Origin of the sequence: Methylocapsa sp. S129 (genome assembly GCF_009765995.1) — a bacterium.
In the GTDB taxonomy this organism is placed as follows: Bacteria; Pseudomonadota; Alphaproteobacteria; order Rhizobiales; family Beijerinckiaceae; genus Roseiarcus.
Window position 1 is genome coordinate 224,044 of sequence record NZ_LMUI01000008.1, and the last position, 57,671, is coordinate 281,714.

Genomic DNA, 57,671 nt, shown 5'->3' on the forward strand with positions numbered 1-57,671 from the left:
TACCTACGACAGCGTGGGACGCGGCGCGCGCAAAGCCTATGACGCCATCGCCGCGCCGCGCGCAGCCGAATGAGGCTGCCGCGAATTTACATTTTGCCGCGCCGTCCTTTTCTTTGAAAAGGCGCTAGTCGCCGGCGGGCGCCTCATCCTTGTGGGGCGGCGGCTCGGGCGAATCGGTGGGCTGGCCTTCCGCTGGACTGTCGAAGCCAAAATTGGGGCGAACGCGACGCCTGCGCCCGCGCGCGGGAAAGCGCGGCTCCGCCTCGCCATTCACAAACGGCGCCGCGTCTATTGACGGCGTCTCCGTTACGGCCTGCGGGGCCTGGTCGGAATGATTGGCGTTGGAGAATTGCGTCTCCTCGATGTCCGGCGTCGCATTGACGCGCGGCGGCGCGGTGATGAACGAGGGCAGCACGGGCGCGAGCGCCGCCTCGGGCGGATTGGCGATCTCCCGCGGAGGATTCGGGTCGCGATAGGGGCGGAATTCACGTGGCCGATTGTCGCGCGGGAAACGATTATCCCGGGAATCGCGATTGTCGCGCTGCCCGTCCTGGCGATCCTGATACGGCCTGTTGTCGCGCGGTCCGCGATCCTGCGGACGATTGTTGGAGCGTTCCGGCCGTCCCTGATAGGGCCGGTCGCCCTGCGGCTGCCGGTCGTTCTCGTAGGGCGCCCGGTCCTGATAAGGCTGGCTCTGGGGTTGCGGCTGCGCCTGCTGGACAGGGGGATTAAAGCCGGGCTGGGGCTGGAAGGGCGCCGGCGCCCGCTCGGCCGGCGAGGCGAAGCGATCGGACAGGCCGCCCACATCGTCATCATCGTCCATCTCATCGGCGTCGCCTTCTCCAGGCGGCCGCGCGGTTCCATTCTGCTGCTGCAATTGAGCCGCCTGCGCCGAGGCGATCAGGCGAAAATAATGTTCAGCGTGCTGGAGATAGTTTTCCGCCGCGACGGGGTCGCTGCTGGTATGAGCGTCGCGCGCCAGTTGCAGATATTTTTCCGCGACATGGTGGGCGTTGCCCCGAATTTTCACATCCGGCCCGTTCGATTCATAGGATCGCGTCAGCGGATTGGGGCCCCGGCGATTGTTGTTGGGGCGGCCGCGCATGCGCTTGTTCTGACCAGGTCTCATTTATTGTCCTTAACTTTCGAAGGTTCGGAGCTTCCTGAAGGTTTTGAGCTTTCCGAGGGGTTGGCCGCTAAAAATATCCGCCCGTTCCGAACATTCGCGGCGGCGCGCCGGCGAAGCCAGGAATTGCGGTTATCCACGAGCGACAGGGATCACGGACGGCTTCCCTGATGCTCAGGACGTTTGGATGCGTCAGCAAGCCGCCTCTCGTGGCCAAACGAAATATGGCGGCTAAAGTCTCTCCGCTTGCCGTCAATCTGAAACGGTTGATGGTGCGGCCGAACCTTGGAGCCAAGCTCCGTAGGCGGCTGCGCAACTCTCGCCCGGACAACGACGCGAAGACGATTCTGAAGACGAGTCTAGTCTTTTTTTCACTCCGCGCCAAGAGGCATGTTTTGAGGGCCGTTTTTCAATTCGGCGGCCCTCTTTTCGTAATCGGTCCAAAACCGCGAGCGGAAACGCCGCCGCTCACCACGCGGGCCACGCCCGCCAGATCGGCATAGCGCGCCAGTTTCGCCAGCCCATGCTCGGCAAGCGCCGCCATGACGTCGTCGGCCTGTCCCGCGCCGACTTCGAGAAAGAAACGTCCGTCCTCGTAAAGAAGAGGCCCAAGCTGCGGCGCGATCGCCCGATAGGCGTCGAGCCCGTCCGGACCGCCATCGAGGGCGAGAGCGGGGTCGTGATCCCTCACTTCGCGCTCCAATTCGCCGATCTCATAGCTTGGAATATAGGGCGGGTTCGAGACAATGACGTCGAAGGAACCCAGGATGGCCTGCCCCCATGAACCGACGATGACGCTTGAACGGCCGGCAAGGCCGCAAGCGGCAAGATTCGCGCGCGCCTGGGCCGCGGCCGGCGCCGAGAGATCGATGGCGATTCCTGTCGCCGCGCCAAATTCCTTCAGCAGGGCGCATAGAATGGCGCCCGAACCCGCGCCCAGATCAAGAATGCGCAACGGGGCTTCCCATCTCGGCGCCAATTCGCGCACAACGGCCTCGACAAGGGTTTCCGTGTCGGGGCGAGGATCGAGGACATCGGGCGAGATCGTCAGAGGCAGGCCCCAGAACTCCCGCCGCGCCAGAATGCGCGACACCGGCTCTCCCGCCGCCCTGCGTTCGGCCATCGGCGCCAGCCGTTGAAGCGCCCCCAGGCTTAAGGCGCGTTCGGGCGCGCGGATCAAATCGGCGCTGTTGAGGCCGTCGGCCGCGCAAAGCAGGAGGCGCGCATCGACCGCGCCATTGTCAATTCCGGCATCGGCAAACAGCATCCGCAACGCCTTGAGCGCCTCGCTCCGCGTAACGGCTAGCTGCAGCGCTTGCGCCATCCTCAGCCGAGCGTCCCGTGACAATGTTTGTATTTCTTGCCCGATCCGCATGGGCAGGCCTCGTTACGGCCAACCTTGCCCCAGCTCGATGGGTTGTTGGGATCGCGCTCGGCGGCTTCGACCAGCGTCGGCGCAGCGAGGGCGACCGTGGCCGCCGAAAAATCCCCAAGGCCCAGAGGCTCGCCGATGGCCCCGAACGGCTCCTCATTGGCGCCGGTCAACGGGTCCAGATGCTGGAACTGCATCGGCGGTGGCGCGGGATCGGGCGCCTGGAAGCGCACTTCAATGCGCATCATCTGCGCGATAACGGCTTCGTGCCAGCGCTCGATCAGCGTCTTGAACAGATCGAAGGCTTCGGACTTGTATTCGTTGAGCGGATCGCGCTGGGCGAGCCCGCGCCAACCGATCACCTGGCGCAGGTGGTCCAGCGTCACCAGATGATCGCGCCAGAGGTGATCGAGCGCCTGCAGGATGACCTGTTTTTCGACATAGCGCATTGCTTCGGGCGTGTTGCGGTTCACGCGCTCCGCATAGGCTTCGTCGGCCGCCTTATGCAGGCGCTCGTTCATTTCTTCGTCGGCGATGCCTTCTTCCTTGGCCCAATCGGCGACCGGCAGGTCGAGGTTGAGCATGGCCTGGACGCCTTCCTTGAGGCCCGTGATGTCCCAGGCTTCGGGATAGGCGTCGGCGGGAATGTGCTTGGTCACGAGATCGTCGACGACATTGGCGCGCATCTCGGCGATCGTCGGCTCCAGCGTTTCCTGAGCCATCATCTTGCGCCGGTCCTCAAAAATGACTTTGCGCTGATCGTTCATCACGTTGTCGAATTTCAGTACGTTCTTGCGCATGTCGAAATTGCGGGCTTCGACTTTCTGCTGCGCCTTTTCCAGCGCCTTGTTGATCCAGGGATGAACGATCGACTCGTCCTCCTTCAGCCCGAGCCGCTTGAGCATCGCGTCCATGCGCTCGGAACCGAAGATGCGCATCAGGTCGTCTTGCAGGGACAGGAAGAATTTCGAGCGTCCCGGATCGCCTTGGCGTCCCGCGCGGCCGCGGAGCTGGTTGTCGATGCGCCGGCTCTCATGCCGCTCGGTGCCGATGATGTAGAGGCCGCCGGCCTCGATGGCCTTCTTTTTAAAATCGTCCACTTCGGCGCGAATCTCGGCTTCCTTGGCGGCGCGCGCGTCTCCCGGCGCCAGCGGATCGCATTCCTGGCTGACGCGCATCTCGACATTGCCGCCAAGCTGGATGTCTGTTCCGCGTCCCGCCATATTGGTGGCGATGGTGATGGCGCCCGGCACGCCGGCTTCGGCGACGATATAGGCTTCCTGTTCATGAAAGCGGGCGTTCAGCACCGCGAATAGTTTCGAGGGCCGGCCGGCGCGGGCGCTGGCGTAAAGGTCGGCGAGCGCCAGCGGTTTTTCGAAGTCGATCTTCGTATAGCCGTTCTTTTCCAGCAGTTCGCCAAGCTGTTCGGACTTCTCGATCGATGTCGTGCCGACCAGCATCGGCTGCATTTTCGTGTTGGCGGCCTCGATTTCGCGCACGACGGCGCGCAGCTTTTCGACGCCCGTGCGATAGACTTCGTCGTCCTCGTCGCGCCGGCTGACAGGCCGGTGGGTCGGAATTTCGACGACTTCGAGCTTGTAAATTTCGGCGAATTCGTCCGCTTCCGTCGCCGCCGTGCCGGTCATGCCGGCGAGCTTCTTATAGAGGCGGAAATAATTCTGGAACGTGATCGAGGCGAGCGTCACGTTTTCGGGCTGGACCTGGACATGCTCCTTGGCCTCCAGCGCTTGGTGCAACCCTTCGGAATAGCGCCGGCCCGGCATCATGCGGCCGGTGAATTCGTCGACGATGACAAGTTCGCCGTTGCGGACGATGTAGTCCTTGTCGAGCTGGAACAATTTGTGGGCGCGCAAAGCCTGATTGACGTGGTGGACCAACGTCACGCTGGAGGCTTCGTAGAGCGAGCCTTCCTTGAGCAGGTCGGCCTCGCGCAGCAATTCCTCGACATGCTCGTTGCCCGCTTCCGTCAGGTTGACGGTGCGTTGCTTTTCGTCGAGCTCGAAATCTGTTTTCAAAAGACGCGGAATCAGTTCGTTGACCGATTTATAGAGGTCGGACCGATCGTCGGAGGGGCCCGAAATGATCAGCGGCGTGCGCGCTTCGTCCACGAGAATGGAATCGACCTCGTCGACGATCGCGAAATTATGGCCGCGCTGCACCATATCGGCCATGTCGTATTTCATATTGTCGCGCAGATAGTCGAAGCCGAATTCGTTGTTCGTGCCGTAAGTAATGTCGGCGGCATAGGCTTGGCGGCGCTGATTGTCGTCGAGTCCATGCACGATCACGCCGACGCTCATGCCGAGGAAGCCGTAGATCTGCCCCATCCATTCGGAATCGCGCCGCGCGAGATAATCATTCACCGTGACGACATGGACGCCCTTGCCTGCAAGCGCGTTGAGATAGCACGCCAATGTGGCCACCAACGTCTTGCCTTCGCCCGTGCGCATTTCGGCGATCGCGCCCTCATGCAGCACCATGCCGCCGATCAATTGCACGTCGAAATGGCGCTGCTTGAGCGTGCGTTTGGCCGCCTCGCGCACCGCTGCGAAAGCGGGCGCGGCTATGTCTTCGAGGGTCTTGCCGGCGGCCAAAGCCGCGCGAAACTCCTGCGTCTTGGCGCGCAATTGCTCGTCGCTGAGCGCGGAAAATTCGCCTTCGAGAGCGTTGACGGCGACGATATTGGGTCGATATCCCTTCAGCCGTCGTTCGTTCGACGAGCCGAAAACCTTTTTTAGCACATTGCCGAGCATATCAGACCTTTCCGACCGCCGACCGGCGCCAATCCAAATTTCCGGCCGTTTCCCGGGAAGCAAAAGCCCCACCTCAGCGTGACTCGCATGACCGGGGATGTCTACTCATACGGGACGCCGTCGCGCGACAAGGGCGCGGCGCCCGAGCATTCCGTCAATCTTCCGGATATTGCGCCCGCCTGCGTCCGGACTTTTGAAGGCCCAAAACAGGGGCGATCCGTAAACGCGCACCGGCCTCGACAGGCTAAAACCCGCCTTTGCCGCGCAAGGACAGACGCTCGACGCTGAGATAGGAGGCGGCGCCAGCCTTGTCAATGTGGGGATCGCGGCGCCAAACGGCCCAAATCGGGCGCGTCGGGCCCGGTTATCGCGCCGGCGACAAGGCGCTCCGTATCTCCGCCTTCGCCTCGGCGAACTCCTTTTTGAACGCGGGATCGCGGAACATCGCGAAGGCCTCGATGGCGCCGGCGCGCTTCCCCGCCTCGATGTCGCTCGTATAATGGACGCCGCAGATGACGCGATCCTGGGCATATTGCTGGGCGCGGGCGAGGATGCGCAGCCTCTGCTCGGGCAGCATGCGCGCCAGGATCTGGGCGTAGAGCATGCCGATCGTCGCGTGATTGGACGGGTAGGAATTGGTCGGCGGCTGATCGACGCAAGGATGAATCCGAGCCGACGTCACGAAGGGGCGCGGGCGGTCCCAATAGGTTTTGGCCGCCGCGCCGACGAGGCGCTCGTCTCCCGCCACTTCGTCAAAGAAATGCACCGTCAGGGGTAGGCGATCCTTGGCGAAAGAATCGCCCAAAATGACGCCGAAGCGGAACACCGACCGGTCCGAGTCGGCCTGGGCGAGCGCTATCATCGCTGGCGTGCGCCGCGCCTGCCAGGCGAGGCTGATGGCCATGTCCTTATTCTGGGCTTTCGAGCCCAGTTTTGGCGGCGCCGGCAGAATTTTCGTCAGATCGACCTGGCCGGCGCTGAGGAAATGAAGGGAGGCATGACTCTCCTCTTGCGCGGCCGCGGCGGAGGACAGGGCGGCGCCGACCGCCAGCGTGCAAAAGAACAGGCGAAGCATGGATTCTCACAAGAATGGAGAAGAGAAGGGCGGGTTACAAAATAAATTGAACAGGGCGTTTTTTATCATTTTCCGGGGCGTTTTCGTTCCTAAAGCCGCCTCGACTCGATCAAAAGAGAGTGAATCCTGACAACAACCTTGAATCCGCGTCGCGACGACCATAGTTTCGACATAAGACTTGTCCGGCTTTCCCGCTTGCGTATCAAGCCTCGGATCGCCATCAGCGGGGGCTGCGTCATGGGAACGCTTTTTCGAACCTTTCTGTCCACCCTGATCCGGCTTGGACATCTTGAGGTCGAAACCGCCGACGGAATCGTCCAGGTGTTCGGCGACAGAACGGGTCCGAAGCTTGGAGTCAAGCTGAACGATCGCGCGGCCGAGCGGGAATTGATCTTCGATCCGACCCTCGCCATGGGCGAACTCTATATGGACGGCCGCCTCGTGGTGACGAAGGGCGATCTCTATGACGTGCTGGCGCTGGGCGCGCGCAATATCGCCGAATTCGGCGGCCCGCGCTGGCTCAAGCTGCTGGAGGACGCGCGCATCGCAACGCGCCGGTTTCGCCAGCGCAACGACCGGCTGAACGCCAGGAAAAACATCGCCCATCATTACGATCTCAACGTCAAGCTCTACGACCTGTTCCTCGATTCGGACCGGCAATATTCCTGCGCCTATTATGAGCATCCGGGGGCGACGCTGGAGGAGGCGCAACTCGCCAAGAAGCGGCATATCGCCGCCAAGCTCCTTGTCGACGACGACCATAGCGTCCTCGACATCGGCTGCGGTTTTGGCGGCATGGGATTGTATCTGGCCAAAACCGCCGGCGCCCGCGCGACGGGCGTCACCTTGTCGAAAGAGCAGCATGCCGTCGCGGTCAAGCGCGCGGTCGACGGCGGCCTCGCCGATCGCGTGAATTTCCAGCTTGAGGATTACCGGGACGTCAACGACCGTTTCGATCGCATCGTTTCGGTCGGCATGTTCGAACATGTCGGGATCGGCGGCTTCGATGAATATTTTCAGCACGTCCGGCGCCTGTTGAAAGACGACGGCGTGATGGTGCTGCATGCGATCGGGCGCAGCGGCAAACCCAACGCCACCAATCCCTGGATCTCGAAATATATTTTCCCCGGTGGCTATATTCCCGCGCTTTCGGAAGTGTTCGCGTCGATCGAGCGCGCCGGTCTCTACGTGACCGACACTGAAATCCTGCGGCTGCACTATGCCGAAACGCTGAAAGCCTGGCGCGAGCGCTTCATGGCGAACCGCGAGGAGGCGAAGGCGCTTTATGACGAGCGCTTCTGCCGGATGTGGGAGTTCTACCTCGCCGGTTCGGAATCCTCATTCCGCGTCGACGCCAATATGGTGTTTCAAATCCAACTGGCCAAGCGCCAGGATGTCGTGCCGATGACGCGCGACTATGTCGGCGAGCGCGAGGCGCGGTTGCGTGAGCGCGAAGACCAGAAACCGGCCCTGCAACTGGCGGGCGAATAAAGCGCGGCCTCGTTCGGCCGACGGGCGAGGCGGGCGATGCGCGACGATCCGGTTTTTGTCATGGAGGCGGCGCCCAATCAGTCGCCGCCTTTCGCGGGCCGTAATCTATTTCTCGAAGATCGCGCCTTGCAGGATGGAGCGAACGCCGCCGGGGTCGACGCCGGCCGCGAGGCGCTCGCGGAGTTCGGCGCGGCCTGCGGGAGCGCCGAGGCGATGGAGTTCGGGCGTCTCGCCAATGAATTCTCACCGCGCCTGCGGCTGGTCGATTCCAGGGGCAACCGGCTCGACCAGATCGAATTTCATCCCGCCTATCACGCGCTGATGGCGCGCGACATGGCGGTGGGCCTGCATGGCTCGATCTGGGATCACGCCCGCGCGCCGCGGATGGCGGCGTCCGGGCAGGCGGCCAGAGCCGCGCGCCTGTTCATGGCGACGCAAGCCGAGAGCGGCCATATCTGTCCCCTGACGATGACCAGCGCGAGCGTCGCCGCGCTGCGGCGCGCGCCGGAACTGGCGGAGAAATGGCTGCCGAAAATTCTCGGCCGCGTCTACGATCCCGCGTTAAAGCCGTGGTGGGAAAAAAGCGCGGTCACCCTCGGCATGGGCATGACCGAGCCGCAGGGCGGCACCGACGTGCGCGCCAATACGACGCGCGCCGAGCCGGTCGCGGGCGGCTATGAGATCACCGGCGCCAAATGGTTCATGTCGGCGCCGATGTGCGATGCGTTTCTGGTGCTCGCGCAGGCGCCGGGCGGCTTGACGACATTCCTGACGCCGCGCTTTCGTCCCGACGGTGGCAAAAATGAGATTTTCTTCCAGCGCCTTAAGGACAAGCTCGGCAATCGATCCAACGCCTCCTCCGAGGTCGTCTTCAGTTCCGCCTTCGCCGAACGTGTCGGCCCCGAGGGCGAGGGCGTGCGCACGATCATCGAAATGGTGCAGATGACGCGTCTCGACTGCGTCGTCGCCTCGGCGGGATTGATGCGCTTTGCACTGGCGCAGGCGACCTATCATGTGCGCCATCGCCGCGCGTTCCAGAAGTTCTTGATCGACCAGCCGCTGATGCGCGCGGTGCTCGCCGATCTCGCGCTCGAAGTCGAGGGCGCGACGGCGTTGGCGTTCCGGCTTGCGCGCGCGTTCGATCGGGCGGCGGCGGATCCCGACGAGGCCGCCTATGCGCGCCTGATCACGCCCGCCGCCAAATTCCTCGTCTGCAAGGCGGCGCCTCATTTCGTCTATGAGGCGATGGAGTGCCTGGGGGGCAACGGCTATGTCGAGGAATGGCCGATGGCGCGCGCCTATCGCGAGGCGCCGCTGAATGCGATCTGGGAAGGGCCGGGCAATGTGATGGCGCTCGACGTGCTGCGCGCCGCCGCGCGGGCGCCAGACGCGGCGAAGGATGTGGTCGCCCGGCTCAACGCGGCCTGCGATCTGCCGCCGGAGACGCTCAGCCTCGAAGCCGATCTCGTCGCTGGCGCCGAGCGGCTGGCGCGCCGGACCTGCGAGCGCCTCGCCCGCCTCGCCGCCGCCGCCGCGCTCGCCGAGCGGCAGCCGTCGCTGGCGGAAGCCTATGTCGCGACGCGCCTGACCGGCGAAGCCTATGCGCAGTACGGCGGCGCCGATCTCGTTGGCGCAGAACATGCGCTCCTTGACCGCATCTTGCCGCCGGAGGATTGAACGCCCGGCCAAAGCCGGCGCTCTTCCGTCATGGCCCGGCTCGCCCTGGCCGTTCGCGCCGGAGTTTCGCTAATGGAAACAGGCCAGCCGTGAACAGCGCCGCAGCGCAAGAGATCGTGTTCCGCCGGGTGGAAGAGCATGACTTTCCGACGCTCGCCGCCTGGCTCGCTGAGCCGCATGTCCGCAGATTCTATCAGAAAACGCCGGTCACGCTCGCGCAAGTGTTGCAGGAATATGGGCCCTGCGTCCGCGCCGAGGAGCCGTCGATCTGCCACATGGCGACCAGCGGCGGCGCGCCGTTCGCCTACCTGCAATGCTATCGCAACGCCGACTATCCGGAATGGGCCGATCTCATCGGCGTCAGCGACGGGATCAGCGTGGATCTCTATATCGGCGAACCGACATACCTCCACAAAGGCTTCGGCCGCGCCGCGCTGAGCGGCTACCTGCGGCGAGTCGCTTTTCCATCCTATGCCGAACAGACGCGCGCCTATATCGCCCACGAATTGACTAATATTGCCGCGCTGCAATGCTCGATGGCGGTAGGCTTCCTCCCATTACGCAGGTTCTGGGAAGATGGCGTCGAGACCATGCTGCTTGTGATCGACCGACCGTAGGTTGGTCAGGCGGGCATAAGAGCGTCCCACTCGCTCCTATCCCCCTCAAAACAGACTCAGCTGCTTCGGCCCTTTCGCCTCGCCCTCCGGCGGGTGAAACAGGTCGCAACGCAACCGTGTTGGCGTTTCGTTATAGCCGAGCCGCGCAGCGGCGATTTCGAAGCGGCGGCCGATCATCCAGGCATAGGGCCCCGAGCCCGCCATGCGTTTTCCCCATTGCGAATCGTAATCCTTGCCGCCGCGGGTGGACTGCACGAGCGACATGGTGTGGCGCAGTTTGTCGGGATAATGAACCAGCAGCCATTCGCGGAAAATATCGCGCAGCTCCAGCGGCAGACGCAGCATGACATAACCGCCCTCGCGTGCGCCGGCGGCGTGAGCGCGCGTCAGGATCGCCTCGATCTCCGAATCGTTGACGGCGGGGACGATCGGCGCAACCAGCACGCCGACCGGAACGCCTGCTTGCGCGAGACGTTCGATCGCCTCCAGCCGGCGAGCGGGGATAGGCGCGCGCGGCTCCATTTTGCGGGCTATCTCCTTGTCCAGCGTCGTCACGGAAAGATAGACTTTGACCAGCCCCTTGGCCGCCATCGGCGCGAGAATGTCGAGATCGCGCAGCACCAGGTTGGATTTTGTCACGATGCCGACGGGGTGGTCGTAACGCGCCAGCACTTCAAGGACGGAGCGCGTCACGCGATATTGCCGTTCGATCGGCTGATAGGGGTCAGTGTTGGTGCCGAGCGCCATCGTCCGCGGGCGGTAATTGGGGGCCGCCAGTTCGCGCTCGAGCAGCGCCGCGGCGCCGTCCTTGACGAACAGCTTGCTCTCGAAATCGAGGCCGGGCGAAAGCCCCATATAGGCGTGGGTAGGCCGCGCAAAGCAGTAGACGCAGCCGTGCTCGCAGCCCCGATAGGGATTGATCGAACGGTCGAAGGAAATGTCGGGCGATTCATTGCGCGAAATGATGGTGCGCGCACGCTCATGGATCACTTCGGTCTTGAACGGCGCCAACGTCTCGTCCGTATCCCAGCCGTCGTCGAATTCCTCGCGCTTCGTGCGTTCGAATCGCCCCGTCTCGTTCGATGCCGCGCCACGGCCGCGCCGGCGCTCCGGCGCCACCAACCCGTCGCCAAGCGCCACGCCAAGCTGGCGCGCCACAACGACACGCTCCGAATAATCCCTCGCCTTGGACTGTTGCGCCTGCATGTTCGGTCTCCAGGAACAAAAAGAGAACAAACATCTAGGCGACGGCGCCGCGGGCGTCAAGGGCGGCCAAGCGAAGGCATCGCTAGCCTGGCGTTGTGAAATATTCTCAGAAATAAAATTTTGATAAATTCAGTTTTTCAGAATATTGTACGACGCTTTTGCTTCTCCTCTCGTCGGTCGCGCCATGCGGTCGGAGGGTTCGGTGCGGCTTCGCGTCGTCAACAGGGAAGCCGGCGCCGCGAGGCTTGTCGCGCCTGTCTTCCGCCCTGAAATTTCGATGCGGAAGGTCAAAGGGGGTCAAGTCCTTGATATCGCTCATTTCGCGGATGCTCATGCTCTTCCGCGGGGGCTGGAATCAAAGACTTAGCGTGGATTTTGACGCGCCCTGTAGGGTCTTTTAAGCGCCTGGGCTATTCCGGGACTATTCCGCGGCAGCCCATCCGGCCGGCGGATGGGGACGATCGTTTTGCACGCCCCGCCTGTCCGCCGCCTTGTGGCGGCGAAGAGCTCTTGGCCCGCAACGGCCGCGATGTCATGAATGAGGGCGCACGCGGGAGGCGTCAGATGAGCGAAGAGCCGGCGCCATTGTCGGAATCGGCAGCATCGCGATCCGGCTGGCCCGAAGGCCCGACCGGCGATGCGCAGACTGTCGCCGGCGTTTCAGGCGCAATGCGATGAGCGTCTCCGTCGAAACCTGGCGACGCAAGGGCTACAGTCTGGCGGCGATGCGCGATCTCGCGCGGCGCGGCTTGCCTCGCCCGGTGTTCGATTTTGCCGATGGCGGCGCGGAGGACGAAGGCACGTTGCGCCGCAACGCGCGCGCCTTCGAAGACATCGCGCTGGTCCCGCGCCCGCTGAACGGCGCGGCGGAGCGTGATCTTTCGATCGAATTGTTCGGCCGCCGCTTGTCGATGCCCGTGCTGATCGGGCCGACCGGCCTCAGCGGTCTGTTCTGGCCTGGCGGCGAAATCGTCGCCGCGCGCGCCGCGACGGCGGCGGGAACGGCATATTGCCTCAGCCACGCCTCCGTCTGCACGATCGAGGAACTGGCGGCCGCGGGCGCCGCGCCGCGGTGGATGCAGATTTTCATCTATCGCGACCGCGGCTTGACGCGCGAATTCGTGGAGCGCGCCCAGGCGGCGGGCTATGACGGCCTCGTTCTGACGATCGACAACCAATTGCTCGGCAATCGCGAGCGCGATATCCGCAATGGTTTCACCATCCCGCCGCGCTTTGGCGCGCTGGATCTGGCCGCCATGGCCGGCAAACTCCCCTGGCTGATGCGCATGCGCCGGGAATTGCCGCGCGTCACCTTCGCCAATTATGTGCGGCCCGGAGAAGCGTCCGACATCGGCGCCATCGCCGCGCGCATGGGGGCGATGCTCGACCCCGGCATGTCCTGGCGCGATGTCGAATGGCTGCGCGACCTCTGGAAAGGCCCGTTTCTGCTGAAGGGCGTTCTGCATCCGGGCGAGGCGGCGGAGGCCGCGCGAAGCGGCGTCGACGGCCTGATCGTCTCGAACCATGGCGGGCGTCAGCTCGATGGGGCGCTGGCGACGATTGAGGCGCTGCCGAGAATCGTCGCCGCCGTCAATGGCGCGATTCCGGTTTTGCTCGACGGCGGCGTTCGCCGCGGCGCCGATGTGGTGAAGGCGCTGGCGCTCGGCGCCGCCGCCTGCCTGGTCGCCCGGCCGCAACTTTGGGGCCTGGCTGTGGCGGGCGAGCCCGGCGTCGCCCATGTGCTCGACATCCTGCGCCGCGAGATCGATCGCGTCATGGGTTTGATGGGCGCGGCGCGGATCGGCGACATCGGTCCCGATCAATTGTTTCGCCAATCAAAGGGAAGCCGCGATATCGCTTTGGGCTAGCGCGCAGATTGCTCGCGGTTGCGCGAAGCCAAGAGCCGAAAAATCGAAGGAGGAAGATTTGACGCAATTATCCGGGGTCGTCATCGTAACGGGAGCAGCGTCGGGCATAGGCAAAGCGGCCGCGCTCCATTTCGCCGATTGCGGAGCGACCGTGGTCGCCGCCGACATCAACGCCGAGGGGCTTGCCGCTCTCGCCTCGGATCATATTCATGGCGTGGCCGCCGATATTACGAAATCGGCCGAATGCAAAGAAATCGCCGATAAGGCGGCAAGTCTTGGCCGCGTCACGGGATTGTTCAATTGCGCGGGCCTTGAACTGCACGGCACCGTCGTAAGCATGTCCGAGGACGATTGGGGCCGCGTCGTCGCGGTCAATCTGACGGCGATCTTCCTGCTCTCGAAACATGTCGTTCCGCATATGGAGGCGGGCGGAGGCGGCGCGATCGTCAATATGTCCTCGGTGCAGGCGCATATCACGCAGGCCGATGTCGTCGCCTATGCCGCCACCAAAGGCGCGGTCGTCTCGATGACGCGCGCGATGGCGATCGACCACGGACCCCAGAACATTCGCGTCACGGCGATCTGCCCCGGAACGATAGAAACGCCGTTGGCCCGATCGGCGGCGCGCCTGTACAATCCGGAAAATCCGGCGGCGAAAATCGCGGAATGGGGCGCCAAGCACACGCTCGGCCGCATCGGGCAGCCCATCGAAGTCGCCCGGCTCGCCGCGTTCTTGTTGTCCAGCGACGCCAGCTTCATTACGGGATCCTTCCATCTCGTGGATGGCGGCATGCTGGCGATGCTTTGAGCTAAGCTTCAAAACACAGGAAACATAGCCATGATTGTTGATCCGCCCGTCCTGACCATCCGCGCCAAATTTCCGCGCCCCGCCAGGGAAATCGTCGAGGGCTTCGCCGGCGCTCCGACGGGAAATGTCGTCGACGCCATGGGCGGCGGCGGCGCGCTCGACCATCGCATCAAGCCGCTCCCTCCCTCCGCCAAAATCATGGTCGGCGTCGCGCTGACCTGCGATTGCGGGCCTAGCGACAATCTTGCACTGTTCGGCGCTCTTTCCGTTGCGCAGCCCGGCGATATCCTCGTCGCCGCGGCGCACGGCCATACCGGCGCGGCGGTCACCGGCGATCTGATGCTCGGCATGGCGCGCAATCGCGGCGTCAAGGGATTCGTCACCGACGGCATGGTGCGCGACATCGTCGGCATTCTCGATGTCGGCCTGCCCGTCTATTGCGCGGGCGTTACGCCCAATTCGCCGGCGCGCAATGGCCCTGGAACCGTCGGCCAGCCAGTCGACCTTGGCGGCCTGCGCATCGAATCGGGCGATATATTGATCGGCGATCGCGACGGGATCGTCGTCGTGCCGCGCGACCGCGCGGCGGCCGTGCTCAAGGCGCTGGCGGAGGTTCGCGCGGCGGAGGCGGCTCTCGAGGCCAAGGTGAAAGGCGGCCTTGAGATTCCCGATTTCGTCGTCGCAATTCTTGCCTCCGATCGCGTCCGCAATATTGAATGATCAAGCGGGACTTCATCGCGTCGACGCGCCCGGCATGATTCGATCGACGCCTGGCTCGCCTATTCTTTCATTCTGCTGAGCGCCGAGGCGATATCCTTCTGAAAGGCCTCGGCCAAATTATCGCGATAATGGGTCTGATCGAAGAAATTCTCCGCCAGCAATGTCTCCGGCCGATCCTCGGCCCAGTCGACGATCGTTGTCCTGGGACGCTGCGCGGCGACGGCCGAAAAGGCGCCGTGACAGGCGCGCATGGTCGCCTCGGCCTCGCTCCCCCGCTGAGGCAGCGCAGTGATATAGACCGGCGGCCAGGCGAGAACGACGGCGGTCGATGGCGAAAGGGCGGCGAGAACCACTTTCAGCCTGTCGGCGGCGGGGAAAAGATTGCGCGGGTTGATCGAGGCCGTCGGCCGCTCTTTGGCCAGTTGCTGGCGGAGCACGCCGGGGTCGACGGTGCGCAACTCGTCGTCGTAATCCCGATAGCCGTCGGCGCGCGCTGGTTTCGCAGAGCCGAACAGCAGGGCGAGCCTGCCGGGAATGCGCTCGAGCGCCGAATAGCGCATCATGCCGCCGAGATAGGCGAGCGGACTTTTCTCATAGAGCCAGAACGGAAACGGCTCGACGTTGTATAGCGCGTCGAAACACCAGCTCACATCGAGCCCGATGACGATTGCCGCGGGACGAGGATGATGCCGCAGGAACCAGTCGATCAGGACAAATTGCTCTTTGGGGTACGTCCCCGGCACGATCATCGAAACGGCATCCAGGCCGGTCTGCGCGTTGAGCGTCTCGGGCCGAATGAGTTGCATATGCGAATTGCCGAAGATGGCGGAATCGAAGCGGGGGTCGCGCCCGCGGCTGGCGTCGGCGGTGCGCGGGCCTTGCTCCGGCACGCCGGCGCGCGCCGTCAGCGCGAAGCGGCCGGTGTCAAAAGGATCGACCGCCGCCAACACGCCGGCCAGTGCAGCGAACAGCAGCACCGCCGTCGCCGCGAACGCCACAGCAAAGCCGCGCCAGCGCCGATCCGCCGCGTCAGAACTGGAAATAGATGAACTCATAGGTCTCGTCGTTACCCATCTTGAATAGAGTCAGCACGAACAATATCGCGAAAGCCACGGCCGCCCATCGGGAGGGCGTCGCCTTGCGCACGGCGTCCCAGGTCGTTGGACCGATCATCGCGACCGCGGCGGCGACCGCGATCGATCGCCATTTCAGGCCGTGGCCGACGGGCGCGAAGCCGATCAGCCCATCATAGATCCGCAGCGCGGCGTGAAATGTGGGCGCCCGGAACAACACCCAGGCGAGCACGACGAAGGCGAATGTCAAACCCCATCCCAAGAAAGCGGGCATCGGCCGGGCGACGCGTCGCCACAATACGCCAACGCATAATCCGAAGCCGTGCAGCGCGCCCCAGGCGGCGAAGGTCAGCCCCGCCCCATGCCAGAGCCCGCCAAGGACCATGGTTGCGAGGAGGGCCAGAAGCTGCATGGGCAGGCCGCGCCTGTTGCCGCCGAGTGGAATATACAAATAGTCGCGCAGGAATCGTGAGAGCGTCATATGCCAGCGCCGCCAGAAATCGGACAGGCTTGTTGCGCGGTAGGGGATACGGAAATTCTGCGGCAGCACGATGCCGAACATCAAAGCGACGCCCACAGCCATGTCGGTGTAACCGGAGAAGTCGCAATAGATCTGGAAGGTAAAACCCAGCGTAGCCTGCCAGGCGTCGACAAGCGAAACGATCTCGCCATTCGCCGCGGCCGCGAAGATCGGATTGACGTCGGCAGCCAGCGGGTCGCCAAGGAAGACCTTCTTGGCGAGGCCAATCACGACGAGCATCATGCCCCATGCGAAACGCTGCGCGGCGTCGGAGCGTTCGTAGGGCCGCTCTTCGAACTGGTGCATGATCTCGCTCCAGCGCACCAGGGGGCCCGAAAGAACCTGCGGGAAAAACCCGATGTAAAGAGCGTAGCGCGTGAGGTCGTAACGCGGCGCCTTCCCAGCCTTGAGATCGCTCAGATACATGACATGGTGGAAGGTGAAGAAAGAGATGCCGAGCGGCAGCGCCGTCCCCATGCCAAAGATGTCGGCGTTAGGCAGCGACACGCCGGGGAGAAGCGTGGAAAAGAAATTTGCGTATTTGAAATATCCGAGGACGAGAAGATTGACCGCAATGGCGACTGCGATCAAAAAGCCTTGTCGATTTCTCGCGAAGAATTCCGCGAGCGTCCAATTGATGAGAATGGATAGCGCCAGAAGCGGAATAAAGCGCCAGTCCCAGTAGCCGTAAAATACGAACGACAAGAACACCAGAAGGTGCAACCGCCAGCCCGGCTGAAAGCGCTCGACCAACCAATGCAGCGACAGGGCGGAGGGCAGAAACACCAGCAGAAACAAAAATGAATTGAAGAGCATCGCAACTCACGAAAATCGCCGCGGCGGCGGCCGGGAAGGAAGAACGGACTCCCGTTGGCTGAGATTTCCCGCAAATGAGAAGGCGGGCTCCGCCGGTTTTTTCCTGGTTGCGGGGAGTAGCGGCGAAAAATTCACGCCGCCGCGAAGGCGTCGGATGGAACTAGGCCTTCTCCGGGGCGCCCCGGTCAAGAGAACAGTGAGGCCTTTCGGCTTAAAGACGCTCGACGAGCGCCTTGTGGCGCCGTGCGCTCTCGCCGTCCATCCAAACAAAGACAATATTTTCGTGGGCGCCCGGCAAGGCCTCGCTTGCGTGCGGCGAAGCTTCATCCGGTCGTCGCGACGACGCCCTTGCATCGCGCCGAGATTTCCGGCCATCCTCGCCGATGATTCCGTCGCGATCCAGAACCTCGCCAGTGATCGTCAAAAAGGGCAATCATGGTGGATGTTGGAAAACCAAGACTTGTTATGGTGCTGACGGAGGATTGGTTCTTTTGTTCGCATTTCCTGGAGCGGGCGATCGCCGCCCGGGACGCCGGTTATGAAGTCACCGTGCTGGCGAACGACAATGGCAAGTCGGCGCAGATTCGCGCGGCCGGCGTCGATTTCATAGCCATCCCGCTGAAACGGCGGGGCCTGAACCCACTCGTCGAGATCAAAACCTTGCGCGCGATACGCGCCGCCTACCGAAGGCTTCGTCCCGCCCTGGCGCATCATGTCGGACTAAAGCCGATCCTTTATGGATCGCTCGCGGCCCGCTCGGCCGGAATCCGGGCCGTGCTCAACGCGCCGATCGGCATGGGGTTCGTCTTCACCTCCCAAAGTCTCCAGTCGCGACTGCTGCGGCCATTGGCGTGGCTGGCGTTGCGGCTGTTTCTGAATCCGCGCGGCAGCAAGGTCGTGTTCGAGAATGTCGACGACCTGAAAAGCCTTGTCGAAGATCGAGCTGTGCGTGCGCAGGACGCCGTGTTGATCCGGGGCTCTGGCATCGACGTTGCTTCCTTCGCGCCCGCGGTCGAGACGGATGGCCCGCCGATTGTCTCGCTGGTCAGCCGCATGCTTTGGGACAAGGGGGTAGGGGAATTCGTTGAGGCGGCGCGAAAATTGCGCGCCGAAGGCGTCGCCGCTCATTTTTGGCTCGTCGGCGCAACCGATCCGCAGAACCCGGCCGCTATTTCCGAAGGCCAGTTACTCAAATGGCGTGCAGAGGGCGTGGTCGACTGGCTGGGCCAGCGCGACGATATTCCAGCGCTTTTGGCGCGCAGCCAGATCGCCTGCCTGCCGTCCTATCGCGAGGGTCTGCCACGGAGCCTGCTCGAAGCGATGGCGGCCGGCCTGCCAATCGTGTCCACCGACGTGCCAGGTTGCCGCGAGGCGGTGCGGCATGGCGAGAATGGTCTATTGGTTCCGGCCCGCGACAGCCTCGCCCTCGCCTCGGCGCTACGCACCCTGATCGAGGATCCGGTTCTGCGCCGTCGTTTCGGCGTCGCCGGGCGGCGTCGAGCGGAGCGCGAATTCGCCTCATCCATCGTGATTGCGGAAACGCTCGCTGTCTACGCCGATCTGCGGCGACCCGCTGCGTCCGCGCGCTAACCAGACCGTCGCATAAATGAAAACGGCCCAGCGACAGTCATCCTCGTCGGTCGACACGGATCGCGCTGGCAAGTCAGCCCGCATGGTATGCGCTCAAAACCGACTCCACCTCGCCAAATGCGCCGACCACGCCTTGGTTCAACCAGATCGCCTTGGTGCAGAGACGCCGAATGATATCGTCCGAATGCGATGAGACGACGAGTATGTTGGCGCGGCTGGCGATCTTCTCGAGCCGGCCTTCCGCCTTCTTCATGAACTCGGCGTCGCCGACGCCGATGACTTCATCCAGCAGCAGAATTTCCGGCTGCCGCAATGTGGCGATTGCGAAGGATAAGCGCAGCAACATTCCGGCTGAATATGTGCGAACGGGAATGTTGAGATAGTCGCCGAGTTCCGTAAAGTCGACGATGTCGTCTATTCCAGCTTCAATTTCCTGTTTGCTCAATCCCCAGAGAGCGCCGCAAATCTTGATGTTCTCGATTCCCGTCGCATCGACGCTCATCCCTAGCGAGATGTCGAACATGGGAGAGACGCGGCCAACGACATTCACTTCCCCCTTTGTTGGGGGATAGACGCCCGCAAGCACACGCAGGAGACTGGTTTTGCCCGAACCGTTATGGCCAACCAATCCAATTCGTTCGCCATCATGAATGTCGAGATCAATGCCAGACAGCGCGGTGATAATGACATTTGAGCCCGATCGCCCGAAACGGCCGCCAACCGCTTTACGCAGAAGCATCGTCTTAAGGGAGTTATTCCCTACCGCATAGACCGGAATCTCGACCGACGCATCCCTCAGATTTATATGTGCCATCGTGAGATTCCGACCTCAGAGCCAATATACGATGCGGCGGTTCCCCCGCGACAACAACAAGATCGCGATGAGATAACCTACCGCGCACAAGCCAATGACGACCAGCCATGACAAGAGAGGCGGCGCCTCCCCAAGAAGAGGGGAACGGACAATTTCAATCAAATGATACAACGGGTTGACCTGTGCGATTATCTGAGCCGTTCCCAGCGAGCTTGCGGGCCACATAATCGGTGTGGCGAACATCGCAATTTGGATTGCAGTCGCTATAAGTTGGACGACATCGCGATAGCGAGCGCTGAGAACGGCGACAACAATGCCGACCCACATCTGGTTCGCGAAGAGGAGAATGAGTCCCGGGAATATCAAAATATCGGCCCAGGAGAATTTCAGTCCAAATATAATTCCTATCGGGATGATAAGGACAATAGTATGAAGAAATATAATAAGGCTGCGCCAAAGGACACGAAATACGTACACCGTAAATGGTAGGCGAATCTGCTTGATAATGCCGCTGCTATCGACAAAGGCCGAGCAAGATTCGATGGTCGTCCCTGAGATAAACCCCCAGGTAATAAGCCCTACGGCTATGTAGGGAAGATAGAGCGCGATTTCCATTTTGAAAATGCGACTATAAACCACCCCCAGCAACATGACATAAAGCGCCATGCTGAGCGTGATCCAGAACGGCCCTAAAACCGAGCGTCGATAGCGCTGCAGAATGTCGTTCCAGCCTAACATCGTCCATAGACGCCAGGCCTTCAGGCCGGCGCTCAGATCATCGGCGCCAATGCTGAAAGGGCCCCGGGCTTTCATGTGAGGGTGCGCATTTTGGTCAATATCATCGCCATAGGTTGCCGACTCTAACTGCATGCTTGTGGGATCCCGGAGAGTGCGTGCGGTCTGGCCAAGCCATGGCCGAGATTGCGATCAGGGCGTCATCATCGCCGCTTGCCAAGAGAGCCGTGGGGTAGACGCCGTGGTCAGTCAAGAGAAATTGCTCTGAGGGCTCGAACCGGGCCGCCGCTTGTTCCCGAGCGCAATCCAGCGTCTGACGACCGCGGTCTTAAACAAATCCAACAGCCGATAGGGTTTTAAACGCATCGTTAATAGCGCCAAAATCAGCCAGCGAACCGGGCGATAGCCGATCCCGAGAGACAGGAACCCAAGGAGCCGCTTATCCACGGCCGAGGTCGCTCCCATTTCAAGAAGTAGCGACAAGCGTGGCGGAGACGCTCCCAAAGCCAATCGCGCGACTCCAAATCGCCATCGCCGCCGGAAAGCCGCCGCGTACCAAGCAGGAAAGTCGCCGTCCTGTTCGATAAGGACCGGGAGTTCGGTGAGCGCTTTTCGAGCGCGCTCGATATCCAGCGCGGTTGTTCGAGACAAGCCTTGCGAGAACACATTCCAAACCGCAAACAGCCGCGGTTCGAAATAAAAGCCATGCGTTAAGGCGATTTTACGATTCAGCAATCCGTCCGCGAAGGATCCGGCGCGCGCGTCAAATCCGCCTTTTTCCATGACGATATCCCGGCGAAAGACGGCGCTGCCGGTTAGAAGGAAATTGTCGGCTCTCCGCAAAAGGCGGTGCGCCATCTCAGAAGTCACCTTCCCGCCTCGCAGAATGGGCCACACGGGCGGACGATAGCCGAGCAATTCCCCGGTCTCGCCGCTCAGAAGCATGGCTTCCCCACAAACGAGGCCGCAATCCTGGTTGGCGTTGAGAATGTCCAATGCTCTTTCAAAGAAGCCAGGCAGCACCCAATCGTCGGCAGCGGCAAAATAGACGTAGCGCTGCGATGCCCTCTCCAATCCGCGCTGCAATGCGGCAATAGCGCCGCCGGTGCGCTCGTTCGCGAGCACGATCAACTGCGGCAATTGTTGGCGATGCCGATCGAGGATCGCCCGGCTGTCGTCGGTGGACCCGTCGTCGACCACGATGATCTCGTCGGCGGGCCGCCCCTGGGCGGCCAAGGCGTCCAGAGCATGGCTGATAAGATGGCCATGATTGAAGTTTGGCATCACCACCGAGAGAGACATCACGAAATCCTCAAGCGCTGACAGGCGCGCGCTCTGTAAAGACGACGCAGGGCTTTTGCCATCAGCGCGTCGCCAGCTCGGCCAACCAGGTTTGGATCGCTTGCGCGGCATTGTCGGCGACGCGCGCCGAAAAGCCTCCCTGCCGCCATCTTTCGCGCGCTTCGGGAAGGCGTTTCCTATCGCGCTCGCCGTAGCCGGTGCGCACGATCGCTCCGTCCAACAACCCAGCGCCATGGCCAGCTTCGAGATCGGTAAGGCGGTCGCCGATGATCAACGACCTGCGAAGGTCAACGCCGAGCAGCCTATGCGCCTCCTGAAGCATCCCGGAGGCCGGCTTTCGCCAGGGGTGATCGGCAATCGCCAATGGGCCCTCGCCCTCGCAATGATAACCACATGCGAAAGTCGCATCGACCGTGGCCGCGATGGATGCGAGTTGATGGTTTATTTCCGCCTGGACTCTGGCGAAGGCCTCCCAGGTCAGCCGGCCGCGCGCGACTCCCGACTGGTTCGTGACCACGACAACCGCGATAGAAAGCCGGTTGAGTTCCGCGATCGCTTTTCCCATGCCAAAAGTCAGTTGAACGTCCTCCGGACGGGCCAGAAAATGCACTTCTTCGACGAGGACGCCGTCCCTGTCGAGGAACACCGCCGGACGATTCTCGAAATTGACGGCGCTCCGTCGTTCAACCCATAATCCGACGCCGTCAATTAAGAAGGGTTGGATTTCCGCAGCGGCGTCCATCGATATGCTTCCAGCCCGCGCAATAGGCTCTTTTCTTTGTCCCGGCGGCCAAAATTTGGCGGGCGCGGGGCACGCATAGCGAAAACGAGCGCCAATGTCACTCTTGTCAGGCGGTCGCCATTTTGCGGTCGGTTCGTTCTGCCGAGCCGCCGGTTAGCGTGTGTGGCGGCGTCGCTGCAAACAGGGCGGCGGCGCGGCGCGGGCGCAGGAACTCGGGGGCCGGCGCCGTTCCCCGCGAGCTTGACTTTGCTAATCTTTATGTGGATGGAGAGGCCTTGTATCCCCCTAGAGGACCATAATAATGCTCGATCTCGTCACGGGCGGAGCAGGATTTATCGGAAGTCATCTGGTCGACCAATTGATTGCTTCCGGCCGCCGCGTGCGCGTTATCGATAATTTCGCCGTGGGTCGCCTCGCCAATCTTGAACAGCATCAGCAAAACGACGCGCTTGAAATCATCGAATGCGATGTTTCCGATAAGGACAAGGTCGACAAGGCATGCGCAGGCGTGGAGCGCATCTTTCATCTTGCCGCTCGCGCCGACGTTGTGCCCTCCATCCAAGAGCCCGAAGATTATTTCAGGGCGAATGTGGATGGGACGTTCGCGATCCTGGAGGCGGCGCGCAAACGGCAAGTCAAGCGTCTGGTCTATGTCGCGTCCTCGTCTTGCTACGGCATTCCAGACGTCTACCCCACGCCCGAAGACACGCCCGCTGATCCGCAATATCCCTATGCGCTGACCAAATATCTCGGCGAACAATTGGTCATGCACTGGGCGCAAGTCTATGGATTGCCTGCGGTTTCCGTTCGTTTCTTCAATGTCTACGGACCGCGGGCCCGCACCAGCGGGACATATGGCGCGGTATTTGGCGTGTTTCTTGCGCAATTATTGGCTGGAAAGCCTCTGACCATTGTTGGCGACGGCGAGCAGACAAGGGACTTTACGTTCGTCAGCGACGTCGTCGACGCTCTGATGACTGTCGCCAAGAGCGATCGTGTCGGAGATATCTATAACGTCGGCAGCGGCCGTCCCGTCAGCGTCAACGAGCTGGTTCGCCTTCTTGGCTCGCCCGAGAGCGTCCATATTCCCAAGCGCCCCGGCGAGCCCGATTGCACTTTTGCCGACATATCCAAGATCGAACGCGATCTCGGCTGGAAACCCAAAGTGCCCTTCGCCGAAGGCGTCAAGGTGATGCTCGACAACATGAAATATTGGAAAGACGCGCCTGTTTGGACGGTCGATAGCATTAAGGACGCAACGACCGACTGGTTCAAGTTTCTGGGACCGCAATCTGTTGCAAAAAGCGCGCAGGGAATTCAGTGAATGGCGTCAAATGCTGCGAGTTTTGAAGGCGCCGCGCCGGAGCGTCTGACGACGCGTTCGAAAATCCTCACTGTCGCCGAGGTTGGGGAAGCCGTAGAAAAGCGGCGCCGGAAGGGGCTTGTTGTCGTTCAGGCGCACGGCACCTTCGATCTTCTCCACCTTGGGCATGTGCGCCATCTGGAGGCCGCCAGAGCGCTCGGCGATGTCCTTGTCGTCACCATCACCGCGGATCGTTTTGTCAACAAGGGTCCCGGCCGGCCGGTCTTCACCGAAGCCCTGAGAGCCGAAATGCTGGCGGCCCTGCATTTCGTCGATTACGTCGCCATCGCCGAGGCGCCTGATGCGATCAGCGCCCTGGAGACGATCCGTCCGGCGATCTACGCCAAGGGGCAAGACTATCAAAATCCCGACGGCGACGTGACGGGGAAGATCGCTCTCGAGCGTCAGACCGTGGAAGCGCATGGCGGCGAAATCCATTTCACCGATGAGGTCACCTTTAGTTCGAGCGAGTTGATCAATCGGCACTTCAATTTGTTCGAGCCTCACGTCCGCGAGCATCTTTCCGATCTTCGCGACGACGGTGGTCTGGCCACCATTCTGGCGTTGATCGAGAGCATAAAGGACTATCGAGTCGTCCTTGTCGGCGATGCGATTATCGATGAATACGAATACGTGCTTCCGATGGGAAAACCGCCCAAGGAACACATCATTGCGACTCGCTACCAGGATAGCGAGATTTTCGCTGGCGGCGTGTTTGCTGCGGCCAATCACGTGGCGTCGTTCTGCGCAGAGGTGGACGTCATCACCTGCATCGGAACGAATAACAGCCACGAAGAACTCATTCGCAAAAATCTCAAGCCGAATGTGCGCCTCCATGCGTTCAAGCGACCAAACTCGCCCACGACGCTCAAGCGGCGTTTTGTCGATCCCTCGTCCATAAGAAAACTGTTTGAAGTTTATCATATGAACGATGAACCGCTGACGGATGATCTTGAGAAGCAACTTAAGGCTTTGGTCGGCCGGCTCTGTCCGAAAGCGGATGTCGTGATCGCGACGGACTTTGGCCACGGACTCATTGGGCCCAAGATCGTTCAGCAATTGACGGCGCTATCCCCATTTCTCGCGGTTAATACGCAAAGCAACAGCGCAAATATGGGTTACAACCTCGTGACCCGCTATCCGCGGGCCGACTACATCTGCATTGATGCGCCGGAGGCGAGGCTGGCGCTTAGCGATCGCCTTTCCACCGTTGGCGATATCGCCCACCGCCTTGCGGAACGGATCGCCGATTGTCCGAAGTTTATCGTAACTCACGGCAAACATGGGTGCGTCACATTTGAGCGCGGCGGCGTGGTTCACACGATTCCGGCTGTCGCGCGCAAAATCGTCGACACCGTCGGCGCGGGCGACGCTTTTCTCGCTGTCACCTCTCCTCTGGTCGCCGCGGGAGCGCCGATGGACATCGTCGGCTTTATCGGCAATGTAGTCGGCGCCCTCAAGGTGGAAATCGTCGGACACCGCTATTCCATTGAAAAAGCCTCTCTCATCAAGGGCGTCACCGGACTTCTGAAGTAAATAGAGGCAAGCGCAGTGCGCGATAGAATCACGGCCTATTTCGATACCCTGGACCGCGTGACGCGAAACGCTGAATGCACGACGGCGAACGGCGAGACGCTTTCGCTCGGCGAAGCGTTCGAGCGCGTGCGCGACATGGCGCATGCGACGCATGATCGCGGCGACAAAATCATGTTCATCGGCAATGGCGGCAGCGCCGCCATCAGCAGCCATATGGCGACTGATTTTTCCAAAAACGGAGGCCTGCGGTCGATGACCTTCAACGAAGGCTCGGCGCTCACCTGCCTGGGAAACGACCTCGGTTATGAAAATGTCTTCGCCAAGCAAATCGAGTGGCATGGACGGCCGGGCGATCTGGTGATCGCGATCAGCAGTTCGGGACGTTCGCCCAATATCATCAAGGGCGTGGAGGCTGCGCGGGCGCAAAGCTGCAGCATCATAACGTTGTCAGGCTTCAGCCAGGACAATCCGCTGCGCAACAAGGGCGCCGTGAATTTTTATGTGCGTTCGCCCGAATACGGATTCGTCGAACTCGCACACCAAGCCCTGATTCACGCGATCCTTGACCTCGACAGGGGCTGGCGCCCGGAACATTAAAGATTCGACCTCTTTGCGACAGGTGGGAAAAGTGGAAAATCGTTTCAAGCGCGTGATGGTGACCGGCGGCGCCGGCTATGTCGGATCGAGCCTCATTCCGAAGTTGCTTGCCGCGGGATATGAAGTCTCGAATCTGGATCTCTATCTTTACGGCGACATATTCGCGCACCTTGCCGATAATCCGGCTCTCACGCAGACCAAGGGGGATCTTCGCAATCCAGCGGATGTGAAGCGCGCGCTCGCAGGCTGCGACGCGGTCATTCATCTTGCGTGCATTTCGAATGATCCATCCTTCGATCTTGATCCGAATCTCGGCAAATCGATCAATTTCGATTGCTTCCGGCCGTTGGTCAAAGCCAGCAAGGATGCGGGGGTCAAGCGATTCATTTATGCATCGTCGTCCTCGGTCTATGGCATCAAGAACGATCCTGAGGTCACGGAAGAATTGGCGCTGCTGCCGCTCACGGATTATTCGAAATTCAAGGCGATGTGCGAGGATGTTCTCGAACAGGAGCGCGAACCAGGTTTTGTGGCCGTTACGATTCGCCCGGCGACCGTCTGCGGCTATGCGCCCCGGCTTCGCCTCGACCTGACCGTCAATATTCTCACAAATCTGGCGATCAACAACGGCCGCATCACGGTTTTTGGCGGCGAGCAGCTTCGACCGAACATTCACGTCGAAGACATGACGGATCTCTACCTCCTCCTCTTGCAGACTGAGAATTCCCAGATCGATGGCAAGATATGGAACGCCGGCTACCATAATCTAAAAGTTCGTGCGATCGCTGAGATGGTGCGCGAGCGGGTTGGGCCTGCCGTCGAGATCGTCGTGACGCCGACCGACGATCATCGCTCGTACCATGTTTCATCCGAGAAGATTCATCGCGAGCTTGGCTTTGTCGCCAAGCGAACCGTTAGCGACGCGATTGTCGATCTGAAAGACGCATTTGCCGCCGGGAAAGTGCCGAACTCGATGACCGATGACCGCTATTACAATATCAAGCGCATGCAGTCGGTTCACCTGCGTTAATGCCGCGGACGTAGCGCTTAGACGCCAAGATTTGAGCGTTGAGGACGATGCCGTTGTCATGCGCCCGCCAATAAGCGCCGTCCGCATTCTCCTGCCGGTCTGGGGAAAGGAATATGTCGAGCAGTTTCTCGATTTCTGCCTGCCGACTCTCCTGGCCGATGGAAACCTACCGTCGCTGTGCCGTCGCACCGCCTGCACCTTCGTGCTTTTCGCACGCACGGACGATGTCGAAGCGATCCGGGGCAATCCGGGTTGGCGCGCGCTTGAGGACATGTGTGCGGTCGAAATCGCCACGATCGATCATCTCATAAGCGCTAGCCATTCCACCACCATAACCCTCGCCTATGTCAGCGGCATCAGGTCTTGCAAGAGCGACTTGCTGGATACGTGTTTCATTTTTCTCGTGTCTGACTACGTTCTCGCCGACGGCGCCTTGAGCAATGTGCTGGCGCGCGTTGTCGCGGGCGCGAGCGGCGTTCTCGCAGGCAATTTTCAGATTGTCGGCGAAGGGGCGGCGCCGGTTCTGGCGCAGGCGCGCGCCGGCGGGCCTTATCTGTCGATTCAGCCACGCGACCTTATTCGTTTAGCGCTGGATCATCTCCATCCCGCGACGATCGCGAATTTCGCGGATTCGCCGGTTCGTCACGACGCCGCGAGCAATCGTCTCTTCTGGCGCGTGGATGATTCCACCATTCTCGGGCGGTTTTACCTGATGCATATGATCGCGATCCGCCCCGAAACAGCGGAGTTTATCATTGCCGCGCCGTCCGACTATTCGCTGATTCCCGAATTATGCCCGTCGGGCGCCGTGGCGACGATCGAGGATTCTGACGAATATTGCGTCGTCGAACTGCAGTCGCGACGGCAAGGTCAGACAAATCTGCGCCTCGGCCCGCTGACGCCTGCGGCAGTGGCGACCTCGCTGAGCAATTGGGCGACCGGTCAGCATCGGGAAAATGCTGGTCACGCGATCGTCTTTCATTCCGACAAAATCAAATCCGAGGTGGCTGAAACGATTGCCGCGTCGAAACGGTTCATAAGCGAGGTCGAGCGGCATTTGCCGTCTGCTCCGCAACCTTTTCGCTATCATCCCTATTGGTGCGGCGCGATCGATCATCATGAAAGAACTTCGCCGACCCCTGTCGATTTTCCCGCTTTGAGCAAGATTCTCGGCGATCCGAATTTCGCGATCGCGGTGAAGTCTGCGCGTGCGATCCGGCTGCGCGCCATGCTTTTGGGTCGTGCGCCGGATTTTCGTCCATGGCATCCGCGATGGCTGGATGTTCAAAGATTCTGGATCGCGCTCAAGCAAACGGCTGGTGGCGCATCGATCATCATTGTCGGCGATATTCCAGCGCTGCTTCGCCGGCCTATCGAATTGCGGGCGCAGGCTTATGGCGCGCGGCGCGTCGACCATGCAGACCTGCGGGAAATCAGAGATTTGACAGGTCGAAGCGCCGCAAATCCAGGGGAGCGATTTGACGTTTGCGTTTTGATATTATCCCCAAGGAGCCTTGAGGCTCACGCGGCAATCGTGGAGCAATTTGTTCCAATTATTCAACCTGCCGGGCGCATTTTGCTTGTCATCGGCGATCTTTTTGAAGAAGCCTCGCGCTCCTTCGGTCCTGACCGACTGACGCTGTTGCCGATTTCCGCGACTTCGGGTCTACAAGTGGAAGAATTCAGAGTCGTAGGGGCGAGCCCGGGAAGATTATTGATACAATCGACGATGATGGCGCTCGCCCGTTCGTCTTTTGGCGGCGGCTTGCGTAGCTTACTGAGAATAGCTGGCGCCGGGATGCTTGCAATCGTCAGTGGGGGTTTGAATGTTGGCGCGCTCTTGCGGTCCCAAGCGTCCGAACAGTCGCAATGTTCAAGCGTCGCACTGACGCTGCGGCTGAGATCGCCCGAAGGTCACAATGACTGTTAATGACTGTTCTTGAGCCGAGCGACGCGTCGGCGCCCATATCCTGATTCAGGGCGGGAGCGGCGACGACGTTGGATGATGCGTGGCGCCTTCTTTGCCAGCCGCGTCGCCACATGTCAGAATCCCGCCCAATCCCATACTTCGTGACATCGAGAAATTCGCCGCTTGGACCGACCTCATTTTCCCCCCGATCGTCTCGTCGATGCGCCGACGCCAAGCAGCATGCGCGGGCCGCCAAAATATGTGCGCTGTCTCTTGCCGATTTGGGGGGATCGCTACGTCCGACAGTTTCTCGACGTAGGTTTGCCAACCTGGCTCGCCGAAGGAAATTTGCCGGCATTGGCCAGGACTCTTCCAACGAATTTTGTCCTCCTCACCACGAGAGAGGATGAAGGCGTCATCCAGCGTCATCCGATGTTCGAGCGGTTGAAGACACTGTGCTCTGTTGTGGTGCATCACATCGACCATCTCATTACGAATTTTGGTCACTCGACGACAATTACCTTGGCGTATGCCGAAGCCGTTCGCTCCGTCGGTCCGCAAATGCTCGACACCTGCTTCTTTTTTCTGGTGTCCGACTACATCGTGGCCGATCGTTCGTTTTCGAATGTACTCAAGCAAATGATGAGCGGATGCAGCGGCGTTCAAGTCGGCAATTTCCAGGTTGTCCAGGAGGACGCGACCCCTTGGCTATCGGCTAAACGAGACAATGTATCGGGCGTCATCAGCTTTTCGTCTCGTGAGTTGATGGGTTGGGGCTTGTCGCATCTTCATCCGGCAACCGTCGCGAACATCGTCAATGACCCGTCGAATCACAACGATCACACCAATCGACTGTTTTGGCGCGTCGACGATCTGACGTTGATCGGGCGTTTCTATCTCATGCATATGATCTGCATCAGGCCGGAGAGAACCGACTTCGTCATAGGGTCCTCTTGCGACTATTCCTTCATTCCTGAGATGTGTCCGAGCGACAACGTCGCCATCATCGACGATTCGGACGAATACCTTGTGGTCGAAATGCAGCCCCGCGCCCATGAGGCCGCGATGCTGCGAGCGGGGCCGCAAACGATCGCGAGACTTGCGCGGACGTTGTCGAAATGGACGACGGCGCGACATCGCAAGAATGCCGACACGACCGTGGTTTTTCACGCCGGTGAAATTTCATCAAATTTGCCGGACGCTGAAGAGGAGGCAAGCCGCTTCATTGCTTCGGTTCGCAAACGACTGGGCCAGCCCAGTCCCTTCCGCGATCACCCCTACTGGCTGGGCGCAATCGCATCGTTCAAGGAAGCCAAAGGCCTGCGTCTGACTCGCCGCGAAATGCGCTACGTCATCGGCCTGGAACATCCCGATTTCAGTCGAGGACATATCAGGGCATGGCTGTCTGCGGCGGTGCACTTTGGCCTCTTGGGCGCCGGTCTCAAATTGCGCCCATGGCACCCGAGATGGCCCGACCATGAACTCGTCTTGGAATCGATTTCCTCCTCTCTCCAAAACAAAGACGAAAGGCGCCTGTTCGTTGCGGACCGTCCCACCGTGTTCACAACGTCGATGCCCGACGACGGACGGCGCAATTTTCGAGCCCAGCGAAATATATTCATGCGGCAATCCCCAGATGCTTTTGGGGCGGCGCACGGAACGTTCGACGCCTGTCTCATCGAGATGGAGGAAAGCGATATGCCGAGCGGCGACGAATTGATCGATCGCATCGCGCCGCTGATGAAAGATGGCGCGACGGTTATCGTGTCGGTCTACAATCGAAGGAAAAAGTCCAACGCCATTGATTTTGCGAAAATGATGGGCGCCGAGAGCGCCAAGCTGTTGAGGCCAGCGGTAAGATCCAGCAAGTTCTACTTTGTTCGGTCGCCAAAGCTGCAATGGCGCTCTTTCGACGTAGCGACGCGAATGGCGCGGTTTGCCCGCAGACGGCCGATCGTCGGTTTACCTCTTCTCGCCTTGGCCGGATTGCCGCTGGCCCTTTGCATCCTCGTGAGTAACAGATTCAGCAGCGTTATCAAGGATCAAACCCCCGTTGCCGTCGTTTCCAGTTTTCTGATGGTTATGCATATCGGGTCAAATGCGAATCTCGACATACGCGCCGATTCATCGGACCGCCTCGATCAAAACAGCCGACGATTGCGCGATCGGCTCGGCGACGATAAGACAACGGCTTCTAATCCGGACGTCTGGTTCACTCCCGATCTCGCTTCCATCGTCGGCGAGACCCGATCGTCAGCCGACGCCGCTACGAGCCCAGAGGCCCTATCGTGACTCAAATATCTGCGAGCGCCGCGGCGATAACCCCTCCCCGGGAGGACGGCACCCGGGAGCCTCAATACAACAATTGTCTCGAAATTCGCGACGCCGAGGGACTTACCCCGCTCGGGCTCATGACCAACCAGGTGTGGCATGACGACCCGCGTCGCCTGACATTCCTGCTCGCCCGCTACAAATTTGTTTCAAAGATGCTCGGCGGCAAAAAATTCGTCGGCGAGCTTGGCTGCGGCGACGCCTTTGGCACGCGTATCGTGCAACAGGAAGTCGGCAAGGTCGTCGCCTATGATTTCGATCCGGTTTTCATTGAAGATATAAAACAACGTCAGTCGAAAAAATGGCCGATCGAAGCTCATTTCCACGACATCGTGGAAGCGCCGCTGCCCCACAAACACGACGGCGTTTACAGTCTCGATGTGATCGAACATATCAGCGTAAGCAATGAAGACGCCTATCTCGCCAATCTGCGCCGTTCGCTGACGGATGACGGCGTCCTGATCATCGGCACGCCGTCGCTGGAATCGCAAGAATACGCCTCTCCTCCGAGCAAGGCGGGCCATATTAACTGTAAAAGCGGCGCTCAATTGAAAGCGCTGCTTGGCAAGTATTTCCATAACGTTTTCTTGTTCTCGATGAATGATGAAGTTGTACATACCGGGTTCTATCCGATGGCGCATTACCTGTTTGCGGTTTGCTGCCAGAAGAAGAACGACCAAGCGTAAATATGCGACGCATTGGTCTCGACTTCGACAACACCATCATTTGCTATGACGACGTATTTTTGTCCGCCGCGAAGGAGCGTGGGCTATTGCCAGCCGATTTCCACGGCGGCAAGCAGCTTGTGCGGGACGCCATTCGGTTGTTGCCCCACGGCGAGGTGGCCTGGCAAAAGCTGCAAGGCTTCGTCTACGGTCGGGGGATTGGCGGCGCGCAGGCTTTCGAAGGGCTCGGCTCCTTCTTGAAGCGCACCCAGGCAGAGGGAGATACGCTCTTCGTCGTCAGCCATAAAACTGAATATGGACATTTCGATCCCGACAGGATCAATTTGCGCGTCGCGGCGCTTAATTGGATGAAAGCGCGAGGCTTTTTCGACGCCAGCGGTTACGGTGTCGCGGTCGAGAACGTCTTTTTTGAAAGCACGCGCGACGAAAAGCTTCGCCGGATAGCGGCAACCGGCTGCAACGTGTTTATCGATGACCTGGAGGAGGTTTTCGCCGATCCGAATTTCCCGCCGGGCGTCGAGCGCATCCTGTTTTCAGACAGGCCCGCCGTCGCCGCGGCCGTCCAATTCAAGGTCTGCGCGAACTGGCCCTTGATAGAGGAAGCCGTTTTCGCATGATCCATTCCGACGCTGCGGTTTCTCCAGAAGACGTTGCGCGCGGACTGGTCGGAGGTCCCGTCGAGCAATTGCGCCATGTCGGGGGCGGACGCAACAGTCGCGTCTATCGCGTCGACGCGCATTCCGGGACTTTCGCTCTCAAGCAATATCCGTCCCGCGAGGATGATGCGCGCGACCGGCTTGGCGCCGAGGTCGCCGCCCTCGATCTGATGGCGAGACACGGTTTTGCGATGGTTCCCCGTGTCGTCGCCGTGGATCGAAAACGGAATTTCGTTCTTCTGAGCTGGGTCGAAGGCGAACTCGTTCGCGCCGTCAGCACGGAAGACATCGACCAATCCGTCGCTTTCCTGTCCCGATTGCACGAGTTGCGGCATACATCGGCGATCCCAGCCTCTCATTTGGCGGCGGAGGCCTGTCTGTCGGGGCTGGAGATCGAGCGCCAGGTCAGGGCTCGCCTCACCGACCTGCGCGCCATCCAGGACGAATCCGCCCTGGAGGAATTTATGCAATCGGCGTTTTCGCCTGCGCTGGAGCGGCTGGCGGCGAGAGCCCGCCGGACGCTCTTTGAAGGCGGTTTGTCGTTCGAGCAAGAGCTCGCCCAGGAGCGCCGCAGTCTCGTGCCCTCGGATTTCGGCTTCCACAATGCCCTTCGCCATCGTGACGGGCGGCTGACTTTCATCGATTTCGAGTATTTTGGCTGGGACGATCCGGTCAAGCTGTCCGCGGATATATTGCTTCATCCAGGGACGCCGGTCTCTGAGGATTTGCGGGCCCATTTTCGCCGTGGCGCGCAACAGCTCTATGGCTCGGACGGGACCTTTGCACACCGTCTGGATGCATTTTATCCGCTGTTCGGGTTGCGGTGGGTGTTGATCCTGTTAAATGAGTTTCATCCTGAGCGCTGGCGTCGCCGTATTTTGGCGGGCGCCGTCGAAGATTGGAGCGACGCGAAGGCGCGGCAGTTGCAGGCAGCGCGAGATTTGCTATCGCAGCTGGCGATCTAGTGGAGAATTTCATGGCGTCGATGCTGAAGGCGGTGAATCAAGTTTCTCCGCCGTTGGATGAGCGATCCAAATATCTGCGTCGCCTGATCGTGAGAGCTTTGGACAAAGGCGAGCGGGGACATATCGGCTCGTCGATGTCGCTCGTTGAAATATTGCGCGCCCTCTACGACGACGTCCTGCGTTTTCGCCCGGTGGAGCCAAAATGGCCTGACCGCGATCGCATGATCCTGAGCAAGGGTCATGGCTGCATCACATTATACGTCATGCTGGCCGACAAGGGCTTCATTCCTGTGGAAACGCTCGACACGTTCTGCCATCGGGATTCGATCCTTGGCGGTCATCCCGAATCCAATAAGATTCCGGGCGTGGAGGCGTCGACCGGCGCGCTCGGCCACGGCCTGTCCATCGGCGTTGGGATGGCGCTGGCCGCCAGGATGCAGAAACGCGACAGCCGCGTTTTCGTCGTGATGGGAGACGGGGAAATCAATGAAGGTTCGGTTTGGGAAGCCGCGCTGAGCGCCGGTAAGCACAAGCTCTCCAACCTCATCGCGATCGTCGACTATAACAAAATTCAATCGGCTGGACCGACCCGCGAGATCCAGGATCTGGAGCCCCTCCTCGACAAATGGCGCGCTTTTGGGTTCGCGGCGATTGATGTCGACGGTCACGATCTTCCGCAGCTTCGCGCGGCGCTCCAGAGCGCGCCGCTGGAGCGGGATCGTCCGACGGCGATCATCTGCCATACGGTCAAGGGGAAGGGCATTCCCTTCGCCGAACACGATCCCAACTGGCATCACAAGGCCAAGGTGGCCCCGGATGTCATCGCCAAAATGTACGCGGCTTTGGAGTAGGACATGCGCAAGACTTGTCTCGATTGCGTCTACAAGCTTGCCAAGGAAGATCCGCGGATCGTCTTTATCGGATCGGACCTGAGCCCGGGCCTCCTTAGCGGAATGCAGAAGGAGATGCCGGAGCGCTGGTACATGGAAGGGATCATGGAGCAGAACGTGGTCGGTATGGCCGCGGGAATGGCGCTGGAAGGGTTCATTCCCTACGCGAACACGATCGCGACGTTTTTCACCCGGCGCAGCTATGAACAGGTCGCGATCGACCTCTGTCTGCACAATCTGCCCGTGCGGCTGATTTCCAACGGGGGGGGCCTCGTCTATGCGCCGCTTGGTCCGACTCATCTCGCCATTGAGGATTTAGCGACCATGCGCGCATTGCCCAACATGACGGTGGTGGCGGTGTGCGACGCCGATGAAATGACGCGTTTCATGGACGTGTCCGTCGACTGGCCCGGTCCGATTTACATCAGGCTGGCGAAGGGCGGCGATCCGATCGTCAGCAAGGCGGAGAATGGCTTTGCTATCGGCAAGGCCATCGTTATGCGGCGCGCCGGCGCGCATCGTCCGGTCGTTTTCATGACCACAGGCGTCATGACGACCAACGCGTTGAAAGCCGCCGATGCGCTCAAGAGCGATGGCGTCGATAGTTCAGTCGTCCATTTCCATACCGTCAAGCCGCTCGACAAGAGCGCGATCCTTGAGCACGCGAAAGACGCCAGGCTGGTTGTTACGGTCGAGGAAGGAATCGCCATTGGCGGGTTCGGAAGCGCCGTGACGGATATCCTGGTTGAGGAAATGGGTCCGGCTATGCCGAGGATGAAGAGGATTGCTCTGCCCGACGCCTTTTCCAAGAATTACGGCGTGCAAAACGATCTCTTCGACGTCTATGGTCTGACGCCGCGCCAGATCGCGGCGACCGTTCACAATACGCTTGATCAGTATAAACTTGTCGCCTGAAGGTCGGGAAAAGCCAGTCGGCGGGACCGAACCGTCTCGTTGAGAGTGGAATTGCGCGAATTCAGGCCATTGTCATGTTTCTCCTTATCGGCGGCAATTCTGAAATCGGCGCCGCCACGGCTCGCCGCCTGAGAGAGCAGGGTCAGCCGGTCGTAACAACGACGCGTCGCGCGGCCGATCTGGGCGAGGATGAATTGTTCCTCGATCTCGAACAGCTATCGGATGATTGGCGGCCTCCCGAAGGAGTCGAGGCGGCCTGTATTTTTGCGGCAATAGCCCGGCTCGCGGCTTGCGAAGCCGATTGGGCGGGCTCCTATCGCGTCAATGTCGCGCAGACATTAGCTTTGGCCGAGAAGCTGGTGGCGAAGGGTATATACACTTTGTTTTTGTCGACCAATCAGGTCTTTGACGGAACGCGCGCCCAGGTCCCTTCGGATGCGCCGCTGTCGCCGGTCAGCGCCTATGGTCGCCAGAAGGCCGCGACGGAGACCGTCTTCAAGACGTGGATTGCGGCAGGCGCCCCGGCTGGCATTCTGAGGCTTGCGAAAGTGGTCTCACCGGATATGGCGCTTGTTCACGGCTGGCGGCGCAGCCTCTCGATGGGGGAGCCAATCAGGGCGTTCCACGACATGACGATGGCGCCGACGCCAACCGGACTCGTCGCGCAGGCGATTAGTCGCCTGATCGAGGATCGGGAGCCGATCACGGCCCAACTGACAGGACCCGAAGATGTCAGCTACGCCGCCGTGGCGCGCTTTATCGCGAACGCAATCGGCGCTGACGATGATCTCGTCAAGCCTGTCTCGGCGCTCGACAACGGCATGCCCGCGAGCGCCGTTCCTCTCAATACGACACTGGACAGCTCGTATCTCGCCAAGCGTTATGGCCTCATCGCGCCTGACCCATGGACAGCGCTCAGGGCTGTTCTCGACGCTTGAAGTTCAAGCTCCGGCCGAGCGACACCGTATTGGCTCGCGAGCGCGCCGTTGAGAATGGTCGATGGGGGAATAAGGCGCCGGGTTGACTGAACCCCAATTTCCGGATGGAAGATGGGTTGCGACGGATCGCGCAGGCGTGACGGGGAGGCTCTCAGGAATGGAGCTGGACGATTTAAAATCCCGCGCCGCGTCCTTGGCGAGCGACCAGCGCGGATCGGCAAGCTTGGGACCCGAAGGCAAAACGCCACGATCCGGCGTCTGGGTCATGCTATTGAAGTTGGCGATTTCTGCGTCGGCTATCGCTTTCGTGGTCTATAGATTGAACCTGTCGGCGGTTATAGACCGAACAGCGCATCAGAATCTCGGCGACCTCGGCGCGGCCGCTGCGGTGATGCTGGCGCAACTGGCGTTAGGCGCCCTGCGTTGGCACGTCATCCGCCTCAAGATCGGCATTCGGTCGAGTTTCCTCGATACCTTCCGAATCTACTATATCGGCTCTTTTTTCGCGAGCTACGTTTGGAGCGGGATCAGCGGCGACATTGTCAGGGTCTGGCTGTCCTGGAGATATGGCGCGAGCCGTGGCGCGGCTCTTTACTCCACCATTCTCGACCGCGTGGCTCTGATCGCGGGTATCGCCGTGCTGATAATCTTGACGTCGCCGTGGTTCTTCGTGCGTTTCGGCTTCAGCGTTGAAGGTTGGCTGCCGTTTCTCGCCGCTGTGACGCTCCTCGTGGGGATTGTTGGCTTAGCGCAGTTCGATCGTCTGCCGATCACGTGGCGACAATGGTTGCCGCTTCGCCTGCTCGGATCGCTCGGCGGAGCAGCGCGCGAGGTTTTCCTTCGTCCTAGGACTGTGCTGCCGGCCATCGGGACCGCAATGATTGGGCAAGCGGCGCTCGGGCTCGCCACCTATATTCTGGCTCAGAGTCTCGGAATCAATGTGATGCTGACCGATTGCATTGTGGTGATGCAGATCGTTGCGTTGCTGACCGCGGTGCCGATATCGATCGGCGGGTGGGGGGTGCGGGAGATGAGCATGGTGGGTCTGTTCGGCCTCGTTGACATTCCAGCAAGTTCTGCTTTGGTTCTATCTGTGCAACTCGGGCTAATCGGGCTTGCCCTGAATCTGCCCGGTGGAATTTTTTGGCTGATTGCGCGCCCGCAGGCCCGATCCGCCGGCGATTTCTCGCTCTCGGCGCTTTATGGACGATCGGCGCAGCCGTGAGCGAGCGTCGACCGGCCCTTGCGGGCTCTGCGAGTCCAGATAAGCTTGTTCTTCCTCGAATGGTCGCGTGAGGTTCTCTTTGACAGTCTCCAAGCAGCCAACGAGCAAACCCGACCAATATTGGGAGCGCGCTGGCGAGGTGAGCTATGCCCAGCACATGTTTTCCAGCGCGCTCGTGGAAGAGCATGTGAACCGACGGCTCTGGAATGTCGCGCTCGCTATTGCCGACGAGCTTGGCGCGCCTGCTTCCGGCCACGTTCTCGATCTGGGCTGCGGCGATGGCGCTTTCGCAATTCAGGCGCTTGCGGGGCGCTATCGGCAGATCGATGGCTATGACAAAGCCGAGGCGGCGATCGAGCGGGCCAACAATGCGGTTTCGGGGCCGACCTTGCATTTTGCGGCGGCCGATCTGGTGAAGATGGACTATTCCACCCTCCCTCGCTACGACGCAGTGTTCATGATCGGTTTCCTCCACCATGTGAAGGCCGCGACACCCGACATCGTGAAGAAGATCGCAGGCGTCACCGACCGCGTCATCGTTTTGGAGCCGAACGGCAATCACCTGTTGCGCAAAACCCTCGAGTTGACGCCCACGTACCGCAGCGCCGGCGAGGATAGTTTCAAAACCGACGAGATGAAGCAGATTTTCGCAGCGGCCGGTTTCAAGACGGCGGTGTGGCGGCGCATGAACCTTTTCCCGAACTTCACCCCGGGGTTCCTCTATCGCCTCCTCGCCCCACTGGAGACGAAGGTCGAGTCGAATAATGTGCTCAAAGCCCTGTGTACGGTGAACATGTTCGGCTTCGATAAGGCTGCGTCGGCGCAGGCCCGCGGCTGATGCTCGTCACCAATTTCAAGCTCAAGTATTTTCTCTATAAGCTGATCGGCGGCTTTTATCAGGTCGCTGATGTCGGCCGCGTCCATCCGATGCGCGAGCGCTCGCTGCGCGCGTTGCAGCGAACGGTTGATTACGTCGAAAAGGTCATGCCGGATGCGCTGGGCCTCGAAAGCCAGCGGGAGCTGATCGAATATTCGCTGCGCGCGATCGGGAAGGACGGCCATTGTCTGGAGTTCGGCGTCTTTACCGGCGGCACGATCCGGTTCATGGCCAAGCGCGTCGGCGGCCGCCTTATTCACGGCTTCGACAGTTTTGAGGGTCTGCCGGAGGCCTGGAGCGGTTTCAGCCTTGGCGGGCGCGCCTTCGACGTCGGCGGTCGACTCCCGCGCGTTCCGGCCAACGTGCGCCTCTATCGCGGCTGGTTCGACCAAAGCCTACCGAAATGGCTCGCCGAAAATCCAGGACCGGCCGCGTTCATTCATGTCGATTGCGACTTGTACAGCTCGACGAAGACCATCTTCGCGCTGTTGGGCGATCGGATCGCGCCCGGAACGGTGATTCTGTTCGACGAATATTTCAACTATCCGAATTGGGAGCGTCACGAGTTTCTGGCGTGGCAGGAATTCGTCAAAGAGCGAGGCATCGCCTATACTTACCTGGGCTACGCGCGTCAGCAAGTCGCCGTGCGCGTGGACGCTGTGGGGGAGACGCGCCCATGACTGCGGGGCTCGAGCTAGCCAATGACGCGCCGACGACCGCATCGCCGCGCGTCGTCGGCGATGTCGTGATGACGCCGAGCGCGGCGAAGCTGCACGATGCGCAGGCGATCGCCAACCCCGGCCAATTGGCGGCGCTGGATCTGACAATTTTCGTGTCCTGCTACAATGAGGAAGCGTTTATCGTCGGCACGCTGGAGACGATCCGTGATTCGCTCGCGCTCGTTGGGCGATTGAGTTACGAAATCATCGTCATCGACGACCGTTCGACCGACAGCTCGGCGACGCTTGTTGAATCCTTTATTTCCGCGCATCCCGAGGAGCGCATTCTACTTCGGCGCAATCGAGTCAATCGGGGCCTTGCCCAGAACTATCTGGATTGCGCCTTTATCGGCAAGGGGAAATATTACCGGCTGATCTGCGGTGACAACGCCGAGCCGCAGGATACGATGATCGCGGTTTTCAGCGAGGTCGGCCAAGCGGACATGCTCATTCCCTATTATGTGAGCGCCGAGGGCAAGAGCCTGTTTCGCCGCTCGTTATCGAACGCCTATTCGCTGCTGCTGAACTTCATTACGCGATACCGGCTGCATTATTACAACGGTCTGGCGGTCCACCTCCGTTACAACGTCATGCGCTGGCACCCCAACACGCGCGGCTTCGGATTCCAGGCCGATATCATTTGCATGCTGCTGGACGAAGGCTTCACCTATAGGGAAGTGCCGGTCCGGACGATTGAACGCAAGAAGGGGGATTCCAAGGCTCTCACCTTCAAGAACATGCTCTCGGTGACCCATACGATCCTCGACATCGTCATCCGGCGCATCTCGAACAGGGTTTATCGGCCTGCCCCGTCTGGCGCAAACAGGTAGGGCGGCGCGGCGTCGTCAACTATCATTTCTGATCTTGCGCGCGGGGATCCGTCGCGCAATCCGGAGCAATCGGATATGTCGGTCGAACCGGCAGATCGCTGTGTGGCGATTGCCAGCCAGAACGCTGCGCCGATCGGCCCGCTCGCAGCGTCTGTAAACGCCCAATCTCGATGAGACCCTGACGTGAAAGTCCAAGAGACGCGAAGCCAGCCAATGAATGTCGATGACGCCAAGATCGATCGTGCGGCCCAAACCTCCGTGATGCGGACGGCCCGCGCAAGCCTCTCGCCTGCGATATTCTCAATCTGCTTGTTCGGCTGCGTTGTGCTTTGGTTTATCGTGGTCGATGTCTATCACCGCCACTTTTTCGAGGCCGGGGCGATCGGCGTCGTCGACAATGCCGTTCGCGTGGCATTCGTGATCATTCTTTTGTGGTTGATCTATGCGCCAGGAGCCGCCCTAGTCGCGATCGTTTCGCCGGAACGGAGCCGATCGGCGCTGCCCCTTGCCGAACGCCTCGTGTGCGGATTCGGCGCCGGGGTCGGCCTTTGGCATGCCGTCATGTTAGTCCTCGGTCTACTCGGCCTCTACTACTGGGCTTTGGTGACGAGCTTATGCCTGGTCGTGCTGCTCGCCTCGGCGGCGCATCTCGGCACGATCCTATCCGAGGCGCGGCGTCACGCAGCGAGCAGGCTAGCGGAACTGCGCCGCGGGAGATCGATTGCACAGACAATTGGCGCGGCGCTCGTTGCGGTCGCGTTATTCTGGCTGCTGATCATGCGTGGGCTCTATCCAGGTGGCGGCGGCGACTATTACACTCACTACTTTTACTATTATCTCGCGGTGCTGAAAAACCACAGCCTGGCGCCGAATGACGTCTGGTATCACTATTACTACTCTAAGGGCGCTGGCCTCGCCTTTCTGAGCATGCTGCTGACCGATCCCGAAGGGCCCGCGTTGGCGACCTATTGTTGCGTGGCTGCAGCTGCGATGGGAATTCTGACGCTGTCGAGGCGGATGGCGCCGAAGTCGTTCTGGCCTGTCTTGGGCACGCTTCTCTACGTGTTCGTGAACGTCATGAGTGTCCATGCGAACCAGGGCGGCGAGTTCCAAAAGGACCATGAGGAGGCGACGGCGCTGATCGTTCTTGTCGGCTGGGCGCTATGCATGCAACCCATTTTGGGTCGGCGCGCATCGCTCATAATCGCCGCCTCATGCTCGGTCGCCGCCGCGATAATCACTCAAGCGATCGGCCTCGTTCTCGCCGCCTTCTTCGCCGTTCTGCTTGTCTGGTCTTTCATGCGCCGGGATTGGCGCGGCGTGGCGATGTATGGAACAGCGGCCACCGCGTCGGGCGCCGTAGCGCTTGCCATGCTTTTGATCAGCTTTCTCGTGACCGGCCTCGCCACGGACCAGGCGCTTGAGACGATGCTGCGCTTTGCGAACTTCTCGCGCCTCGATCAATGGGGTGTGATTCCCCAATTGCCTATTGTCGCCTGGATTCGCGACAATTATGGCGCGGTAGCTGATCCCTATGGCTGGAACACGGTCAACCAGGTCGCCGGATTCATGCGGCTGGATATCCTTGGGGTTTACGTCGCGGGCGTATTAATCGCGTTGAGCGGCGTTGCGATCCTCGCCGCCGCGCCGTGGCGCTGGGACTTGCCCGCGCGGCGAACCCTAGTGGTCCAGGGCGCGCTCGTCGCGATCATTTTTGCTGTGTCGATCTTTACTTTGCGCACACACGTCGCCTTCATCAACGAAACTGCGATCTTCGTCGTTCCGTCGCTCGCGATTGTCGGACTTGCCTGCTGCGTCGCGCAGCCGGGGCTGAGCCGATATCGCGCGCTCAATTGGGCGTTCCGCTTTGCGCTTGGGCTCCTGCTTGTCGGCGGCGTACTCGCCTCGTGGCGGATAAAGCATGATTGGCTGCGCCGCCTGCTGTGGAATATTGCGAGCGGCGAACGAGGCGATCTCGGTGTGATCACGGCTGCAGGCGTCTTGCTTGGGGTCGGCGGCTTCGCCACGCTCGCCGTCATCTCATCGCGGCGAGGCGCAAGGGACGGCGGAGCAACGCGGTCGCCAGCCGGTTCGGCCGCGCTACAGACATTGAGTATCCTGGGCGCATTAACCGCTATGCTGATTGTGATTTCGGCTTTTGCCGGTCACGTTCAGAGCACTTCTTTCGAGCGGTTGAGCACCTTCTTCGTTCCCCTGCTGGTGCTGCTAGGGGTGGCTTGTTGCGGCTGGCTGCTCACTTGGCCTAACCCGCGCTGGTTCGATCGGTCTCTGCGCTTCGCCCTGCCGGTCCTGCTCTTCGGCGGCGTGCTGCTCGCATGGGAGAGCGCGGATGGTTGGGGCGGACGCGTATCATCGGCAACCGCAAACGCCGTTCGCTTTCTCGACGGCCGGTATAGTCTAGCCGACGCCTATGTCCACATGGTCGATAGTGTATTTCCCTTCGGGGCGATTAATCCCGGCGCATTGGCCGCTTCACGCCAGGTGCCCCCGGGGACGCCGATCTGGAGCACCAATGTCGATTCATATTGCATGGCGCCCGGCTGCCTCATCGAAAGCGTCGCATCCTTCACACTGTCGCCGCGGCTGGACGAAATTCTGACTGGCGCCCCCGACCTTGCCAAGACGCTGCTCACCGAAGCCGGAGTCAATTATTTCCTGTTCATGCGCGACAGTCGGATGATCGATATTCTTGTGCATAGTCGCCTGTTTGCGCCCGGCGTCATCGACCAGTATCTCGGCGTCAAATGGACCGACGGGTCAACGTATCTGCTCACCTGGCGCGGACCAGACACGGCCGAACTCGATCCCGCGTTTCTTGACGCCTATGCAAGCCGCCTCGCCGAGCCCGAACATCCTCTCTGGTTTCGATTTGGAGGCCTCGTTCCATATATGGCCGCCGCGACCGCCCGACTCAGGTCGAGCGTCGGGGGGATGGCCGTGAGTTTCCCGTGGCGGGAGCGCGCAGCGGGCGACGTCGATGTTCTCAGCGCAACCTATGGCGGAAACTGCCGCGAGGCCGAGAACGACGCATTTGCCGCGCACCCGTTCGGCGACGGCAATGTGACGTCGATCGTGCAGCACGCTTGCAGAACCGGATCGACCTGCGCCTTGGACCTTGACCCGGCCCTATGGGGGCGCTTGGCGCCACGTTGCGCGAAGACTCTGTCCGTTGATTATCGTTGCGCCCGGGAGGATTTCCGCCGGACTTTGAGGGTCGAAGCGGAAGCCGAGGGCAAGCGGATCGATTTCGGGTGTCCCTAAGCCGTCGTGCGTAACGTATCTTGAACGCCATTGTTCTGTGGGCGGTCGCAAAGTTTGGCAAATATTTGCTTTTCAAGGATGTCCGGCCGACCGACCTGCGGATAGCGCGTTTTGCACCCAGCCGAGCAAGGGATTGGCTCAACAAACATGCCGGAAAGATGGCTCTGGTGCGAGAATTCATTGCCGCGATCTCGGTTCCAAGTTATCGACCCGGGGCGCCGATGCGTCGGATACGGTCAATTGGTCTGGATTGGGTTGTGTTGATGGGCGCCGTTGATCTCCGAGATTCCCGGTCAACAATCATGTCGCGGGCGGCTGCGTGGACCCGGACAAAGGTCGGTCTGCTGGCGAATGTTGTCACTTTTTGTCTATGCACAGGGATTGCGTTCCGACGGCATATGTGGGCCCTTTTTTTCCACTATGACGGTGCATATGCGCTCCTCCTCGCGCAGAATCAGAACCTGCACCCGAATAGATTATTGGAATTTCCCAATGATTTTTTGCAGGGGATCGGCGGCGTCGCATTCCTCATAAATTATCGAATGCTTCCCTTCTTCTGGCCAATCAGGTTCATTTCCGATCCACTCGGAGCAAAACTTGCTGTCTATGTAGTAATTGCAGCAGCGATTTTTATGTTTGCCTACGGGTTGACTCGTTTATTGTCGCCAAGTCGTCCGGCCGCGATCGTCGCGGGCTGGTTGTTGGGACTCATTGCGACACCCGTTAGTCCGTGGCTGCCGATTTTCTATCCGATCCTCTACTCCGCGCCTGTATTCGTCCTCGTGGTGGTCTGGCCGCTTCTCGCGTTTTGGCTGATCTGCGCCATGGGGCGAGGGAGCATCCGTACCGACGTATTGCTGGGAGGTCTGCTTGCAGGGTGGTTGTTGTATTTGCTCGGCACGTGCCCATTCCTCGTACCAATCGTGGCCATAGGGACGCTTCCGTACCTCGCTCTGAGTTTGGCTCTCGCTCGAAGCGGCGTCGAACTACGACGCAAGGTGGCCGTGTTGACGGGAGTTCTCTCGATATCTCTTGCCCTCCGTTGGCCATGGTACGTAATCGGCTTGTTCCGCTACACCGCGCCCTCTATGTTTCCGGACGACTTCAACATTGTATACACGAGCGCCGAGTATGTTTCGATTATGTTCCAGCGGCAGCTTTTTGGCTGGACTGGACCTTTGCTTGTTGCTGCATCCGTCGCCGGCGCTGTTCTATCCATCCGCGCCGGAGCTGGGGGGCTACGCGCGGCGGCATGGACGCTGCTGATCACTATCGGAGCGTTCTTGTGCTTGGGAGTTATTGTACCAAACGTACGATGGATATTGCCGCCGCCGATCTACGTGGAAGTTGCGCTCTGGCCGCTCTATGCGATGTTTGCCGGATTAGCGCTCGTTGGCGCCGCCCGCGCGCTTGGCGCGCAGTTCTCCCGCTTCGCGCGAGCGCCAATCTATAACATCCGGTCGGAGTGGATATTGCCGTTGCCCGCGGCACTGGCGACTTTCATAATCGCGCATCATCCGCCAACACGCTCTGGCTTTCCATACCCTCCGCACAGCGCTGGAATCGTTGACATACTGCGCAAGAACGTTGCGCTCGGACCGGAAGCGGAGTTTCGCGGCCGCGTCGCCACAATTCTGCCGGTAGATTCGCAGGGCGGAGACCCCTGGACCCAACAGCAAACGCAGGCCGCTGAAGTCGCCACGGCGACCGGCAACGATTACTTGTCGATCGGCCTTTGGTATTATCTCGTGCCGACTCTCTTCGAGTACAATCAATTCATTTCGCCCGGATTCCACGCACTCATTAAACGCGCGCTACAAATCCCCCCTCTGCTGCATCAGCGAAACATCACAGTGATTACGACCCCGAATTTGCGCGTCATGGAGCTACTGGGGGTGCGATACATTATCGCGCCTGCGGCGGGGAATTCATTGGGCGCGATACGACAGGTCGATTCGGTAGTCGGGAAATCTTTGCAGCTTTCTGAACTACCCCGACCCAACCTCGCCAGCTACTCTCCGACCACCGTTGTGATACGGCACGATTTGAAATCCGCGCTGGACATTGTTGCGGACGACGACGTCGATCTTGCCGAGACGGCTGTGGTCTATGACGATGTCCCAGGCCCGCTCGTTCGGGCAAATTCAACATCGCTGTCCATGGTCGACGGCGACCTGCACTTAGCTGCGACAAGCACGGGTCGATCGCTCATCGTCGTGCCGGTCGAATATAGTCATTGCCTGGAATTGAGCCCCGCGCGAGGCGATGAGCCAGGAACAGGCGTGAGTCTAAAGCGAGTGCAAGGCGTCCTTACGGGCGTGGCGTTTGAGCATCAACTCGACGTCGTCTTGGCATTCCGGATGGGCCCATTGCACAATCCGCTGTGCCTCTTTGAGGATTATCAAGACTTCAAGATGCTGTCGCCATCGGCGCCTTCGGCGGGATCGCGCCAATAGCTAAACTATATGGGGGCTCGTGATGACGAAATCGTCAAGAGGCTTCGAGCGCTTCGTCACACGCAACGCTTTTGCGATCCGTGACGAAAGCCATCAATGGGTCATTTGCGACGCGTCGCAAGGCTCGGATTGCGGACTGTCAGAACGCCGTCATTCGTCTCAAAGCTTCCCAGCGCAGTCTCGAATCGGCTGTTGGGAGCGAAGTCGAAGACAAGCTCCCATCCGCCTTGCAGGAAAAGGCGGCGCAGTTCGGCATGCACTTCGGCGCCATGCGTGCCAATGTGGATCCGGCGCACCTTCGTCTTCAGGAAGTCGATCGCGGGCGGGAAAACCAGAATCTCGGATTGCTGGATGTCCGACTCGATATAATCGACGATATCGAACGGCGCGACGATGTCCCGCAGGGTGACGCAACTGACGAGCTTGATCTCGGCGGGCAGGTCATGGCCGGACACAAGATTTGTGATGAGGCCGGTGGTGTTGTGGAGAAGCAGACTCCGAAGGGCCGGCTTGCTTCGCCCCCATTGCGTAAGCTCCCGCGCATAGTTCTCGCGGGCGGCCTTCTCATTGGTGGCGAAGCTGTTCTGCGATCCGCTCCCCGGCGAGCCGATCGGGAAAAGCACCGGCTCGCTATTGCCGCCGATCGCCGAGCTCACGAGCCAATGGTCGGCAGGATTGACGCCATTGTCGCGCATATGCTGTTGCGTCCACGCGAGATTCTCGGGCACGGGTTCAACGGCGACGAGTTTGCAAGGCATGGGGTTCAGAGCGCGCAAAGCCATGCAAGCGCCGACCGCCTGGGCGCCGTAATTGGCCCCGAGCGTGATCATCACGAAGCGATCCCGGGCGTCTCTTGCGGCTTCCACCCAGTTCGCGGCTTCAAACCAAAGCTCGCCATCCTCGATTCGGGGAAGACGCGTGCGCACATCGCGTTCGATCTTGTCTTCAGGGGGGAAATTCGTCAGCGGCAAAAACTTGTGGTCGGTTTTTATCCCAAGGAAATCCGCGGAATAGCCGCCTGCCAGGCGGCCCGACCAAGGCGCGATGCCCGAAAAGACGTCGGCATATTCCACCAGCAGCGTTGGCTTTAGATCGGCGCTAGCGGTCTCTTCATGGCGAAAGCCGACAAACGTGCGATCGCTTTCGGGCCGCTTGATCACCAGACCCTGGCCGGTCGGCAGCTCCAGCACGGTATAGCCGCGCTTGGCGAAGAACGCATCTTCGGCGTCCTTCTGTCCGCGCAACACCAGCCAACCGTAGTCGTCGAGGATCACGGCGCCCGAAGGCACGACGCGGTCGAACAGGACCCCCAGCGTCTCCACCTCGGGTATTGCCGCATTGAGATCGATGTGAAGCCAGGCAATCTTTTCCGGCGTCCGTCCCTGCAACGCCTCAGGGAGAAAGCCTTTATGGACCGAGACTTCGGGCATTGAGGCGAACCGATCGCGCACCGATTCATAAAGCCCGGGACGCTGATAATGGACATTCGATTCAGCAATATAATTCGAACTCCGGCCGTATTCGCCATCAGCGGCGCGCGCCGGATCAATGCCGTCGAATGAATCGAAGAGATGCATGCGGCGACCGGAGCCTGCGATTCCGGCGGCCTGGTAAACCACGAACGACATATCGCCCTGGAAGACGCCACATTCCACGAAATCGCCCTCGGGGAGTTGCAAGGCCTGGCGGGCGGCCCAAACCAGCGTGTGCATACGCCATGCGATCGACTGGCGATTGTCGTATTGATCGTATTCATGCGCGCCGCGAACGCTTTCCCAAGCCTTGGCGAAAGCGGGGTCTTCGAAGAAGCCCATCGCCTTATCGATCGTGAGCAGGCGATCGCCCCAAAAAATGCTATGATGGTCATGCGCCAGGATTTCGCGGACAAAGAAATCAGTAAACGCGGCGCGCGTCTTGGGATCGGCCAAACGCTCAAGGAAAACGCGCTTCTTCTTGTCGTCGAAGGGAAGCGCAAACGGGTTGACCGCCGTTCGATTGAAAACAGCGGTAGCGCGATTGGCGGCGCGTGCGAAGAGTGATCTCGTCATCGGCTATGTTCAAATCCCACGGCTAACCATCACGGCTGGATCATGCCTTCTGCACGCCATCCATCGTCGCACTGCGATTGCCGCATGCTGCAATCACGAAATATTCAGAAGAATTCGCCCCGACTTTCCGCTCCGCATCAATTCCAGCGCGTCGTTGATCTTCTCAAGCGGAAATTCGTCAGTGATGATGCCGTCGTAGTTGATTTTCCCGGCTTCCGCGAGGCGCACCAGGCGGGGAATGTCGCGAGCGGGCTGGCACTGGCCGCCCTCCGATCCCTTCAGCACTTTGTCGAAATGCAGCGGCAAGGTATAGATTTCAACCTTCTCGCGCGGCACGCCGACGAGAATGCAGCGGCCCTTCTTGGCGGTGAGGTCGTAGCCAAGTTCAATCGGGCCTTTGACGCCAGTGGTCTCGATGACTTTGTCGACGCCGTCCGCTCCGACGAGCGCGCGGATTTTGCCGGCGACGTCGGCCTCCATCTCCGAATTGATGATATGCGTCGCGCCGAAGCGCTGGGCCATCGCGAGCTTGTTGTCGAGCCGATCTACGGCGATGATCGGATAAGCGCCGACCATCGCCGCGAACTGCACGACGTTCAGGCCGACGCCGCCGACGCCAAAGACGACCACGGATTCGCCCACGCCCACTTGCGCGTCATTGTTGATGACGCCGAGCGCCGTTGTGACCGCGCAGCCGAGTAGCGGCGCACTCCGTTTATCGATCGAGGCCGGCACTGGCGTGACGCGGTTTTCGGAAACAACGGCATATTCGTTGAATGTCGTCACCCAGCCCGCATTCACCTTGCGCCCGTTCCAGGAATAGGCCGGCGGCGTCGACTGCATGCCTTTGCCCGGCCGCCAGTGCATGATGACCAGATCGTCGCGCTTGCAACTGGTGACGCCTGGTCCCGTGTCGATCACGGTGGCGAGCGCTTCGTGCCCCAACAGGTGCGGCAGAAACTTGTCCGTCCCCTTGACGGCGTCGATCTCGTTGATCTGCGCGCCGCAAATGCTGGATGTGTGCACTTTGACCAGCACTTGCAGGAATGACAGCGCGTCGGGCAGCGCGATCTCGTCGACAACGAGAGGCTTGCGCGATTCGACGAGAATCGCGGCTTTGGCGGTTTTCACATCCATGGGTTTGTCCAGATCACTCGAAGTAAATGAATTCGTAGTCGCCGGTAAATCCGAACATATTGTAGAGCCATATCCACTCGGATGTGTGGAGAATGGATTCGGCGGTCAACGCCCAGCACTCAAGATTGTGCATCTCGGCGACATTACGGTAGCCTTCGACCATGATGTATTTGTTCTTGCCGACGCGCTCGATTTCCTGGACGGCGGTTTCAAGCTCGAACAGCCGCAGGTTGTGCAGCGTGCCTAACGAGATGACGAGATCGAAATTGTCGTCGCCATAGGGATAGGGGTCCTGAGCGCGGTAGGTATAAAGATAGGGTTTGACCTTTTCGTGCGCGTTCTTGAGGCCGTGCTGCGAAACGTCGAAACCGGTCACCTTCAGCCCCGGCAGTATTTTCTGCATTTCATAGAGCAGGAAGCCCTTGCCGCAGCCCACGTCCAGCACGCTGGAGCCGTCTTTCAGGCCATAGGTCTCGATCAGCGCCTTGGCGACGGGCGCCCAGCGTCCCTCGATGAACCGGTAACCGCCATAGCCGAAACGGCGATCGCCGTCCCAATAGTCGGCCTCGTATTCGCGCGCCTTGAGCGAACAGGCGATCTTGTCGTCGTTCATGCGCGCCATATAGTCGCGCTTCGTCGCCGTATGCAGTGGCGTGACAATTTCAAGCAAACGTCCCATTGAAATCCTCGATTGGAATGATCATCCGCGTCAAAAGCGAACGGCGCGGCGTATCGCTTGAGATTGGCGATGGCGCGAGCTGCGCCCGTTCAGGCGCGATCCCACCCCATAGCCAAGCCGCGAGCCTTCTAGGTGATCGAAGCGTGCTTGGCAAACCCGCTTATTTCGGAGGCTCGCCGCTCGGTTCAGTGAACGGACCATGCGGCGCTTGATGCCGGGCGACTGGAATAAAGCGGTTTGATCAGTGGAAAAAGGATACGCTTTCCATTGCAGGGGGTGAGCTCATAAATCCGGGTTGCGGACAGTCAGGACGCCGTCGTTCATCGAGAAATTGCCATAGGGGGTCTCAAAATCTGTGTTTGGCGCATAGGTGAAAATGATGTCCCAGCCTTCACGCCGGAACAAGTTTAAGAGCTTGCTATGCACGTCCTTGCCATGCGTTCCCAGATGGATGCGGCGGACCTTCCTCTTCAGGAGATTCATGAAAGGCGGAATGACGATGATTTCCGATTGCTGAATGTCGACCTCGAGATAGTCGACAAGATCGAAGGGACTGAGAATGTCGTCGAGCGTCACGGCGCTGACGAGTTTGATTTCGGCATTGAATTTGCCATCGCCTGTCAAGTTCTTCATCAACCCGGTGCTGTTCGAGAGCAGGAGGTTCTTGAGCGCTTCATCGCGCTGACGACTTGAGCTCAAAGCTTTGACGTAATTCTCGCGGGCTGCGGGCTCGTTGGTGGAAAAGGAGTTCTGCGCGCCTGTTCCCGGCGCCCCCACGGGAAAGAAAACCGGCTGGCGCGTGTCGCTGATCGCCGAGCCGACGATCCAGTGATCGTCCGGGTTGATTCCGTTGTCGAGGAAATGTTGCCTGACCCATTTCAGATTATCAGGTTCGGGTTCGACCGCGACGAGCTTGCATGGCATAGGATTGAGTTGTTGCAACACGCGATAGCTCCCCACGGCTTGCGCGCCATAACAGGCCCCGAGCGTAACCATGACGAACCGGCCGTTCGCCTCGCGCGCCGCTTCGACAGAATCGATGGATTCGAACCAGCCCTCCCCATCCGCCATCGTGGGAAGCCGCGTCTCGATGTGTTTGCCGCCGACTTCGTCACGCTTCATTCCGGTCCATTCCCGGAACATGGCGTCTGTCATCGCGCCCGTCCAGTCGGGATAGAAACCTTGTTTCGGCACGCCCGAATAGGGCGTCAGGCCATCGAAAGCATGGACATAGCTTGCCAGATCATTCACCTCTTCTATTTTCCGGCGCTGGTAGAGCGGCGTTCCGCTCTTGGCGCTCGATGGCCCCAAAGGCTCAGTCGGAATAGGTCTTCGGACGAGCGCGTCTGCGTTGTGGGCGGCAATGCTTGAGGGCTCAGCAGCGCTCCCATGCTTCAATCTCCGATCGATCACCGCTGCGAGATTGCCGATTTCATCGCGGATTTCGCCCAGCATATGAGTGGATTGGTCGAAACTCGCAAAAAAACGCTTCAGCACCGCGATGGGATTCATATCGCCCTGTCCTTCAGAATCTTTTGGCGAGCAACAACATGCGGGCGCACCCGTCAAGTTGGACTGGCGGAGGGGGCGGGATTCGAACCCGCGATACGGTTTCCCGCATACACACTTTCCAGGCGTGCGCCTTCAGCCGCTCGGCCACCCCTCCGCATTGCGCTTTTTGACGCAAGCAGCGCGCATATCACCGCGCCCGGTCGCAGCGCAAGTCGACAAAGGCGTTGGCGCGGGCAATCGGGGGACAGATCAACGCTTTGTTAGGTTGAATCGGCAGCCGAAAGTCGCCTGCCGGCGGCAATTGCTCGATTGGTCCGCATTGGAGCGCTCATTGCGCGCATCATGAGCGTAGACTACGATTCCATCGGCGCTCCAAAGCCGACGCCGCGTCAAGGCGAGATTCTGGAATATTCTGTCGATGAAGAAAATTCCTAATCCGATCGACAGACATGTTGGCGCCCGTTTGCGAATGCGGCGCATGCTGATGGGCCTGAGTCAGGAAAAGCTTGGAGTCGCCCTCAGCATCACGTTTCAGCAGATCCAGAAATATGAAAAAGGCGCCAACCGCATCGGCGCGAGCCGATTGCAGGAGCTCGCCCGGATCCTGCAGGTTCCTCCAGCTTTTTTCTTTGAAGGCGCGCCGTCGGGAGATGCGCCAGCAGCCGGCTTTGCCGAGCCGGAGGCCAGTTCTTACGTCGTCGACTTCCTTTTGACCTCGGAAGGGTTGCAGTTGAATAGAGCTTTCGCGCTTATCCGCGACCCCAAGGTGCGTCGGAGGATTCTCGATCTGGTGACCTCGCTCGCCCAGGATTCCGAAGAGCCGGCCAAGGGCGGTCCCGCCAAATCCTAGCAACCATGGGCAGGGCGTTCGTTATAAAGAACATATTCTATAGAATCGCTTGACCTGACGAACGACGCCTGTCAGAAACACGCCCTCTTTGGGCGCCTGCCGCGAACCCAACGCGTGAAATCTGACGCGTTGAGGTGGACCTGTTGCGCTTCAAGCCGACGCAATTGGAGACCTTTCGGTGACCCGCAAGAACTTTCAATTTACCAGTGAATCCGTTTCTGAAGGCCATCCCGACAAGGTCTGCGACCGGATATCGGATGAAATCGTCGATCTCTACTTTCGCGAAGGCGTGAAGGCCGGCATCGATCCCTACCAGATCCGCGTCGCCTGCGAGACGCTGGCGACCACCAACCGTATCGTGATCGCAGGCGAGGTTCGCGGCCCTAACCTAGGCGCCGGGGCTGTCGAAGACGCCGCGCGCGCGGCGGTCAAAGACATTGGCTACGAACAGGACGGCTTTCACTGGCGCAACGCCAATGTTGAAATCCTGCTGCACGCCCAATCGGCCGATATCGCGCAGGGCGTCGACGCCTTGGGCAATAAGGACGAGGGCGCAGGCGACCAGGGCATCATGTTCGGCTACGCCTGCAACGAGACGCCCGAACTGATGCCGGCGCCGCTCTATTATGCGCATAAAATCTTGAAGAATCTCTCGGACGCTCGCCGCTCGGGCGCCGAAAAACACCTCGGGCCCGACGCCAAGAGCCAGGTGACGGTGCGCTACGAAAACGGCAAGCCGGTCGAAGCGACGCAGATCGTCGTCTCGCACCAGCATACCGACGAATCCCTGTCGTCAGACGACGTCAGCCGCATCGTGCGTCCCTACGTCGAGAAGGCGCTGCCGGCCGGCTGGATCACGCCCAAGACCGTCTGGCACATCAATCCGACCGGCAAATTCTTCATCGGCGGCCCCGACGGCGATTGCGGCCTTACCGGGCGCAAGATCATCGTTGACACCTACGGCGGCGCCGCGCCGCATGGCGGGGGCGCGTTTTCGGGCAAGGATCCCACCAAGGTCGATCGCTCGGCCGCCTATGCCGCCCGCTATCTCGCCAAAAACGTTGTCGCCGCGGGTTTTGCCGAGCGCTGCACGATCCAATTGTCCTATGCGATCGGCGTCGCCCGGCCGCTGTCGATATATGCCGATCTGCACGGCACGGGGCATATCGACGAGGGCAAGCTCGAGACGGCGCTGATGGACGTCATGAACCTCTCGCAACGCGGCATCCGCGAACATCTCGGCTTGAACAAGCCGATCTATGCGCGCACCTCCGCCTATGGCCATTTCGGCCGACAGCCCGACGCCGACGGCGGCTTCTCATGGGAAAAGACCGATCTGGCGAGCCAGTTGCGCGGCCTCGTCTCCTGACGGGCTTTGACGCGGACGAAGCGCCGCGGCGCGCGCTCTATGGGCGCAGCCGCGGCAAGACGCTGCGCACCTATCACGCGTCGCTGATCGCCGAGCGCCTGCCGAAGCTCGAGATCGATCCGGCGACGCTCGGCGACGGCGCCGGGCTCTTTCCCTTTACGCCCAAAGAGATCTGGCTTGAGATCGGTTTTGGCGGCGGCGAGCATCTGCTGGCCCAGGCCAAAGCCCATCGCGATGTCGGCTTCATCGGCTGCGAGCCTTTCATCAACGGCGTCGCCAAGGCGCTGGCCGGCGTCGAGGAGGAGCGGCTCGACAATATCAGGCTGCGCGCGGGCGACGCGGGCGCGCTGATCGCCCATTTGCCGGCGGCTTCCCTGTCCCGCGCCTTCATCCTCTACCCCGACCCTTGGCCCAAGCGCCGGCAGAACAAGCGCCGGCTGATCTCAGAGCCTATGATCGGCGAACTCGCCCGGGTGCTGCGTCCCGGGGCCGAATTGCGCTTCGCCACCGATATCGACGATTACGCGGGCTGGACGCTGCGGCGCTTCCTCGCGTCGCCGGATTTTGTCTGGCGCGCCGGCGAGGCCGACGATTGGCGCCGAACATGGCCCGATTGGGAGGGTACGCGCTATGAAGCCAAAGCGCTGCGCGAGGGGCGCCGGCCGGTTTATCTGACCTTTTCGCGTATCTGATCGCGCAGCGCCTTGTCGATCAGCGCGGCGATGCTTTCGCCCAGAATCGCTTTGGGATCGGAATCCTCCGCGGAATTAGCGAAATGGCCGGAATGGACCAGGCTCGCCACGCCATGCGCGACCGCCCAGATCTGCGCGCCGAGCCGGCGCCCGTCGGCGTCCGAAGCGCCGGCGCCGCCAAGCACCGCCGCGGCGGCGGCGCGCAGCGCGCCGAGCGCGGCCAGGCTTGAAGCCAGCGCCGAGGGATCGCCGAGCACGCGCGCATCGCCGAACATCGCGGCGTAATAGCCGGGCTCGTCCCGCGCAAAATCGAGATAGGCCTCGCCCATGCGCCATAAAGCTGCGACCGGGCCGGGCAGTCCGCCGCCCCAGGCCTGGTTGAGGCGCGCGCCGAAAGCGTCGAAGCCGCGCCGCGCCAGTTCGCTGAGCAAAGCGTTGCGGTCGGTGAAATGCCGATAGGGCGCCGCCGGCGTGACGCCGGCGAGCTTGGCCGCTTCGGCGAGGGTGAAGCCCGCGGCGCCGCGTTCGGCGATCAGCGCGCGCGCGGCCTCGACCAGCGTGTCCTTCAGGCTGCCATGATGATAGCCGCGCCGCGCCGCCGCGGCGGCGAAAAAGGGGTCGCGGAAGCGATGACTCATATCCGGTAGATTACAGATTCTTGCATGGCTCGCGAGTAAATTGGCGCAAGACCGCGCGCCGATCCAGTTTACTCCCGCGAATCGCGATTTATCAAAGGTTTACGAGGCGGTTTAGTTTCGCGCGCCGCGGAATGCGCGGTCTCAACGCGCGCGAATCGCTGAATTGACATATTGAACGAATTTCGTATGGTTCGTTCATGTCCAATTCGCCCTCACGTCCCGAGACTGACGAAAACGCCCGGCTCAAGCGCATCATCCGCGCCGCCGAGGAGGCGTTCAAGCGGTTCGGCTTCCGCGCCGTCACGATGGAGCTGGTGGCGCGCGAGGCCAGCGTCGCCAAGGCGACCCTCTACAGTCATTTCGAGAACAAGGATGCGCTTTATCTCGCGGTCTGCGCGCGTATGGCGCGCCTGCTGCGCTGCGCGGTCGAGCGGGCGCTGGCGCAACCCGAGACGCCGCTCGATGCGCGCCTCGCGCAAAGCGTGATCGCCAAGCACCGGATGGTGTTCGCGCTCGTGCGCGGCTCGGCGCATGCCGCCGAGCTCTTTTCCGCCAAGGACGCGATGGCCGGCGACATTTTCGCCGCGCTCGACGAAGCGATCCTCAAGGCGCTGGCCGATGCGATGGCCGCCGACGCCGCGCTTGCGCCGAGCGCCGCGCGGCTCGCGCGCGCGCTTTATCTGGGCGGCGCGGAGCTGGCGAGCCGCAGCGCCAGCGCCGCCGAAATGGAGAACGAACTTGCCGCCTTCGCCGCCGTGCATCTGGCCGGCGCGCGGACCCTTGCAGGAAAGGAAAGCCAGATATGACCGAACCCACCTTCGCCTCCAACCGCGCGCGCCTCGAGCATGTCTTCGCGCAAACCGCCAAGGGCGACGGCCGTCCCTTCCTCGACGCCTTGGCCGAAGACGCGAACTGGACGATCAGGGGGACGACCGGCTGGTCGAAAACCTATCGCGGCAAGGCCGCGATCCTCAACGATCTGATCGCGCCGCTGCGCCGCGTCCTGGCGCAGCCGATGAAGACCCATGCGCGGCGCTTCATCGCCGAAGGCGACATTGTCGTGGTGGAGGGGCGCGGCCAGAACGTCACCCGCGACGGCCGGCCCTATGAGAACGATTATTGCTGGCTGTTCGAATTCCGCAACGGCCAGGTCGCCGCGCTCACCGAATATGCCGATACAGAGCTGTTCCGCTCCGCGCTTGGCGAGCCGGGGTGAGCGTTTGAGCATCGCGAGCCTGCGGCCAAGTTTGCCGTCACGGATGTCGACTCAATTCCCACTTGCTGGCGGGCTATCGGCATTTCCGTTGAGGCCAAGCTCGATGGCGCCCTTTCGACGGCATGCCACAAACTGGTCCTGGAAAGTACGTCGTCAAACGAATTGGTGTCTGGTTAAGGAGCCACGCATGGGGCGAATACTGCCGCCCAGCGACAACGCGCAGGTGCAGCCGATTCCGCCATGGCCATTGCCGGGCGTGAACCCTGCGGCAAGGCATTCCGGATTCATCTCGAACGCGAATGACGGCGTCGAGAGCGCGAGCGCGGACACTATGATGGCAATTTTCAACATCGCACCCCCCAGGTCTCGAACGGCTCAGCCATTGAGAGTTTTAGGCGGCGAGCCGCCAAGCAATAATCCCTTTTCGCTTTCCATACTCAATGATCTGCCCACGTTTGGCGCGCATCCCAAGTGTCCAGATGGCCGCCATCGCGACGGCATGACGAAGTACGCCGTCATGCTCGTCTAGCAGGCTGTTGAAAAAGGCCCTGGCCACGGGAACGGGTCGCGGAGCCATCCGACCCCGGCAGAGCTTCGTCAGGCGGCTTTCCCAAGTCGGCGGAGCGGTCTGCCCGCTTACGCCTTCACCATTTCGGTCCGGTATTTCGGCAGCAGCGTAGCGAGAAGCCGGCCCTTCTCTGCTTGCTCTTCCTTGCTGGGCTTCGGCGGCGGCGACGTCCGGCTGTCGACGGGGAAGCCGACCGCTAGGAAGAACTCCTCTTGCCCAGCCGGCGTGCACATGCAGAGCATATGCGCCATCTTACCGGACTTGTTTTTGAACACATGCGGAGCGTTCGCTGGGACATTGACGGTAGACCCAGCGCGGACGGTTTGTGTCTCGCTGCGGAAGGTGAACTCCAACTCGCCCTCCAGCAGAGTGAACATTTCCTCGAAATCGTGGCGGTGCGGCGGTGGGCCGCCGCCGTCGGGAACGAGCATGTCGATGAGGCAATAACGCCCGGCTGTCTGAGCGCCCGATACCAGAATCGTGTAGTTGTTGCCGACGACTGAGATGCGCGGCATTCCGACCCCGTCCGGATCGGCGACGGTCAATCGACGCTTTGGGTCGTCGGGCGGAATTGTGGGGATCGGTTGCGAAGTCGTGTTTGGGGTGTCAGTCATTTCGCGTCTCCTTGCTCGGCTCACAGGTCAGGAGCCTCTCCGGGCGGTCAGAATGACGGGTCGGCCATTTGGGGTCGCCGCCAGTCCGATAATGAAGTCGAACGCTGTCGAACGCGACGGTCTGCCTCCGAAAACCGGAAATCGCTCCGTGCGCGCGCGGCGATCATCCGATCGGTCCTCAATCGACCGGAAGCATCGGCGGATTGGCGGCGATCAAAGGAACGAGCTTCATGCCTTGTGGCGTGGCCCAATTATGTACCAGTTCCGCGACCATCGTGTTGGTCGACGTCAACCAGACGCCGGCCCGCTCCATCCTCCGCCGTGACGTTTCTTCGCCGATCTCGAAACTCGAACCGCTCGCATCGAGCACAGCCTGGACCTCAAAGCCCGCTTCGACCGCGCTGATCGCTGGAAAGACAAGGCAGATATCGGTGGTGACCGCGGCCATTATCAACTGACGCCGGCCGGTCGCCTCGACCGCTTTCTTGAAGTTAGGGTCGTCCCAAGCATTGACTATGCCAGTCCGTTTGATTCGCGCGGCATAGGCGTCGGACAGCGCGCGCTGGAGGGACTGATGGAGTGGCCCTTGCATATGATCTTCCATGCTTGATGTCATGACGATCGGCATCTCAAAGGCGAGCGCGGCCTTGCCGAGCACGACGGCATTGCGAATCGACTGATCGGAAGTGATATTCTTGATCAATTGTATCGTTCCAACCTGATGATCGATCAGCACGAGGGCGCAGGTATCCGGCTTGAAATGCGGTGAGCTCGTCATTGAATATCCTTCCATTTCTCGAACAAACATTGTGCAAGC

Annotated in this window: 50 protein-coding genes and 1 tRNA gene; 31 read left to right on the plus strand and 20 right to left on the minus strand. The window is 60.7% G+C overall.

What is annotated here, in order from left to right:
• Nucleotides 1-124: 124 nt before the first annotated feature.
• The 4 genes from GSQ90_RS01965 to GSQ90_RS01980 all read right to left on the minus strand — a co-directional run bounded on the left by GSQ90_RS01965 (nt 125) and on the right by GSQ90_RS01980 (nt 6,347).
• Complete coding sequence (locus GSQ90_RS01965) at nt 125-1,129, minus strand: DUF4167 domain-containing protein (RefSeq protein ID WP_158812792.1); 1,005 nt, start codon at nt 1,127-1,129, stop codon at nt 125-127.
• 406 nt (nt 1,130-1,535) lie between these two features.
• Nucleotides 1,536-2,501 carry a peptide chain release factor N(5)-glutamine methyltransferase gene (gene prmC / locus GSQ90_RS01970; RefSeq protein ID WP_371418319.1) on the minus strand — a complete coding sequence of 322 codons (966 nt, stop codon included), beginning with the start codon at nt 2,499-2,501 and terminating at the stop codon, nt 1,536-1,538.
• The gene (secA, locus tag GSQ90_RS01975; RefSeq protein ID WP_158812794.1) at nt 2,453-5,272 is read right to left on the minus strand and encodes a preprotein translocase subunit SecA; all 2,820 of its coding nucleotides are present in this window, start codon (nt 5,270-5,272) and stop codon (nt 2,453-2,455) included. The genes prmC and secA overlap by 49 nt, the downstream gene beginning before the upstream one ends.
• A gap of 364 nt (nt 5,273-5,636) precedes the next feature.
• Nucleotides 5,637-6,347 (minus strand): phosphatase PAP2 family protein, encoded by a 711-nt coding sequence (locus GSQ90_RS01980; protein ID WP_158812795.1) that lies wholly within the window; start codon nt 6,345-6,347, stop codon nt 5,637-5,639.
• Between the two features lie 237 nt (nt 6,348-6,584).
• Between GSQ90_RS01980 and GSQ90_RS01985 the strand changes: the two genes are divergently transcribed.
• The 3 genes from GSQ90_RS01985 to GSQ90_RS01995 all read left to right on the plus strand — a co-directional run bounded on the left by GSQ90_RS01985 (nt 6,585) and on the right by GSQ90_RS01995 (nt 10,132).
• Complete coding sequence (locus GSQ90_RS01985; RefSeq protein WP_158812796.1) at nt 6,585-7,838, plus strand: cyclopropane-fatty-acyl-phospholipid synthase family protein; 1,254 nt, start codon at nt 6,585-6,587, stop codon at nt 7,836-7,838.
• Between the two features lie 36 nt (nt 7,839-7,874).
• Nucleotides 7,875-9,515, plus strand: a complete 1,641-nt coding sequence (locus GSQ90_RS01990) for an acyl-CoA dehydrogenase family protein (protein WP_246731369.1) — start codon at nt 7,875-7,877, stop codon at nt 9,513-9,515.
• Nucleotides 9,516-9,604: 89 nt separating this feature from the next.
• A complete protein-coding gene (locus tag GSQ90_RS01995; protein WP_158812797.1) occupies nt 9,605-10,132 on the plus strand; it encodes a GNAT family N-acetyltransferase in 528 nt (175 codons plus the stop codon).
• A gap of 45 nt (nt 10,133-10,177) precedes the next feature.
• Here the strand turns inward: GSQ90_RS01995 and GSQ90_RS02000 are convergent, their stop codons facing one another.
• Nucleotides 10,178-11,338, minus strand: a complete 1,161-nt coding sequence (locus tag GSQ90_RS02000; RefSeq protein WP_158812798.1) for a PA0069 family radical SAM protein — start codon at nt 11,336-11,338, stop codon at nt 10,178-10,180.
• A gap of 106 nt (nt 11,339-11,444) precedes the next feature.
• Complete coding sequence (locus GSQ90_RS02005; protein ID WP_158812799.1) at nt 11,445-11,657, minus strand: hypothetical protein; 213 nt, start codon at nt 11,655-11,657, stop codon at nt 11,445-11,447.
• A gap of 355 nt (nt 11,658-12,012) precedes the next feature.
• Here GSQ90_RS02005 and GSQ90_RS02010 point away from each other — a divergent pair, with 355 nt between their 5' ends.
• The 3 genes from GSQ90_RS02010 to GSQ90_RS02020 are packed head-to-tail and all read left to right on the plus strand — an operon-like array spanning nt 12,013 to nt 14,734.
• Complete coding sequence (locus GSQ90_RS02010; RefSeq protein WP_158812800.1) at nt 12,013-13,206, plus strand: alpha-hydroxy acid oxidase; 1,194 nt, start codon at nt 12,013-12,015, stop codon at nt 13,204-13,206.
• A 58-nt stretch (nt 13,207-13,264) separates the two neighbouring features.
• Nucleotides 13,265-14,014, plus strand: a complete 750-nt coding sequence (locus GSQ90_RS02015) for an SDR family NAD(P)-dependent oxidoreductase (protein WP_158812801.1) — start codon at nt 13,265-13,267, stop codon at nt 14,012-14,014.
• Nucleotides 14,015-14,044: 30 nt separating this feature from the next.
• The gene (locus GSQ90_RS02020) at nt 14,045-14,734 is read left to right on the plus strand and encodes an RraA family protein (RefSeq protein WP_158812802.1); all 690 of its coding nucleotides are present in this window, start codon (nt 14,045-14,047) and stop codon (nt 14,732-14,734) included.
• A 59-nt stretch (nt 14,735-14,793) separates the two neighbouring features.
• Here GSQ90_RS02020 and GSQ90_RS02025 read toward each other — a convergent pair whose 3' ends face one another.
• Entirely contained in the window at nt 14,794-15,789 is a 996-nt protein-coding gene (locus tag GSQ90_RS02025; RefSeq protein ID WP_158812803.1) for a hypothetical protein, read from the minus strand.
• Nucleotides 15,764-17,143 carry an MBOAT family protein gene (locus GSQ90_RS02030; RefSeq protein ID WP_158812804.1) on the minus strand — a complete coding sequence of 460 codons (1,380 nt, stop codon included), beginning with the start codon at nt 17,141-17,143 and terminating at the stop codon, nt 15,764-15,766. The genes GSQ90_RS02025 and GSQ90_RS02030 overlap by 26 nt, the downstream gene beginning before the upstream one ends.
• 435 nt (nt 17,144-17,578) lie before the next feature.
• Between GSQ90_RS02030 and GSQ90_RS02035 the strand changes: the two genes are divergently transcribed.
• The gene (locus GSQ90_RS02035; protein ID WP_158812805.1) at nt 17,579-18,733 is read left to right on the plus strand and encodes a glycosyltransferase family 4 protein; all 1,155 of its coding nucleotides are present in this window, start codon (nt 17,579-17,581) and stop codon (nt 18,731-18,733) included.
• Nucleotides 18,734-18,806: 73 nt separating this feature from the next.
• Here the strand turns inward: GSQ90_RS02035 and GSQ90_RS02040 are convergent, their stop codons facing one another.
• From GSQ90_RS02040 to GSQ90_RS02055, 4 genes are all read right to left on the minus strand, one after another.
• Nucleotides 18,807-19,547 carry an ABC transporter ATP-binding protein gene (locus GSQ90_RS02040; RefSeq protein WP_158812806.1) on the minus strand — a complete coding sequence of 247 codons (741 nt, stop codon included), beginning with the start codon at nt 19,545-19,547 and terminating at the stop codon, nt 18,807-18,809.
• Nucleotides 19,548-19,562: 15 nt separating this feature from the next.
• The gene (locus GSQ90_RS02045; protein ID WP_158812807.1) at nt 19,563-20,417 is read right to left on the minus strand and encodes an ABC transporter permease; all 855 of its coding nucleotides are present in this window, start codon (nt 20,415-20,417) and stop codon (nt 19,563-19,565) included.
• Between the two features lie 114 nt (nt 20,418-20,531).
• Entirely contained in the window at nt 20,532-21,584 is a 1,053-nt protein-coding gene (locus GSQ90_RS02050) for a glycosyltransferase family 2 protein (protein WP_158812808.1), read from the minus strand.
• A 61-nt stretch (nt 21,585-21,645) separates the two neighbouring features.
• Nucleotides 21,646-22,326 (minus strand): HAD-IIIA family hydrolase, encoded by a 681-nt coding sequence (locus GSQ90_RS02055; protein ID WP_158812809.1) that lies wholly within the window; start codon nt 22,324-22,326, stop codon nt 21,646-21,648.
• A 301-nt stretch (nt 22,327-22,627) separates the two neighbouring features.
• On the opposite strand from GSQ90_RS02055, the gene GSQ90_RS02060 reads away from it, so the two are divergent.
• The 18 genes from GSQ90_RS02060 to GSQ90_RS02145 all read left to right on the plus strand — a co-directional run bounded on the left by GSQ90_RS02060 (nt 22,628) and on the right by GSQ90_RS02145 (nt 45,531).
• Nucleotides 22,628-23,650: an SDR family oxidoreductase gene (locus GSQ90_RS02060; RefSeq protein ID WP_158812810.1), complete on the plus strand. Its 1,023-nt coding sequence runs from the start codon at nt 22,628-22,630 to the stop codon at nt 23,648-23,650.
• Nucleotides 23,651-25,225 carry a PfkB family carbohydrate kinase gene (locus tag GSQ90_RS02065; protein WP_210254797.1) on the plus strand — a complete coding sequence of 525 codons (1,575 nt, stop codon included), beginning with the start codon at nt 23,651-23,653 and terminating at the stop codon, nt 25,223-25,225.
• A 15-nt stretch (nt 25,226-25,240) separates the two neighbouring features.
• Nucleotides 25,241-25,822: an SIS domain-containing protein gene (locus GSQ90_RS02070; RefSeq protein WP_246731370.1), complete on the plus strand. Its 582-nt coding sequence runs from the start codon at nt 25,241-25,243 to the stop codon at nt 25,820-25,822.
• A 31-nt stretch (nt 25,823-25,853) separates the two neighbouring features.
• The gene (locus tag GSQ90_RS02075; protein ID WP_246731371.1) at nt 25,854-26,852 is read left to right on the plus strand and encodes an NAD(P)-dependent oxidoreductase; all 999 of its coding nucleotides are present in this window, start codon (nt 25,854-25,856) and stop codon (nt 26,850-26,852) included.
• 58 nt (nt 26,853-26,910) lie between these two features.
• On the plus strand, nt 26,911-28,782 hold the full coding sequence (locus tag GSQ90_RS02080) for a hypothetical protein (RefSeq protein WP_158812811.1): 1,872 nt from the start codon (nt 26,911-26,913) through the stop codon (nt 28,780-28,782).
• Between the two features lie 336 nt (nt 28,783-29,118).
• Complete coding sequence (locus GSQ90_RS02085; protein WP_158812812.1) at nt 29,119-31,053, plus strand: hypothetical protein; 1,935 nt, start codon at nt 29,119-29,121, stop codon at nt 31,051-31,053.
• A gap of 119 nt (nt 31,054-31,172) precedes the next feature.
• Entirely contained in the window at nt 31,173-31,778 is a 606-nt protein-coding gene (locus tag GSQ90_RS02090; protein WP_158812813.1) for a bifunctional 2-polyprenyl-6-hydroxyphenol methylase/3-demethylubiquinol 3-O-methyltransferase UbiG, read from the plus strand.
• Between the two features lie 2 nt (nt 31,779-31,780).
• Nucleotides 31,781-32,395 (plus strand): hypothetical protein, encoded by a 615-nt coding sequence (locus GSQ90_RS02095; RefSeq protein WP_158812814.1) that lies wholly within the window; start codon nt 31,781-31,783, stop codon nt 32,393-32,395.
• Nucleotides 32,392-33,399, plus strand: coding sequence for an aminoglycoside phosphotransferase family protein (locus GSQ90_RS02100; protein ID WP_158812815.1), 1,008 nt, complete (start codon nt 32,392-32,394; stop codon nt 33,397-33,399). Before GSQ90_RS02095 ends, GSQ90_RS02100 begins: the two co-directional genes overlap by 4 nt.
• A gap of 11 nt (nt 33,400-33,410) precedes the next feature.
• Nucleotides 33,411-34,250, plus strand: a complete 840-nt coding sequence (locus GSQ90_RS02105) for a transketolase (protein WP_210254798.1) — start codon at nt 33,411-33,413, stop codon at nt 34,248-34,250.
• A gap of 3 nt (nt 34,251-34,253) precedes the next feature.
• Nucleotides 34,254-35,204 carry a transketolase family protein gene (locus tag GSQ90_RS02110; RefSeq protein WP_158812816.1) on the plus strand — a complete coding sequence of 317 codons (951 nt, stop codon included), beginning with the start codon at nt 34,254-34,256 and terminating at the stop codon, nt 35,202-35,204.
• Between the two features lie 74 nt (nt 35,205-35,278).
• On the plus strand, nt 35,279-36,142 hold the full coding sequence (locus tag GSQ90_RS02115) for a sugar nucleotide-binding protein (RefSeq protein ID WP_158812817.1): 864 nt from the start codon (nt 35,279-35,281) through the stop codon (nt 36,140-36,142).
• A gap of 265 nt (nt 36,143-36,407) precedes the next feature.
• Nucleotides 36,408-37,367 carry a lysylphosphatidylglycerol synthase transmembrane domain-containing protein gene (locus GSQ90_RS02120; protein ID WP_158812818.1) on the plus strand — a complete coding sequence of 320 codons (960 nt, stop codon included), beginning with the start codon at nt 36,408-36,410 and terminating at the stop codon, nt 37,365-37,367.
• Between the two features lie 79 nt (nt 37,368-37,446).
• Entirely contained in the window at nt 37,447-38,205 is a 759-nt protein-coding gene (locus tag GSQ90_RS02125) for a bifunctional 2-polyprenyl-6-hydroxyphenol methylase/3-demethylubiquinol 3-O-methyltransferase UbiG (protein WP_158812819.1), read from the plus strand.
• Entirely contained in the window at nt 38,205-38,924 is a 720-nt protein-coding gene (locus tag GSQ90_RS02130; RefSeq protein ID WP_158812820.1) for a class I SAM-dependent methyltransferase, read from the plus strand. Before GSQ90_RS02125 ends, GSQ90_RS02130 begins: the two co-directional genes overlap by 1 nt.
• Nucleotides 38,921-39,793, plus strand: a complete 873-nt coding sequence (locus GSQ90_RS02135; RefSeq protein ID WP_158812821.1) for a glycosyltransferase — start codon at nt 38,921-38,923, stop codon at nt 39,791-39,793. Before GSQ90_RS02130 ends, GSQ90_RS02135 begins: the two co-directional genes overlap by 4 nt.
• Before the next feature lie 213 nt (nt 39,794-40,006).
• Nucleotides 40,007-43,075 (plus strand): hypothetical protein, encoded by a 3,069-nt coding sequence (locus GSQ90_RS02140; protein WP_158812822.1) that lies wholly within the window; start codon nt 40,007-40,009, stop codon nt 43,073-43,075.
• Between the two features lie 20 nt (nt 43,076-43,095).
• Nucleotides 43,096-45,531 (plus strand): hypothetical protein, encoded by a 2,436-nt coding sequence (locus GSQ90_RS02145; protein WP_158812823.1) that lies wholly within the window; start codon nt 43,096-43,098, stop codon nt 45,529-45,531.
• 101 nt (nt 45,532-45,632) lie between these two features.
• On the opposite strand, the gene GSQ90_RS02150 is transcribed toward GSQ90_RS02145, so the two are convergent.
• From GSQ90_RS02150 to GSQ90_RS02170, 5 genes are all read right to left on the minus strand, one after another.
• Nucleotides 45,633-47,579, minus strand: coding sequence for a TylF/MycF/NovP-related O-methyltransferase (locus GSQ90_RS02150; RefSeq protein ID WP_158812824.1), 1,947 nt, complete (start codon nt 47,577-47,579; stop codon nt 45,633-45,635).
• Between the two features lie 93 nt (nt 47,580-47,672).
• Nucleotides 47,673-48,716 carry a zinc-binding dehydrogenase gene (locus tag GSQ90_RS02155; RefSeq protein ID WP_158812825.1) on the minus strand — a complete coding sequence of 348 codons (1,044 nt, stop codon included), beginning with the start codon at nt 48,714-48,716 and terminating at the stop codon, nt 47,673-47,675.
• 13 nt (nt 48,717-48,729) lie between these two features.
• Nucleotides 48,730-49,395, minus strand: a complete 666-nt coding sequence (locus GSQ90_RS02160; RefSeq protein WP_158812827.1) for a class I SAM-dependent methyltransferase — start codon at nt 49,393-49,395, stop codon at nt 48,730-48,732.
• A gap of 282 nt (nt 49,396-49,677) precedes the next feature.
• Nucleotides 49,678-50,907, minus strand: coding sequence for an FkbM family methyltransferase (locus GSQ90_RS02165; protein ID WP_158812829.1), 1,230 nt, complete (start codon nt 50,905-50,907; stop codon nt 49,678-49,680).
• Nucleotides 50,908-50,971: 64 nt separating this feature from the next.
• Nucleotides 50,972-51,061, minus strand: a tRNA-Ser gene (locus GSQ90_RS02170).
• A gap of 264 nt (nt 51,062-51,325) precedes the next feature.
• On the opposite strand from GSQ90_RS02170, the gene GSQ90_RS02175 reads away from it, so the two are divergent.
• The 3 genes from GSQ90_RS02175 (at nt 51,326) to trmB (ending at nt 53,818) form a co-directional block, all read left to right on the plus strand.
• The gene (locus tag GSQ90_RS02175) at nt 51,326-51,757 is read left to right on the plus strand and encodes a helix-turn-helix domain-containing protein (RefSeq protein ID WP_158812831.1); all 432 of its coding nucleotides are present in this window, start codon (nt 51,326-51,328) and stop codon (nt 51,755-51,757) included.
• A gap of 178 nt (nt 51,758-51,935) precedes the next feature.
• Nucleotides 51,936-53,126 (plus strand): methionine adenosyltransferase, encoded by a 1,191-nt coding sequence (metK, locus tag GSQ90_RS02180; RefSeq protein WP_158812833.1) that lies wholly within the window; start codon nt 51,936-51,938, stop codon nt 53,124-53,126.
• Entirely contained in the window at nt 53,078-53,818 is a 741-nt protein-coding gene (gene trmB, locus GSQ90_RS02185; RefSeq protein WP_158812835.1) for a tRNA (guanosine(46)-N7)-methyltransferase TrmB, read from the plus strand. The genes metK and trmB overlap by 49 nt, the downstream gene beginning before the upstream one ends.
• Here trmB and GSQ90_RS02190 read toward each other — a convergent pair.
• Nucleotides 53,794-54,456, minus strand: coding sequence for a TetR/AcrR family transcriptional regulator (locus GSQ90_RS02190; protein ID WP_158812837.1), 663 nt, complete (start codon nt 54,454-54,456; stop codon nt 53,794-53,796). The genes trmB and GSQ90_RS02190 overlap by 25 nt on opposite strands.
• A 197-nt stretch (nt 54,457-54,653) precedes the next feature.
• On the opposite strand from GSQ90_RS02190, the gene GSQ90_RS02195 reads away from it, so the two are divergent.
• The 3 genes from GSQ90_RS02195 (at nt 54,654) to GSQ90_RS02205 (ending at nt 56,201) form a co-directional block, all read left to right on the plus strand.
• Nucleotides 54,654-55,262, plus strand: coding sequence for a TetR/AcrR family transcriptional regulator (locus GSQ90_RS02195; RefSeq protein ID WP_158812839.1), 609 nt, complete (start codon nt 54,654-54,656; stop codon nt 55,260-55,262).
• Complete coding sequence (locus GSQ90_RS02200; RefSeq protein WP_158812840.1) at nt 55,259-55,672, plus strand: nuclear transport factor 2 family protein; 414 nt, start codon at nt 55,259-55,261, stop codon at nt 55,670-55,672. The genes GSQ90_RS02195 and GSQ90_RS02200 overlap by 4 nt, the downstream gene beginning before the upstream one ends.
• A gap of 187 nt (nt 55,673-55,859) precedes the next feature.
• Entirely contained in the window at nt 55,860-56,201 is a 342-nt protein-coding gene (locus tag GSQ90_RS02205; protein ID WP_158812842.1) for a hypothetical protein, read from the plus strand.
• Nucleotides 56,202-56,308: 107 nt separating this feature from the next.
• Here the strand turns inward: GSQ90_RS02205 and GSQ90_RS02210 are convergent, their stop codons facing one another.
• Complete coding sequence (locus GSQ90_RS02210) at nt 56,309-56,854, minus strand: cupin domain-containing protein (protein ID WP_158812844.1); 546 nt, start codon at nt 56,852-56,854, stop codon at nt 56,309-56,311.
• A gap of 178 nt (nt 56,855-57,032) precedes the next feature.
• Nucleotides 57,033-57,632, minus strand: a complete 600-nt coding sequence (locus GSQ90_RS02215) for an isochorismatase family protein (protein ID WP_158812846.1) — start codon at nt 57,630-57,632, stop codon at nt 57,033-57,035.
• Between the last annotated feature and the right edge of the window lie 39 nt (nt 57,633-57,671).

Bases quoted from the DNA above. Each gene is read 5' to 3' on its own strand.
- GSQ90_RS02045 (WP_158812807.1), bottom strand. From the start codon at position 20,417: ATGCAGTTAGAGTCGGCAACCTATGGCGATGATATTGACCAAAATGCG.
- GSQ90_RS02035 (WP_158812805.1), top strand. From the start codon at position 17,579: ATGGTGGATGTTGGAAAACCAAGACTTGTTATGGTGCTGACGGAGGAT.
- GSQ90_RS02040 (WP_158812806.1), bottom strand. From the start codon at position 19,547: ATGGCACATATAAATCTGAGGGATGCGTCGGTCGAGATTCCGGTCTAT.
- GSQ90_RS02100 (WP_158812815.1), top strand. From the start codon at position 32,392: ATGATCCATTCCGACGCTGCGGTTTCTCCAGAAGACGTTGCGCGCGGA.
- secA (WP_158812794.1), bottom strand. From the start codon at position 5,272: ATGCTCGGCAATGTGCTAAAAAAGGTTTTCGGCTCGTCGAACGAACGA.
- GSQ90_RS02160 (WP_158812827.1), bottom strand. From the start codon at position 49,395: ATGGGACGTTTGCTTGAAATTGTCACGCCACTGCATACGGCGACGAAG.
- GSQ90_RS02005 (WP_158812799.1), bottom strand. From the start codon at position 11,657: ATGAGCGATATCAAGGACTTGACCCCCTTTGACCTTCCGCATCGAAAT.
- GSQ90_RS02200 (WP_158812840.1), top strand. From the start codon at position 55,259: ATGACCGAACCCACCTTCGCCTCCAACCGCGCGCGCCTCGAGCATGTC.
- GSQ90_RS01985 (WP_158812796.1), top strand. From the start codon at position 6,585: ATGGGAACGCTTTTTCGAACCTTTCTGTCCACCCTGATCCGGCTTGGA.
- GSQ90_RS02065 (WP_210254797.1), top strand. From the start codon at position 23,651: ATGGCGTCAAATGCTGCGAGTTTTGAAGGCGCCGCGCCGGAGCGTCTG.
- GSQ90_RS02090 (WP_158812813.1), top strand. From the start codon at position 31,173: ATGACCAACCAGGTGTGGCATGACGACCCGCGTCGCCTGACATTCCTG.
- GSQ90_RS02020 (WP_158812802.1), top strand. From the start codon at position 14,045: ATGATTGTTGATCCGCCCGTCCTGACCATCCGCGCCAAATTTCCGCGC.
- GSQ90_RS01980 (WP_158812795.1), bottom strand. From the start codon at position 6,347: ATGCTTCGCCTGTTCTTTTGCACGCTGGCGGTCGGCGCCGCCCTGTCC.
- GSQ90_RS02000 (WP_158812798.1), bottom strand. From the start codon at position 11,338: ATGCAGGCGCAACAGTCCAAGGCGAGGGATTATTCGGAGCGTGTCGTT.
- GSQ90_RS01990 (WP_246731369.1), top strand. From the start codon at position 7,875: ATGCGCGACGATCCGGTTTTTGTCATGGAGGCGGCGCCCAATCAGTCG.
- GSQ90_RS02105 (WP_210254798.1), top strand. From the start codon at position 33,411: ATGGCGTCGATGCTGAAGGCGGTGAATCAAGTTTCTCCGCCGTTGGAT.
- GSQ90_RS02120 (WP_158812818.1), top strand. From the start codon at position 36,408: ATGCTATTGAAGTTGGCGATTTCTGCGTCGGCTATCGCTTTCGTGGTC.
- GSQ90_RS02050 (WP_158812808.1), bottom strand. From the start codon at position 21,584: ATGTCTCTCTCGGTGGTGATGCCAAACTTCAATCATGGCCATCTTATC.
- GSQ90_RS02155 (WP_158812825.1), bottom strand. From the start codon at position 48,716: ATGGATGTGAAAACCGCCAAAGCCGCGATTCTCGTCGAATCGCGCAAG.
- GSQ90_RS02130 (WP_158812820.1), top strand. From the start codon at position 38,205: ATGCTCGTCACCAATTTCAAGCTCAAGTATTTTCTCTATAAGCTGATC.
- GSQ90_RS01965 (WP_158812792.1), bottom strand. From the start codon at position 1,129: ATGAGACCTGGTCAGAACAAGCGCATGCGCGGCCGCCCCAACAACAAT.
- GSQ90_RS02115 (WP_158812817.1), top strand. From the start codon at position 35,279: ATGTTTCTCCTTATCGGCGGCAATTCTGAAATCGGCGCCGCCACGGCT.
- GSQ90_RS02010 (WP_158812800.1), top strand. From the start codon at position 12,013: ATGAGCGTCTCCGTCGAAACCTGGCGACGCAAGGGCTACAGTCTGGCG.
- GSQ90_RS02150 (WP_158812824.1), bottom strand. From the start codon at position 47,579: ATGACGAGATCACTCTTCGCACGCGCCGCCAATCGCGCTACCGCTGTT.
- GSQ90_RS02175 (WP_158812831.1), top strand. From the start codon at position 51,326: ATGAAGAAAATTCCTAATCCGATCGACAGACATGTTGGCGCCCGTTTG.
- GSQ90_RS02140 (WP_158812822.1), top strand. From the start codon at position 40,007: ATGAATGTCGATGACGCCAAGATCGATCGTGCGGCCCAAACCTCCGTG.
- trmB (WP_158812835.1), top strand. From the start codon at position 53,078: ATGGGAAAAGACCGATCTGGCGAGCCAGTTGCGCGGCCTCGTCTCCTG.
- GSQ90_RS02110 (WP_158812816.1), top strand. From the start codon at position 34,254: ATGCGCAAGACTTGTCTCGATTGCGTCTACAAGCTTGCCAAGGAAGAT.
- GSQ90_RS02210 (WP_158812844.1), bottom strand. From the start codon at position 56,854: ATGACTGACACCCCAAACACGACTTCGCAACCGATCCCCACAATTCCG.
- GSQ90_RS02190 (WP_158812837.1), bottom strand. From the start codon at position 54,456: ATGAGTCATCGCTTCCGCGACCCCTTTTTCGCCGCCGCGGCGGCGCGG.
- GSQ90_RS02195 (WP_158812839.1), top strand. From the start codon at position 54,654: ATGTCCAATTCGCCCTCACGTCCCGAGACTGACGAAAACGCCCGGCTC.
- prmC (WP_371418319.1), bottom strand. From the start codon at position 2,501: ATGCGGATCGGGCAAGAAATACAAACATTGTCACGGGACGCTCGGCTG.
- GSQ90_RS02080 (WP_158812811.1), top strand. From the start codon at position 26,911: ATGCGCCCGCCAATAAGCGCCGTCCGCATTCTCCTGCCGGTCTGGGGA.
- GSQ90_RS02165 (WP_158812829.1), bottom strand. From the start codon at position 50,907: ATGAATCCCATCGCGGTGCTGAAGCGTTTTTTTGCGAGTTTCGACCAA.
- GSQ90_RS02095 (WP_158812814.1), top strand. From the start codon at position 31,781: ATGCGACGCATTGGTCTCGACTTCGACAACACCATCATTTGCTATGAC.
- GSQ90_RS02205 (WP_158812842.1), top strand. From the start codon at position 55,860: ATGGGGCGAATACTGCCGCCCAGCGACAACGCGCAGGTGCAGCCGATT.
- GSQ90_RS02025 (WP_158812803.1), bottom strand. From the start codon at position 15,789: ATGAGTTCATCTATTTCCAGTTCTGACGCGGCGGATCGGCGCTGGCGC.
- GSQ90_RS02135 (WP_158812821.1), top strand. From the start codon at position 38,921: ATGACTGCGGGGCTCGAGCTAGCCAATGACGCGCCGACGACCGCATCG.
- GSQ90_RS02030 (WP_158812804.1), bottom strand. From the start codon at position 17,143: ATGCTCTTCAATTCATTTTTGTTTCTGCTGGTGTTTCTGCCCTCCGCC.
- GSQ90_RS02055 (WP_158812809.1), bottom strand. From the start codon at position 22,326: ATGGACGCCGCTGCGGAAATCCAACCCTTCTTAATTGACGGCGTCGGA.
- GSQ90_RS02215 (WP_158812846.1), bottom strand. From the start codon at position 57,632: ATGACGAGCTCACCGCATTTCAAGCCGGATACCTGCGCCCTCGTGCTG.
- GSQ90_RS02060 (WP_158812810.1), top strand. From the start codon at position 22,628: ATGCTCGATCTCGTCACGGGCGGAGCAGGATTTATCGGAAGTCATCTG.